Source organism: Prosthecobacter sp. (genome assembly GCF_014879935.1).
In the GTDB taxonomy this organism is placed as follows: Bacteria; Verrucomicrobiota; Verrucomicrobiia; order Verrucomicrobiales; family Verrucomicrobiaceae; genus Prosthecobacter.
The window spans coordinates 1-54,996 of sequence record NZ_JACSRD010000051.1 but is presented as its reverse complement, the minus strand read 5'-3'; the positions used below and the strand labels follow the sequence as shown (position 1 = coordinate 54,996).

Sequence of the window (54,996 nt, the reverse complement as noted above, 5' to 3'; positions counted from 1 at the left end):
CTCCACATCGCCCTCATGGACCGCATGGGCGTGAAAACCCACCACTTCGGCGACGCCGAGAACGCGCTGGCGATTTAGTCGATTCGATTGGCAATCGAATCGGTTTGGCTCTTCGGCTTCGATTGCCAATCGCTACAAATCATGCCACGGAATCGCCGTGATGTTCGCTTCGAGTTGCATCGGCCTGTCGCATCGGCAGACGACATAGCCACGCTTCGCTTTGCCCTTCTGCTCCGCCAAAAAAGTGCGCAGGTGGCGTGCGTCCGAGGCGGTCGGGTTCTCTGTCCATTTCACCTCAATGGGGATGATCTCCCCGGCGTGCTCGACGATGAAATCGACCTCTGCCCCGTCCTTGGTGCGCATGTAAAAGAGGTTTCCTTTGCCGAGGTAACGCAGACGTTTCCACAGCTCGATGCCAACCCACTGCTCGAAGATCGGGCCAGGATTCGACAGGACGGTTTGTGGGCTCGCTGCGAGTCCGGCAGCAGCGTGACGAAGGCCGAGGTCGAAGAGGTAAAACCTCGGCGTGGAGAGCAGTTGCTTCCTCGGGCTGCGGGTCCAGGCCGGAAGGGTGAAGCCGATGAACATGTCCTCCAGGAGCTGGTAATGCGCTTTCACTGTGGGCTGGGACAGCGCGGCCTCATTCGAGATGGCGGCGTAGTTCACGATCTGCCCGGACTCCGCTGCTGCGAGCTGGAGAAAGCGCTGAAACTTGCCCCAATCCCGCACCAGCCCCTCACGGCGGATTTCCTCCTCCAGATGCAGCACTGTATAGCCCTCCAGCATGTCGTTTCGATCCTCTTCATCCGCTGTGACGATGCCTGGCAGATCACCGTAGGCCAGCCGTGGGATGAGATCGGCTTCGGGAAACAGATTTTTGCTGGGCGGATCGAAGTTTAAAGGGAACACACTCTGTGCTGACGTTTTGAGTTTCTTCGGCACCGGACGCTCCGCCATCATCAGAGGAAAGAGATGATGCACAAAGCTGCGTCCCGGCAGCAGATTTGCCCCCGCCTGCCGCAGCTTCCGCGCCGAGCTGCCGCAGAGGATGAAGCGCCATGGCTTTTTGTCCCCATCGTAGAGGTGCTGCACCGCATCGAAGAGTGCCGGCACTGCCTGCACCTCATCCACAAAGACGGTGTGCGGCTCTTTTCGCGCTGGCATCGCCTGGCAGATGCGGATGAGCCGCTCCGGCTCACGGAGGAAGCGGCTGCGCTCACCCGGATCAGCCAAATCAAAGACATGCGCGTCCGGCGGCAGCAGGGAGCGGATCAGCGTGGACTTCCCGCATTGCCGCGCCCCGAAGACGATGTGAACAAAGGGGCGAGCCAGCTTTTCAGCGAGTGTGGAGGCATGCCAGCGGTCAAACATGCCGCTAAACTAAGGCGCGAAATCTAAAAGTCACTTTAGATTTCGCGTCTATTTCTAAGGTCGTGTTTAGATTTATCGCCCCGATTCATCTGGGAAAATCAGGAGCAAGTGCCGAGATGAGTTGTCGCAAGTTCTCCCGTGCCCTCTCTTCAAACCGCTGCCTCGCCCATTCGGTGAGGTAAATCTGCTCACGCCGCAGAAACCCGGTCAAAACCTCCGCCCGCTTCTCGCGATACACCTCTTCTGGCACCCATCTGTATTCCTCGCGAATCTGCCGCTCATACTCCAGCACCCGCGAGGCCGACTGCGCGAAGATGGCGAGGTCAATGTCGATGATCCACACATCATCCGGCCCTTCGCCGGGCTCGTGTGACTTTGTGAGCATGATCAGCCGCGCCACCTCGTGTGCCGTTTCGGTACCTCCAAGTGCTTCGAGAGCCATCGCCGCGCTCAAAGCCTCATTTTCGCCACTTTTCGGATCATAGACCGCATCATGAAACCACAGCGCCATCTCGATGAGATCAGGTTGCTGCATGAAACCCTTCGCCTCATCCAAAACACCCAAACACTCCTCCAGATGCTGCAACGAATGATAAGCCCGCTGCGGCTCTCCATAGGCATTCACCAGCCTCTCATGCCATCCAGGCTCATCGCCCACGATGCCCGTTCGCTCCGCCAGCGGCAGCCAGTAATCGAGGGAGGTGAAGACGTAGTTAGCCGGATCAGCGATCATGGTTTGCGCGCCGGCACCACGGGTCCGGTGCCTTGCGGCCGGCTGGTGCGCGGTTTTTCGATCTTGATGGCCGGGGCGAGCTTGAAAGCCTCAAACGGCACGAGATTTGCCTGGGGCAGGACTTTGAGGTGGAGGTCTTTGATTTCGACGCGGTTGGGATTGCCGCGGTGGAGCTGAATGGCAAGCAAGCCTTCCAGGGCACGTTTGGTCGCGTCGTGGTCGATGAGCTCGGAGGTGGGCTGGCCGTTGATGAAGTGGTGGAGGCGGTTTCCTTTGGCGATGATGATATACATGTTCCACTGGCTCACATCGACCTTCACCGGCTCGTGCTCACTGAGCTGCCAGAGAGCACCGTCAGGATCGAGCATCACGTTTTTGCCGTTCAGGCCGAAGATGCCGCGGCCGCGCTCCTCGTAGGTCATGCCGGTGTGCTCGATGGCGGGATGGATGTCGCACTGGTAGCCGGTGATGACCCACGGGGCCACGTCCTTCAGCTCGCGGCTGCGATACTGGATGCCGCTGTTGTTGTCGCCGATGACGCGGACGGTGGCGCGCAATTCGAAATCCTTCACCGTGCCGCCGCGCCAGATGAGGAAGCTGTTGTTCGCCATGGCCTCCGGCGCGGGATTTGTGCCGATGACGATGCCGTTCTCGACTTTCCAGAGCTTGGGATCGCCATCCCAGCCAGTGAGGTCGCGGCCGTTGAAAAGTGAGGTGAATCCTTCTTCAGCGGCGAATGACGAATGCAGAACGACGAAGGACGAAAGGAGGAGGAAAAGCGGGCGCATGGAGTGATGGTCGAGAAGGTCAAGGTTGGGTCAAGAAATGGTCAAGGGGTCAAGATAGGCCGTCTTGACCTTCTTGACGATTGCTTGACCAAGCGAAGCGTTTTGACGGCGTAGCCTCAAGGCGTCGGCACCAGCTTCTCGCCGCTGGCGGGCATCGTTTGGGTCGGTTCGCCGGACAGGAGGCCGTGCTGCACGAGGAAGCGGTCGGCGGCGATGAGAGTCACAGTCTGCCAGGGACCCTTGTTGAAAAAGCTGTGCGACTGGCCGGGGGCGATCTGGAGATCGATGGCCTTGGTGCCGAGCGACTTCCACTTCGCGTGAGCGACGTCCCACCCTTTCTTCCAGCCGTCCATGTCGCCGAAGAAGGCGATCGCGGGCGGCAGATCGGCCTTCAAATGGCGCAGAATGTCGATCTCGGCGTCCTTGTCGTCATCAGGGGCGAAGGCGGGATTGAACCACACGTAAGCGACGACACTCGTGTCGATGTCTTTGGGGTCTGCGGGGTCATTGAGGCCGGGATTCATGGTGGAGAGGGCGCTGATGTGTCCGCCCGCCGAGCCGCCGCCGGTGATGATGCGCTGGGGATCGAGGCCCAGCTCAACGGCATGCTGTTTGAACCAGCGGATGGCGCTTTTGGCATCGGTGACGCACACGCGCTTCCGGCTTTCGCCCGCAGGCAGTTTGGCCGTGTCGGCCTTGCCGAGCATCTGATACTCCGCCGTGGCACACACGAGCCCGCGGCTGGCGAAGTAGGCGCAGGCGATGCGGAACTGGCCGAGCGAACCGCCACCCCAGCCGCCGCCGTGGAAGAGGATCATGCCGGGCACCTTCGACTTCGCGGGGTCGTGATTCGGCGGAAAGTAGATCTCCATCTGGCGCGGCTTCCCGGCGCTCTCTTTGTAGATGTAAACTTTGCCGGGCGGCGCGTCGGCACCCATGGCGGATTTTTTCTTCGCTGGTTTTTCGGCGGCGATGGAGGCGCCACCAAGGGCGACGAGCAGGATGGTGAGGAGCTTCATGGGGGAAGGGACGCTGGCGATTATCTGTTCAAAGCCGACGTGATGGCCTGCGCGACGGTTTCGCCGAGGAAATCGTAGCCCTGCGCGTTGAAGTGGACGTCGTCGGGATTTTGCATCGTCGCCAGATGCGGCGTGATGGCTGTGAAAAGGTCATCGATGGCGATGCCGTGCTTCTTCATCACCTCGGCTGCGGCGGCGTTGCGTTCGGGGATCGGCGCCGCCTTGTATTTGCCGTCCTTGGTGTCGGGGCAGGGAGTGCTGCTGGCCCAGACGAGCTTCGCGCCGGTCTTCTTCATGCGCTCGATGAGCTGTTCGAGACGCTGCTGGTAGTCGGCGACGGGCGTGTTGCGGTCATGGATGCCGAAGTTGAAGTGGATGAGGTCCCACTTCCCGTCGCCGAGCCAGACGTCGATGTTTTTGAGACCGCTGGCCGTGGGGCCGCAGTTCGCAGGGGCACGATGCACGTTCACCTTGTCAGCCAGCGCCCTGCGCACGGCCTGCGTGTAACCGCGTGAGACGGAATCGCCGATCAGCAGCACACGCGGCAGCTTTGGATCATCCTGCACGAAGTCCCAGGCACTGGAGCGGCCGGCGATCTTCTCGCGTTTGTGGATGGGCAGGTAAAAACCGCCAAGCTGGTCCTGCAGCACGCGTTCCCAGGCCTGCTGGTCCGGCGGCAGCTTCGCCACGAAGGCCTGATACTTCTCCTCGACGACCGCATCCGCCTTCGCTTTTTGCGCGGCGGCCTCCGTGGCGTTGGTGGGCTCGCCTTTGGGTGGATGGGTCGAGGTTTGCGCCAACGAGGCGGCCTGAAGGACGAAAAGGGTGGAGGCGAGGACGAGTTTCATGCGAGCCGGGATCAAACGCAGTTTTCACCTGCTTGCGTGCAACTTCTTGAAGCTGTTCTCTGTTTGCTCCCCGCCATGCGTCATCTTGCCTTCGCTCTTCTCATCACCGCCAGTTCGTTGTCCGCGCAGAATGCGCCCTACGATGTGTTTCCTCCGGCCGATGCGCCCTACTACCGGGTGCGCTATGAGGCTCCGATGCCGAAGGCAGCGCCTGGCGAGCTGATTTTCCCGGTGAACTACACGATCTGGATCCCACCTGGAGTGAAATCACTGCGCGGAGTGATCGTGCATCAGCACGGCTGCGGTGAGGGCTCGTGCAAATCCGGTCTCACAGGGGCTTATGACCTGCACTGGCAGGCTTTGGCGAAGAAGCACGACTGTGCGTTGCTGTCGCCATCGTATGAGCAGCCGGAGAAGGCGGACTGCCAGATGTGGTGCGATCCGCGGAATGGATCAGGCGCGGCATTTCAAAAGTGCCTCGCTGATCTCGGCGCGAAGAGCGGCCACCCTGAGCTGTCGAACGTGCCCTGGGCGTTGTGGGGCCACAGCGGCGGCGGACATTGGGCCGGCGGCATGGTTTTGACCCATCCGGAACGCGTGGCCTGCGCCTGGCTGCGCAGCGGCGTGCCGCTTCTGACGCCTGATGAGAAGCGCACGACGATCAAGGCGCACACGGTGCCGGATGCAGCGCTGAAGGTGCCGGTGATGTGCAATCCCGGCACGAAGGAAGGCGTGACGGTCAAGGAAGGCCGCTTTGCCGGCGTGTGGCCATCGAATGAGGCATTCTTCACCGCAGTGCGTGGCAAGGGCGGCTTGATCGGCGTCGCCGTCGATCCACTGACGGCACACGAGTGCGGCAATTCACGCTACATGGCGATTCCGTGGCTCGACGCCTGTCTTGCCGCCCGTCTGCCGCAGAAAAGCGGTGAACCGATGAACGCGATGCCCACAAAGGGTGCGTGGCTTGCGCCCTTGCTCGGCACCGACGCCGTCGCTGCCGCGAACTACGATGGCGATGCCAAAAAGGCTGTCTGGCTGCCCGATGAAGCGACGGCGAAGAAGTGGATGCAGTTCGTCAAAGACACGCACGTTCCAGATACCACGCCGCCGCCTGGGCCGACGAACGTGCGTGTAAACGGCGCCGAACTCACCTGGGACGCGGAAGGGGACCTCGAAAGCGGCCTCGGCCACTTCATCATCGAACGCGATGGGAAGGAAATTGGCACCGTGCCGCAGGACGCGAAGAATCCCTTCGGCCGCCCGATCTTCCAAGGCCAGCAATACAGCGACACACCGTCGAACCCGCTGGTGAAGATGACCTTCATCGACAAAACCGCCGAGGCGGGCAAGAAGCACGCCTATCGTGTGATCGCAGTGAACACGGCAGGGCTGAAGTCGGAGTAGCGACTCACAGCGCCAATCAGCCAGCCCTCACCCCGAAGAATGCCTGCGAGCTACGGCATCAGCGACGGGGAGAGGCATATGAGGGTGCTTTAGCCGTCGATGTTCCAGCCGGGGCGGTATTCCTTCGTCATGAAGGCGTTCGCTTCAGGCGTGTCGGGGCTTTTGCCGGTTTTGCCGTCGTATTGGATCTTTTTGCCGGTGCGATAGGCGACGAGGCCGAGGAGCATCATCTCGATCATGTCGGCGCTGTAGCCGAAGTTGCACGCGGTGGGTTTGGACGGGTCTTTGCAGGCGTCGAACCACTGTTTCTGGAAGTGGCCGAGGTCCGGCAGCAGGTCCTCCTTCTTGCGAGGCTTGTAGTAGCTCATGTCGGCGTCGTTGCCGAAAGGCACGATCATGCGGGAGTCGAAATCGGCGATGAGGAAGCCTTTGGTGCCCTTGAACATGGCTCCGTGACCGATCTTGGTGAGGTCAATCGACGGCTTCGGCGAGCGCGGCATGGCACCGCCTTGATACCAGCTCACGGTGATCGGCCCGCGCCAGTCGTTGGCGGGCAGTTCGAAGTGCGATTCGCACTTCACCGGCGTCACGTCGGAGTTGTAGGCATCGCCCGTGGCTTCTGCGGAGGTGGGCAGGCCCCCATCCACGGCGTTCCAGAGCAGGTCCATGGTGTGGCTGCCCATGTCGCCGATCTGTCCGGCACCGAAGTCCCAGAACATGTTCCAGGAGAGGCAGTTCGCCCCGGCTCCACCGGAGAAGTAGGCGGGATTGTAGGGATGGAAGGGCGAAGGGCCAAGCCACAGGTCGTAGTGGAAGCCTTCCGGCGGCGTTCCTTCCTCCGGGAAGTAGCCGGGCTTCGGGATCTGGCGGTTGCCCCAGGCGTAGGCGGCTTTCAGCTCGCCAATCGCTCCGTCGCGGATGAGTTCGCGCACGCGGTTGAAGTTCGGGTTCGCATGACGTTGCATGCCGACTTGAGTGGCCAGTTTGTCCTTCTTCGTCTGCCACGTGGCGCGCACGGTGCGCGCTTCATTGACTGTGATGGCGAGCGGCTTCTCGCAGTAGCAGTGCAGGTCGCGTTTCAGCGCCCAGTTGGCGATGAAGGCATGCGTGTGGTCCGGTGTGCAGACGACGACGGCGTCGAGGTCCTTGTGGTCCAGGCATTTGCGCCAGTCGATGTAAGTCGTGGCCTTCGGAAAGCGCTCCAGCGCCTTCGGAAAGCGCGCCTCATTGATGTCGCACAGCGCGACGACATTTTCCTCCGCGATGGAGTCGTAGTGCGCGAGTCCGCGACCCCACACGCCGATGAGGGCGACGTTGAGCTTGTTGCTGGGCGCGTTCTGGCCAAAGAGCGGGCGGGTGATCATGCTGCCGGCGATGAGACCGGCGGCACCGACGAAACGACGACGGGAGAGAGGTTGGGGCGAGGTGTTCATGGCGAGGAGCACAGAACGAAGCCAGCGGCCTGAGTCGCGCATCAGGAATCATCTTTGTGAGGGCGGTGCCAGGCCGGAAGCCCTGAAATGAAGGCTTGCCTTGGAGACGGCGATTGTGGTTCCATCCCGACCATGGAAATCACCACTGCCGCCCGCACGCTCCTGGAGCACAAGAACAGGGAATTGTGGTCGATTTCGCCGCACGCGACGGTGTTTGAAGCGATCAAACTGATGGCGGACAAGAGCATCGGCGCCCTCCCCGTCGTGGAGGGCGGACGGCTGGCCGGCATTGTCTCTGAGCGTGATTACATGAAGAAAGTCGCGTTGATGGGCAGGTCGTCGAAGGACACGAAGGTGGGCGAGATCATGACGTGTGAGGTGGTGACGGTGGCCCCTGAGCAAAGCGTGGCCGAATGCATGAACCTCGTCACGCAGTTCCGCGTGCGGCATCTGCCAGTGGTCGAGAACGGGACGCTGATCGACATCATCTCCATCGGCGACCTCGTGCGCTGGATCATCGCGACACAGCGCATGACGATCGAGCAACTGGAGAAATACATCGCCGGTGGTTACCCAGGCTGAGTTCAGGCCTGACGCACCGAGCGATACGCTTCGACAGCGTCTTCATCGACGTGGATGCCCACGGCTCTCTCCGCCCAGTGCGCGTTGCTGCCGCGTTGTTTGACTCCTGAGATCCAAAACTCCTCCTCGGTGGCGTCGTTCTTGAAGTTGCCCCGGACGCCGCCGCCCCGGACCTTGCGAAGCGTCAGACCCCGGTAGTAAACCGAGCATCCTGTCTTCGAAAACGTCACCCAGCCGATTCGAGCCCGATGACCGTCGATCTCGCCGGTCTTGTTCTCGACATACATCAGGCGGGATTTCCCGCCTTGAGTGAGCTGGGTCGCTTTCATCAGATGCAGGCCACCACCTCGGGCTGCAGAGGTCCGTGGTCCTCTGCAGCGGTTCAAGGCCCTTCCCTTTACTTCACCTTCTTCGGCTTCTCAGGCAGGCCTTGACCGGGTTTGAGGTCCAGATTCGCCACCATGTCCTCCTCGGTGACGGTGGAGGCGACGCCGTCGGCGGGAATCTGCGCCTTCGCGGTCCACAAAATCGCATTCAGCACGAGTTTGCGCTGGTCGTTGTTCGCCCAGCCTTTGTGGAAGTGGCCACCGGTGAAGCCAAAGCCACGTCCGCCGTCCGCACGCTCGCAAGCCCAGGCGACATGCTGCTTCTCCTTGTTCTTCACCGACTCGCGCACGGCGGGGTTGCCGCTGTGATGGCCATCCGGACGGCTCATGGTCGAATCCGGAGCCACATCGCTGAGGATCGGCGTCACGCCTTCCATGCCTTTGCGGAAGCGCATGTAGAAGTACCATTCGTCATTCGTGCCAAAGGGCTTCACGCCTTCGCTGATTGGATGGGCCGGCAGTTCTTTGAAATTCGCGTCCCAGTGCGGATTCACGCTCCAATTGATCTCAAAGCAGCCGCCCATCCAGTCGATGAACTCTTTGTTACCCTTCTCGATCGTTGGCTCCACCGCATAATGCAGCGTGAGAAAGCCGCATCCGCGTTTCATCTCCTTGTCGAGCTGCTGAAGGCGGTCTTCCTGCAACGCGGGATGCCCGCCGCCGCCATCGGAATAGATCACCACGGTGTCCGCCTTCGACAGTTCCTCCTGCGACGGCCATTCGCCATTCAGATGGTATTTGATGTCCACCTGGTCAGCCACGCCTTGTTCCAGGCACTTCTTGAGGAGCTGGATGCCCGCATTGTGCTCATGCTGCCCAGGTCCGTGCGAAGGCTTGCCCGCGATCATGACGATGGATTTCTTGTCCGCCGAAAACGCGGAGCTGGCGAAGGAAAGGGAGACAATGAGGGAAAGCAGACGCTTCATGGTGGAAGAGACTGCATCAAACGCCCCCCAGGAGCCACCCATTTCAACAAGCGTCCGGCGACACGGAGGCGCTTCTGGCACGCCTCCCGCTCCCAGTGCCGCTCCGACCGAGCGAATGCCGATCTCCAAAAGCCGACCCCAGACCAATCTTCTCTATGCCTTCGCCTTCGTGGGTGTCGTCATGGCCGTTTTCACCCTGGGCTACCGGGTGGCGGGCTGGTCTTGGGGAGACGCCCTCTACATGGTCGTCATCACGGCGTTCAGCGTCGGTTTTGGAGAGGTGGTGCCCATCACCGAGCCCTGGCTGCGTGTGTGGACGATGGCGCTGATCGTCCTCGGCTGCACGGGCATCATTTTCGTGACCGGCACCCTCGTTCAGTGGCTCACGGAAGCTCAAATCCAACTCGCCTTGGGAGGCAAACGCATGGAACACGAAATCGAGAAGCTCAAAAACCACGCCATCATCTGCGGCTTTGGCCGGATCGGCCGCATGATCGCCAGCCAGCTCCAGGCGGGCGGCATTCCCTTTGTGATCGTCGATCAAGCTCCGGACCGCGTGGCTGAGGTGCGCGAGGCCGGATGGCTCACTCTGCAAGGCGAGACCACGGACGAATCCGTGCTCCGCGCCGCTGGCATCGCCCGCGCCCGTGTGCTGGCCACCGTGCTGCCGAATGACGCGGCAAACGTCTTCATCACCCTGAGCGCGAGAAACATGAATCCCGCCGTTCAAATCATCGCGCGTGGCGAAGTTCCCTCCACGGAGCGCAAGCTGCTCCAGGCGGGTGCCAACCGTGTGGTGCTGCCCGCGCACATCGGCGCGGACCGCATCGCCCATCTCATCCTGCATCCGAACGCGCGCGACATCCTCGGCGGCAAAACGAAATCGAGCGTCGATTTCGAACACCATCTCACCGAGCTTGGCCTCGACATGGAGGAGATCGAGATCGGCCCGGACTCCCCATGGCTGCACAAACGCATCTCCGAGGTGGAAACCGACGCGGCAGGCCGTCTCATGGCCGTGGCGATCATGCGCAAAGAGGGTGGCACCGACTTGAATCCCGGCCCCACGGCCATGCTCATGCCTGGCGACGCGCTGGTGGTGCTGAAGAGGGTGATGAGGAAATGACGAATGAGGCGGCCGCTCGATTCCTCATTCGTCATTTTTCCCCCTCCACATGGCTCGCCTTCTGCACGCATTCCCACATGACCAAGCTCCCCGACCGACAATTCGACGTGGCCATCATCGGCGGAGGTTTTGCCGGGGTGTATTGTGCCAAGGAGCTTCTGAAACGCAGTGTGGGCTCGGGATTGCGCGTGGCCGTCATCGCCAGTGAGAATCACATGGTCTTCCAGCCCATGCTGCCGGAGGTCGTCGGCGGATCACTGGCCGCACAGCATGTGGTGAATCCCATCCGCATCATCTGCCAGGGGGCGGAAGTCTTGAAAGGCGAGGTGACGGCCATCGATCTCGCCACACACGTGCTCACGCTCGATGGCGGCGCCTGCGCACCGCATTTCACCATCGGTTTCAAGCATCTCATGCTCGCTCCAGGTGCGCATGTCGATCTCAGCCGCATTCCCGGCATGTCGGAGCACGCGTTTCTCATGCGCAATGTCGGCGACGCGATGAAACTCCGCGCCGCCATCATCAGCCGCATGGAGGAGGCGAATCTCCTCACGCACTCGCAGCAGCGGAAGGACCTCCTTTCTTTCGTCGTCGTGGGCGGCGGCTTCTCCGGCGTTGAAACCGCCGGTCAGATCCAGGACCTCATCGCCGGCGTGCTGCGCTACTATGAGAACATCCAGTCCGACGAGCCCAGCGTCACGCTCGTGCACAGCGGTGATCGTCTGCTCGGCATGTTGAGCGAAAGTTTGGGCGACTACACGGGCGACTGCCTCGCAAAGATGGGCGTGAAGCTTGTCTTCAAATGCCGCGTGCGTGCCGTGACCGCCCGCACCGTGCAGCTCAGCGATGGTGTTTCGCTCAACTGCAGCCTGGTCGTCTGCACCGTCGGCAACGCGCCGCATCCGCTCATTCAAAAGCTCGGCGCGGCAAACGCTCTGCCACTCGAACGCGGCAAAATCAGCGTCGAGCCAACCGGAGCCGTGAAGGGCGTCGAAAACGTGTGGTCGGCAGGCGATTGCGCCATGTATCCGAAACACAACGGGGGAACCTGTCCCGAGACCGCGCAGTTCGCCATGCGCCAGGGCGTGGTCGTCGGCAAAAACATCGTCGCCGCCATTGAAGGCAAAAAGCTGAAGCCCTTCACCTTCACCGGCCTCGGCGAACTCGCCACCATCGGCCACCGCAAAGCCGTCGCGCAGATCCTGGGCTTGCGTTTCTCCGGCCTCATCGCGTGGTTCATGTGGCGCTCCATCTACCTCATGAAACTCCCGGGCATCGACCGCAAACTGCGCGTCATGGCCGAGTGGACCTTCGAGCTGTTCTTCCCGCGCGACATCAACCTGCTCACGCCGAATTTCTCCTCGCCGCTTGGCGAGATGCACCTCGAGCCCGGCGACTCGCTCTTCCACTCCGGCGAACCCGCGCAATCGCTCTACGCCGTCAAAAAAGGCCGCGTGGACATCACCGACGCGCAGGGACAAATCGTGAAGACCTGCGGCCCTGGCGAGCACTTTGGCGAACGTGCATTGCTCAGCGATGGTGTCTGGCGCTTCGACGCCACCGCAAAGGAAGCCAGCGAACTCGTCGCCATCGATGGCGAGACCTTCAAAACACTCGTGAAGAGCATTGGCAGCCTCGACACCCTTTTCCGTGCCTCCGCGCAGCAGTATCATCTGCCGGAGGAGATCCAGCAGACCGTCGCCGCCATTCCCGAGGCCACACGCAGCGCCACCGCTGCGGACGTTATGACGCGCGACGTCGCCTCCCTCGAATCCAGCGCCACCGTGCAGGACGCCGTCACCGAATTCCAAACGCATCCGCACAGCACCTATCCCATCACCGATGGCGGTCGAGTCGTCGGTCTGCTGCGCCGCAGCATCTGCTACGAGTGGCTGAAGAATCACGGCCTCACCTGCGTGGACAAACTCAGCGCCCTCCCGCTCACGAAGCCCTTCTGCGTCACCTCTGACACACCCGTGCCCACACTCGTGCAAACCCTCATGCGCACCGGCGTCAGCAAAGCCGTCGTCGTCGATGATCAAAACCATCTTCTCGGCATGATCACACTGTTCGATTTGCTCAAAGGCGTGCGGCAGGCGTAGTCCGGTCGTCGCTCGACTCTCCAGAGTCGGGACGAATGTCTCCTGGAGCCGGTGATTCGGCGGCAAAAAGAACTTGGCGGGCCGACGATTCGTCGGCACTCCATAGGCATGCCCGCCCCCATCCGCGCCGTGATCTTCGACTTCGACGGCCTCATCGTTGACACTGAAAGCACCGGTTATCACACCTGGAGGGAAATCTTCGCGGAGCACGGCCACGAACTGCCCGTCGAGCTTTACGCCCAGGTCGTCGGCACCGATTTCAACACCAGCTACGACCCGCGTCGCGACCTCGAAGAGCGCACCGGTCGCGCTTTCGATTGGGAAGCCGTCGAAATCACCCGCAAAACTCGCGAGAGCGAGCTGCGCAAGCATTTGCACCTTCTCCCCGGCGTCGCCGATCTGCTTCAAGAAGCAAATGCCCTCGGCCTGCGCATCGCCATCGCCTCCAGCAGCCCGCGCACGTGGATCGACTCGTGGATGGATCAGCTCGGTCTGCACGATCACTTCCATCACATCTCCACCGTCGATGATACTGGCAAGGTGAAGCCTGATCCGAGCCTGTTCCTTCACGCCGCCGAAAAACTCGGCGTGCAGCCCGAGGAGGCCGTCATCTTCGAAGACTCGCTCAACGGCCTCCGTGCCGCCCTCGCCGCCGGCATCCGCTGCGTTGTCGCGCCGGGACCGATGACACGTCACCTCGACTTTACCGGTGCGTGGAAGCGCGTCGAGTCCCTCGCGCACGTGACCCTCAAGGAACTGATGTCATGAAACCGCTCGCCATGCTTCTGTTTGCCGCCGCAACGCTTCAAGCGGCCGATCCGGCATGGCTCACGACGGGCGAGTTTCATTGGAAGAGCACGCCGCCACTCATCACACCCGCGGAAAATGCCGCCGATCCCGATGTGGCGCTCAAAGACCCCACGATGGTGTTTCACGACGGGAAATGGTACCTCTTCGCCACGCATCGCCGCGCCTCGGGCAAGGTGGACATGCAATACCTGAGCTTCACCGACTGGAAGGACGCCGACAAAGCCACGCGCCACACGCTCGACTTCCACGATCAGTACCACTGCGCCCCGCAGGTCTTTTACTTCACGCCACATCACAAGTGGTATCTCATCTACCAGCTCGCCGATGAAAAGAAGGCGCTCAAATTCGGCCCCTACTTCTCCACCACCACCGACATCGCCGATCCGAAGTCGTGGACGAAGCCGCAGCCCATGATCGAAACGCTGCCCGAAGGCGGCACGAAGACCAAATGGATCGACTTCTGGGTCATCTGTGATGCCACCAAGGCCCACCTCCTCTACACCAGCGACGACGGCCATTTCTGGCGACGCGAAACCGCGAAGCAAAACTTCCCGCTCGGCTGGTCCAAGCCCGAACTGCTGCTCAAAGACACCAAGGAGGCGCTCTTCGAAGCCTCCTGCACCTACAAGCTCAAAGGCCGCGACCAATACCTCACCCTCATCGAGGCGCTCGGGAAAGGTCATCGCTACTACAAAGCCTGGCTCGCCGACAAGATCGAAGGCCCGTGGAAACCGCTCGCCACCACGCGCGAAAAACCCTTCGCAGCCACCGAACAGATCACCCCACTCGCCGATTGGACCGCCAGCATCAGCCACGGCGAGTTGATCCGCAGTTCCAACGACGAAACCCTCGAAGTCGATCCTGTAGCTCTTCGGTTTGTCTTCCAAGGCGTTGATGAGCAAGGCTACAAAGCGCCGAAGTACGGGAGCATCCCGTGGAAGATCGGCCTTCTCCACCTGGAGCCTCCTTTTTTCAGCGTGGAGGAACACCTCAAGCGAGCCATTCCAAGAGTTTCCCTGAAGAATGCCACTCTTGATGAGGCAATCGATGCTGCCCGTGTGTGGGAAGGCGACCCGCCGGCAGATTACGGAGACTTCTTCTCTCATTACTTCTATGCCTACAGCCCCGTCAACGTGGTGGTCTTCCCTGACAACAACAAAGACCAACCTTCGATCTCCATGGACTTGCAAGACGTGACTGTGGGAAGCGCGCTTCACCAAATCGCGGCCATGGCTGGCAAGAAACTCACTGTTCATCCGTCTGCCGTGATCTTCAGTCCTCCAAAAGCAAAAGTGCCAACTTGGAAACCCATTCCTGGATTGAATGCTGACCAAATCATCTTTCCCGTGGTCCAATTTCAAGAAGCCACTCTGGAGGAGGCCGTGGAGTTTTTTCGTGTGAAGTCCAGATTGCTCGATCCAAAAGAAACAGGGGTTGAAATCCGCATAAAGTCAGGTGTTTCCAACAAACCGATGATCACTCTGGATCTCCGACACATGCCATTGCCAGAAGCACTGACCTACTCTGCCTGGCTGGCCGGATACAAGGTGGAGGTTGTTGGCCAGGACTTTTTGCTAACACCGCTCAAGGACAACTGATCACGAACCATTCACTATGACACCACTCCCGCTCGCCGACTGGACCACCAGCATCAGCCACGGCGAACTCATCCGCTCCACCAACGACGAAACCCTCGAAATCGGCCCTGCCGACCTGCGTTTCGTCTTCCAAGGCGTGGATGAGCAAGGCTACAAAGCGCCAAAGTATGGCAGCATCCCGTGGAAGATCAGCCTCCTCACGCAGTAAAATGAATTGCTGTTGTTGGCGGCGATCCTTTAGCCTCGTTACTTTCCCAAAGACCATGCACCTCATCTTCAAAGCCACGCTCATCGCACTTCTGCTTCATGGCTCTGCCCTCGCTCAGTCGGGCGAAGTGACCATGGAGGAAAAAGTTCAGAACATCCTCTTTCCGGTCGTGCAGTTCAAAGACGCCACCCTGGAACAGGCGCTCGAATACATCCGGGTGAAAAGCCGTGACCTGGACACGATCAGCCAGCCACCAGTTCCGAAGGGCGTCTCCATTGTTCTTCGAGGTGGTGGATCGACCGACATGATCAGCCTGGATCTAAGGAACGCACCGCTGATCGAGGTCGTGCGTTATTGTGCCGAGCGTGCCGGGCTGCAATACCGAGTGGAAAAACATGCGGTCGTCCTGGCCGCCAGCTTTGAGGAGAAGCCCGCGCCTCCCGCTGCCACCCCCCCGCCGGTTCTTGGGAACGCGGACCAGATCATCTTTCCAGTCGTCCAGTTCCGTGAGGCAAGCATCGCCGCCGCGGTTGAATACTTCCGCGTCAAATCGCGTGACCTGGATCCCGAGAAGAAAGGCGTGAACATTGTTGTGAACCCGGGTGGCACGGATGCCAAAGTGGCCATCGACCTGCGGAACATCCCGCTGCCTTATGCGCTGGCTTACGTCGCCGAACTCGGCGGTTACCAACTCTCTGAGGACGGCCAGTCTTATCTGCTCACTCCTGTAGAGTCCAAGTGACTTGCCCATGACACCACTCCCGCTCGCCGATCGCTACGCACGCTTTCGCGATGCGGTGTTTTCCGGCATCGAGGAGTCGCAGTTGCCCGGCTTTGAAGGGCCGATGCCGGAGCTGGATCTGCAGAGCCTGTGGTTCGCGGGGGCGTTTGGCAGTGAATTCGCCAGCAACGATGGCCGGCAGGTCACGATCACCGACTTCGGCGTGTGGAACTCGGGTGCAGGCCCGGATTTCACGAACTGCGCCATCCGCATGGGCGATGAAACCGTGCAGGGCGACATCGAACTCGATCCTGACGCCCGCGACTGGGAACGACACAACCACAGCATGAACGCCGACTACGATCGCGTGGTGCTGCATCTGTTTTTCAGCTCGCCGGCGGAGCGTTTCTTCACACGCACGAGCCAGAATCGCGAAGTCGTGCAGGTAAAGCTCGAAGCATCGATGCTCGCGCCAGATGCGAAGCCGAATCGCGGTCTCGCCGCCGCACGCATTGGCCGCTGCGCCACGCCATTGCGCGAAATGGAGCCCGCTCGCGTGCAGTCCATGCTGGAATCCGCCGCGCAATACCGGCTCGAGTTGAAATCGAAGCGCCTGCACCGCTGTGTGGCCGCACAGGGGCGTGAAGAGGCTATTTATCAGGCGCTGGCACGAACCTTGGGTTATCGCAACAACCAGCAGCCCTTCACGCTGCTCAGCCAGCGGCTGCCGCTGAAGAAGTTGCTGAAACTGGATGCCGCAAAGCGCGAGTCGTTGCTTTTCGGCGTGTCCGGCTTTCTCGAAACCATCCGCGCGGAGGACACGGAGCCGGAGACACGGGCTTACCTGCGTCAACTGTGGAGCGAATGGTGGAAACAGCGTCATGCCTGCCTGCGCTGGCTGGATGAACGCCAACTCCCACGTTGGAAACTGGCCGCCACACGCCCGGGCAATCATCCGCAGCGTCGTCTCGGCGCCCTGGCGGCGATGTTGAGTGCGTGGCCGCAGATCATCGCCCCGCTGGCCGACGCCACGCGCTGGAGCCAGGCCGCATGGCGCGAATCGCTGCTGGCGCTCGCCCATGAGTTCTGGACCACGCATTACACGCTGATGGCGAATCCTGCGTCGAAAGCACTCGCGCTCATCGGTGAAACGCGCGTGCAGGAGATGCTGGCGAACGTCGCCTACCCGTTGCTGGTGCCAGAGCGCACGCGTTTGTGGGCCGAATATCTCGAACTCCCCGCGTTGCTCGACAATCAGAAGCTCCGCCGCGCCGTGCTGCGTCTCTTCGGCGATGACGAACGCGGCAAGGCATTCACCACCAGGCTGCATCACCAGCAGGGCCTGCTGCAGATTTACGAGGACTTCTGTCTCGAAGACGACTCCGCCTGCGCCAACTGCCCGTTCCCGGAAAGGCTGAAGGAGTGGGGATGAGTTGGTCGTTCTCGCAGCCACCATGCGCTCCCTCCCTTTCCTCGTCCTGCTTCCATCCTTCGCTCTGGCCGCTGACCTGCCCGATGTGGCGGAGGTGACCGCAGCGATGAAAAAAGCGGTCACGTATGCCCACACGCACCTCGCCCGTGAGGGCGGCTATGCTTCGTCCTACGACAAGGAGGGCAAGATCGGCGAGGTCGAGCATGGCAAGTCGCCCACGATCATCTCCATCCAGCCGCCGGGCACCACGACGATGGGGCAGGCCATTTTGCGGGCGTATCAGGCCACCGGAGATGAAGTTTTGCTCAAAGTGGCTCGTGATGCTGCCGGGGCGCTGATCAAGAGCCAGCTCGCCTCCGGCGGCTGGGACAGTGACTTCGACTTTGATCCCGAAAAGATGAAGCGATACCACCTGCGCAGCCAGTTTGACGCGGGGGACAAGGAAACCGGGAAACGCCGCAATCATTCGACCTTGGACGACAACAAGACCCAGTCGGCGATGCACTTCCTGCTGGAAATCTCCCACGTGCCGGCCTTCAAGGACGATGCGCCGCTGCAAAACGCGAAGAAGGTCGCGTTTGACGCGCTGCTCGCCGCACAACGTTCCGCCGGCGGGTGGCCACAGCAGTTCAACGGACCGGCTGATCCCTCGGCGCCGGTGTTGAAGGCCAGTTATCCCGAAACCTGGAGCCGCACTTTTCCGAAGCTCAATTACGTCGGCTACCAGACGCTGAACGACGGCAATCTCAGCGAGATCGCGAAGGTGCTCTTCCGCGCTTACGAGCTGGAGAAAGACGAGCGCTACCTCGCGTCGCTAAAGAAGCTGGGCGACTTTTTCATTCTGGCCCAGATGCCGGAGCCGCAGCCCACCTGGGCCATGCAATACGATGACAGCATGCACCCCGCCTGGGCCCGCAAGTTCGAGCCACCCTCAGTGACGGCTTACGAGAGCCTGGAGGCCATGGAGACGCTGCATCAGCTTTGGGTTCTGACCGGCGAGGACAAGTACCTCGCGCCCATCCAGCCGGCGCTGGCGTGGTTCGAGCGCTCCAAACTGCCGGACGGCAGCTACGCCCGCTTTTATGAGCTGAAGACGAACAAGCCGCTCTTTTTCGTGAAAGACACTTACGAGCTGACTTACGACGATAGCAACCTGCCCACGCACTATTCCTTCAAGGACGACCGCCAGGACGACATCGACCAGTTCAAAAAGAAGCTCTCGCAAGATCGCGAGGAACTGCTGCGCAAACTCGGCGGCCCGCAGACGCCGAAGGAATGGATGAGCCGCGCCAAAGGGGCCGCCGACAAGGCCCGCCGGGCCGTCGAATCCCTCGACAGCGAAGGCCGCTGGCTCAAAAACGATGAGATCGACGGTGCTGAGTTCACCAAGAACCTGAACGCCATGGCCACCTACGTCGAGGCGCGGAAGAAGAGCGGGCAGTAAGGCCCACGGGTCCAGAAGCGGTTTCGAAGCATCCATGGCGACTACGCTTGACCGCATGCAGTGACCACCGCAGCATGCGCGGCCCATGAATCCGCCGACCACCATCGCCTGCCTCGGGCCTGAGGGGAGTTTTTCGCATCTGATCACGCAGATGCGCTTTCCCGGCGTGGCGGTGAGCCTGCGGGACAATGTGGGCGATGTGTTTGACTTCCTCGCGTCGAATCCGGCTGCGCAGGGCATCGTGCCGATCGAGAATTCGTCGGGCGGCTTCATCATCGACACCGTGGACCGTCTCGTGGATGCACGGTGCGCGATCCACATCGTCGAAGAATTGACGTTGGATGTGAAACTGGCGCTGCTGGGCCAGGAAGGGGAGAAGATCGTCTCCATCCACTCGCACGCGATGCCGTTCTACCACGGTGATGAATGGCTGAAGGTGCATTATCCGGACGTGAAGCGCGTGGTGGAGCCAAGCACGGCCAAAGCGGCGGAAAAGGCCGCGATCACGCCCGGTGCGGCCGCCATCGGCCCCCGGCAGAACGCGGAGCGGCATGGCTTGCAGATTCTGCATTTCCCCATCGCAGGCGAGGTGCCGAACATCACGCAGTTTTATCTCATCGGGCATGTGGCGAACACGCCCTCGCTCGAACACAACCGCACGGCGCTGATTGTCGAGCTGCCAGACCGTCCGGGCAGCCTGTGCCGCTTCCTGACGCCGTTGAGCGAGAACGAGATCAACCTGAAGCGTCTCGAGTCACGCCCGATCCGTGGCCAGCCGAACAAGTATCGCTTCTACATCGAGATTGAAGGCTCCGAGGCTGATCCACGCGTGCAGAAGGCGCTCGAGCAGACGAAAGCCGATGGCGCGACGATCCGCAGCGTGGGGTCGTATTCGGCGGAGCGGAGATTTGAGTCGTGAAGTGATTGAACGCGAATAGCCACGAATGATCCGCGAATGAACTCGAATAGCCGTCCTGCCATTTGCGTTCTCTGGAATTCGCGTGAATTCGCGGCCATTCCGAAACATTCGCGTTAAAACCAATGCTATCCATGAAACCCCTCATCCTCACCTGCCTGCTGGCCTTGTCGGTCAGCCTCAATGCCGTCGAAACCATCTCCAAACGAGCGAGCGAGATCGATCCGCGTGCCAAGGAGCATCCTGAGATCGACTTCGTGTTTACGGACAAGAAGGGCAAGCCGCAAGACATGCAGAACGCGAGCGTGGACCTGAGCGTGAAGCCGCAGGGGAAGCTGGTGATCTGGTTGATGGGGCACAACGGGGCGTTGTTCGAGCGGCTGAACAGCTACGGGCTGCACGCGATCCAGGTGCATTACGCGAACAAGTGGTTCGGCATCATTCCACCGGCACGACGCGATGATGGCAAGACTTTGGGCGACATCCGTCTCGAAGCGGCGACGGGCGAGGATCACAGCGACCTCGTGAGCATTCCGCAGCCGGACGGGATGATGGAGCGCGCGTTTCAGTTCGTGAAGTGGCTGTCCAAGGAGCACCCGAAGGGAAAATGGAAGCAGTTCCTGAGCAAGGACGGCAAGGGCCTGGACTGGGACAAGGTGATCGTGTCCGGCTCGTCCCATGGGGCGACGACCTCGGCGCGGTTTGCGAAGCATCAGAAGGTGGACCGGGTGGTGTGCTTCTGCGGGCCGCGGGATCAGCTCGAAAGCTGGCAGTCGCTGCCCTCGGCGACCCCGGGGAACCGCATTTTCGGCTTCAGCCATGTGCTCGACAGCGGCTGGACGGGCGACCACTACTGCCGCTCGTGGGAGATGATGGGTCTGAACGAGTTCGGACCGATCGTGAACGTGGACAAGGTCGAGTCGCCGTTCCAAAACACGCGCCGCCTCATCACGGACGCGGATGTGAAGGGTGATGACAAGCGTGCGCACGGTGCGGTGACACCTGGGTCTTCCGTGAAGGACAAGGATGGCAAATTCATCCACGAGGCGGTGTGGAAGTACCTTTTCAATCATCCCGTGGACCAAACCGGCACGCCGACGCCGCCCGACGCGGATTGTGAGAAGGATTTAAAGAAGTGAACCCGTTGTCCCCGCCCTGCCAGTCAACCCCAACCCTTGATCCTCCATGTCTCTCTCGATCCGTTCCCTCTCCATCGCCGCAGTGCTCAGCCTCGGCGCTGTTTTGAATGCCGCTGACAGTCCCTTCATCGGCCGTTGGGCGCTGACGATCCCGGGCGGGCGTGCCGGCTGGCTGGGCGTGGAGGAGAAGGATGGCAATCTGAGCTCCAGCGTCCTCTGGGGCGGCGGCAGCGTGGTGCCGACGACGAGCACGAAGGTGGACGGCGACTCCTTGATCGTGATCCGCGAGCAGAAGAACAAGGAAGGCAAGGTCACGACCGAAACGATCACCGCCAAGGCCGAAGGCGATGTCCTGAAGCTGACGACCTCGAAGAAGAACCCGGCAGGCAAGGAGATCGGCAAGCTGGAGGAGTTCACCGGGATGCGCATTCCGGCGGTTCCAGCCGCACCGGACCTCTCGAAGGTGAAGTTCGGCGATCCGATCCAGCTTTTGAACGGCAAGAACCTCGTCGGCTGGCGTTTGATCGACGAGAAGGCCGACAACGGCTGGAGCGTGGTCGATGGCGTGCTGCAAAACCGCGTGGTGAAGACAAAGGACAAGCATTTCGGCAATCTGCGCACCGACGCGGAGTTTGAGGACTTCAATCTGAAGACCGAGGTCCGCACCCAGGAAGGCAGCAACAGCGGCATCTACCTGCGCGGCATTTATGAGGTGCAGGTCATGGAGAGCTTTGGCAAGCCGCTGGACTCCCACCACATGGGCGCGCTCTACAGCCGCATCACGCCGAGCGTGAACGCCGAGAAGCCGATCGGCGAGTGGCAGACGCTCGACATCACGCTGGTGGACCGCCACCTGACCGTGGTCCTCAATGGCAAGACGATCATCGACAACCAGCCCGTGCTCGGCTGCACCGGCGGTGCGATGACGAGTGACGAGTTCAAGCCCGGCCCGATCTTCCTCCAGGGCGACCACACCAACGTGGACTACCGCAACATGGTGCTGCGCCCGGTGGTGAAGTGAGGCACGGGAGCTGAACGAGCTTGATCTTCATGAAAGCGGGGCCGGCGACGGTTCCGCTTTTTCGTTTTAGCCACCGAGCCGTTCCAGGGCGACTTTGATGGCCTTCTGGCGGTTATCGACGCCGAGCTTCTTGAAGATGTGTTCCGTGTGGCGGTTCACCGTGTGCAGGGTGACACCCAGGATCAGGGCGATCTCCGCGTTCTTTTTTCCTTCGCAGATCCAGACCATGACCTCCGCCTCACGCTCGGTGAGTCCGAGTGTTTGGAGACGTTCGGCGGATACTTTGAGGCTGTCCTCCCGCACCAGCAGGAAGTAGTGGTCCCCTTTGCACCGGGCGAAAGAGAGAACCACACGGCTGTCGCCCTGATGGAGTTCGAGTGGTGTCGCGCCCATGCCGTCATCCGCCACCACGCGCTCCAGCCAATGCCGAACCGCCAGCGGCAGCAAGTAATGCTCACCACCTGGCATGCGTTCCAGCGACCGGCCAAAAAACCAGTGCGCAGCCCGTTCGCCCTCCAGCACCTCCCCTTTGGCCGAGGCGACAATGAGTTCGCACAAGACAGCGGGTGGAACAAACTCATCAGCCGGAGCTGCCGGGGCCATTTGGGTCGTTTTGCCGATGATCGAACTGTGCTGTGGCGGCCCCTGCGTGGAGTTGCAGAAGAGCAGGCGGTGGTTGGCGATGCGGATTTCGTCTCCATCGCGCAGTTTCCGGGCGTTGGTCAGGCGAATACCGTTCACCAGAACGCCATTGCGACTGCCGAGGTCATTGACCCACCAGTCATCATTCAAATTCAGCAGCAAGGCATGGCGTCGGGACACCTGTACATTGTTGATCTGCAGGTTGTTGTCCGTCCTGCGTCCGATCACGCAGGGACCATCGAGCAGCAGCATGCCGCTACCCCATTTCAAGCAGGCCTGGCTCTTTTCAGCCGTGGTGGACGCCAACATGGGCCGATCTAGCGCGAGTTTCTGCCCTCCGCAACTCACCTTCCGTGCCGCCGGCCATTGGCAGTTCTGCCAATAGCGGGTTTTTCGGCCCTGAGCCAGACGTGGTGCCCTTTCACCCCGTCGTGTCATGAAATCCGAGCTTTTGGACCCCATCCAGGCCTTCCCTACCCGGGATCGCATGACTGCCTGCGCCACCTCCACCACGGCTGCGTGCAAGCCGGGTGTCATGGGCCCCCAGCGCCCTTTTTGCATGCTTTGCATTCACTGCCCGAAGTGCGCGGACAATCCCCATCAAGTGACCTGTCCGTTATGTGCCGCCTGCCGCGCGTGTGACATGCACAATCGGGCCAGATGACGCCATGAGGGATTCCCTGTCTTCCACGCCCAGGGAGCGCTGATTTTGGGGTGCGAACTGCGATGCGGTGCTGGTACGGCCCCGGTCAGTCCGTTTTAGTCTGCAACCACCCCTTCGTCATGAACACGATCCCTGACTCCTCACGTCAGGCGGCCTCGTTTCGACAGACCGCCACTTCCCAGAACGCCCCGGCGCATTTGGTGAACCGCAATCTCCACCGTGTCTGGCAGCTGCGCCGGATGCGGGCCACGCTTCTCAGTCCATATCGCAAAGCCATTCGGCCCCTGCTGGTCTGGCTGCGCCAGGACCACGTCTTCGTCGCGGGCGGCTACCACGGCGCGCCTCCGGTCGGGGTGAAGCTCGGCCAGTTCGGCTGGGAAACGCTGGCGCTCACCGTCCTGCTGGCGCCGGTCGCGTTCATCCTGCTGCTGCCGTTGCTCATTCTCATCTTCCCAGTGGTGGTGATCATTGGCCTGGCCTGCATCATCGTCGCGTCCATGGAGACCGACGATGAGGAGGCGGAGCACCATTCGCTGGCCTGGCATGCGATGAACTGACAGCGCAAACCGTGCCCTCAAGCCACGCGCTGCTTTTTCATCACCCGATACACCAGCCACGCGGCGATGTTGATCACCGCCATGGCCGCGAGCAACTGCGCAAAGGTGGACGCCAGGCTGCCCTTGCCCAAACCGCTGCCCACGAGACTGAAGGCCACGTTCAGCGGCAGATAGCCCAGCGCCGTGCCCAGCAGGAAACGTGAATGCCGCACCGGCGTCATGCCGAGCAACACGTTCAGCACGAGGCCTGGCACCATGAGCTGACGCACCCAGAACACCCGCATGATCGAGGGCTTTTTGAGCAGCTTCTTCAGCCAAGGCCACCTCTCCGCGCGTGACTCCGCCGCTCGGCGAAATCCATGACGCGACAAAACGAACGCGCCATACGAGCCGCACGTCGATCCGATCAGCGATAGCATCAAGCCTTCGCCAAAACCGAAGATCAGCCCTGCTGCGGCGCACATGGGCAGTCGCGGCACGCCCAGCATCACCACGATGGCACAGGCCACGACGAAGATGCCATGCGCCATCCAGCCAAACTCGCGCACAAGACCCTTCCACGTCTGCACATTCGTGATCCAGGCCTTCAGCGGCGTGAAATGCGCCAGCGCCATGAACGCGGCCACCATCAGCACCGCCAGCAGCACCTGCCGCGTCTCCTTGTTCAGGGCACGCGACGTCTCCTGCTCCACTTCCGTGGCAATCGCGACATCGAGCTCTTCCGGCTCCTGCGTGGGATCGTCAGCCATCGGCGGTTATTGCAGCTTCCACAGCTTCGCATCGCTGCGCACATAGATCGCGCCGTCCGAGATCGCCGGCGTGGTCAAAACGGTCTCCTTCAAGTCGATCTCCTGCACCACTTTGCCTTCTGGAGCCTCAGGATCGATCGATTGGAAACTGCCGCGCTCACTCACGATGTAGATGCGCTTGCCCGCCGCGACCGGCGAACCGCTGAACGGCCCCTTCAAGCGCAGCTTCCACGCTTCATCGCCATTCTTTGCGCTTGCCTTGATCAGCACGCCCGCGCCATTCACCACGTAAAGGTGATCACCCAGCACCAGCGGGCTCGCCGTGCCGGGATTCAGCTTCTCATTGCGCCAGAGCTGCGTCACCGAGCCCTTCTCTGGAGACAGCGCCGTGATGCCCTTCGACACCGCGTAGAGCAGATCACCATGCACCACGCTCGATGGGATCGTGCTGGCACCGTCTTCGTAATTCCACACCGTTTTGCCGGTCGCAGGATCGACGCCGAGGATGCCCTTGCTCGATTGCAAGGCGGCCACGCCCTTCCAAAGCGTCGCGCTCGTCCAGTTCGCTGCCTTCGGGCGCTCCAGCTTCCATTTGTTGCGTCCTGTGGCCACATCGAGGCCGGCAGCGAAGGATTCACTGTCATTCTCGCTCTGCACCACCAGCGTGCCGTCGATCACCACTGGCGACTGCGACATGCCGAGGCTGTTGCTCGCGTTCGGATAGTCAAACGTCAGTCCCCGCAGCCACAGCAGGTTGCCGTCGAGATCGAACGCGAACAGGTCATTCGATGAAAACAACGCGAACACCCGGTCACCATCGCTGCACGGCGTGTTCGCGGCCACGCAGGTCTTGTTGTGTGACATCGTGCGGCCCGTCGCGCGCATCGCACGCTCCCAGCGCTTCGATCCATCCTTCGCGTTGAAGCAAAACACATGCAGCGTCTCCTGGCCGGGGCCGCTGGAGCAGGTCACAAAGACCTTGTCGCCCACCACGATCGGCGCTGACAGCCCGCGACCCGGCAGATCCGCCGTCCACGCGATTTTCAGCTCCTCCGCAGGCGCTTTGGCGTCTGTGGACACCGCCGTGGCGTTCGGTCCGCGAAATTGCAGCCAGTCAGCCTTCGCCAAACCCGCCGTCAGGCACATCAAAATGCAAATCGAGATCGTTTTCATGGTCATCATTCGGTTAAATCATTACTTCGCGGCCACAATCGCCGTTCCTGTCGCATCGCACACGCGGAGCTGGAATTCCCACTCCACGGTCCATTGTTCCGTCTGCTCATTCTGGCAGCACTTCACGAGGATCGTGTTCTTTCCCTTCTTGAGCTGACAGGGCAGCTTGTACTGATCGAGTTTCGCGCCGCGGTGATACTCGTCGCGGGCAAACAGTAGCTCGCCATTCAGCCACACCTTCCAGCCATTCTTGCAGCCGATGCGGATCTCCGCCGCGCGATCCTCGGTGCTGAGAAAATCCGTCGCCGCATAGCCCACCACGCTCTTCTCCATGCCGAAGGGCTTGTTGAAGTCGATCTTGCCGTACTCGTCCTTGCTGGTGAAATCGACCCACTTTGCGTCCTTGCCCTTGCCTTCGTAGCTCGCATCGAACTTCAGCCCATTCTCCGGCGGATACACCGTGTCGAAGCCACTGCGGTCCGCGTTGCTGAAGGGCGCGATCATCTTCCAGCTCATCAGGAAGCCGAAATGGGACGGCAAATCCACCGTCTGGCCCAGATCACGCAGTTTCTTGGCCAGCGTCTTGATCTGATCCTCATCACGCGCCCCGCCGAGCCCCTTCTGATAAGCCACGATCGCCGCCTCCTTGTCCTTTTTCTCCATCGCCGCATCACCCGCCTCGATCAGCTTCGCCACCGGATGCCGCCGCAGATCGCTGCTCACGTCATTCAGCAGCGTGGGCGTCAAATCCTCCGCCAGCTTCGCGTCCGCACGATGGATCAGGTCAAACGCCACCACACGCGCGCCCGGGCTGTTCGCCGTGTCCTTCAAAAACGCCACCAGCGAGTCCACCGGCATCTTCTTGGCCTTCAGCGCGTCATCGGCGATCACGCCCACCGCCGCACGCAGCCAGTTTTCCGCCAGCGGATTGGCGCCATTCATGCCCTTGAGCACTTCCGGCAGCGATTGGGCATCCGCCTTCACGATTTGCTGCCACGCCTTGCCTGCGGCCTCATTTCCATCGCCTTCCTTCTTCACGGCTCGCAGAGCCTCGATCGGTTTCGACAAATCCTCCGCCGCGAACAGCGGCAGACCGGCGACGGCAAACAGTAGGGCGGGAGTCAGTTTCATGGAAGAGCGGCGGATGCTTTCACAAAGAACGCCACCCGCCAAGCGGCAGTTTCGACATCCGGCCGAATCACTGGGTCATCGGTGACTTCAACGCGAGGCTGTCACCGCCGACGCTTCACTCTGAAATACCCCAGCACACTGGCCGGATGGCGAACGCAAATCTGAATATGTGTGCGCTCCAGAAACCCCGCCGTCTCATACAGCGGCGTCCCTTCCGGAAACGCCGCCCGCACGGTGTCGAAGTCTGGCAGGCCGGTCTCCATGCGATGCCGGTGCAAAAACTGCACCACCGCGCAATCCAAATGCCGCAAGGCAAGCTCTCCGGCGACCAGCCGGTTTTGCGGCATCACGGTCCCGGCCTCCGCGTAGATGGACTTCAGCCGTTCATGCGCCTCACGAACCACGCGAATAGACTCCGCCTGCATCAGGTCCAGACAATTTCCCATCTGAATCACCGCGCCGATGACAAACGGCTCCGCAACCCTGGCGCGGCTTCTCCGGCCATGTTTCCAGACCGTACGTGCCCAGTTCAAAGCACGTTCAGGGTCGTTTTCCCAGAAATAGATGCCGTCGCCCAGCCAGTCGTAGTCATTCGTGCTGATGTGCAGCTCGGTATCACCAGCCAGCACTCGCTCCCCCGTCTCCCGGTCGCAGCCATGATAGCCGATGTGGATGGAGCTGTGGGTCATTGCCGCATTCCTCAGTCGTTCCGGTAACGCTTCGTCGGCTTGCCGCTTTTGGTCACCAGTCCCGCGCGTACGAGAAACGCCAGCGCACTCTCCTTGGATTTGATGATCTCCTTGTGGTGCTTGCGCAGGATCGCGAGTTCCTTGTCGGTCTCCTCCTTGCTGCGTGGATAAGTCGTTGTCATGGCATGACGTTAACCACCCGGACTGCTTTTCCAAGCCTGAATTGGGGCGCCCAGATTCTCGAAGGATCATCACCGCCCCGGTCGTTCCCGTGCGATCATGCGCCTCCTCGTCGCCCTCCTTTCGTCATTCCTCATTCTGGTTTCGTCATTGCCCGCGGCGCAGCCGAACATCATCCTCTTTCTCGCCGACGACCTCGGCTACGGCGACCTCGGCTGCTTCGGCCACCCCATCATTAAATCGCCCAATCTCGACGCTTTCGCGAAACAAGGCGTGCGCCTCACGCAGTGCTACAGCGGCAGCGCCGTGTGCAGTCCCTCGCGCTCCGCCCTGCTCACCGGCCGCACACCGCATCGCAATGGTGTTTACACCTGGATCGCCGAAGGCGCGGAGGTGCATCTGCGCACCAGCGAGATCACATTGCCCTCTTTGTTGAAGAAAGCTGGCTACAGCACCTGCCACAGCGGCAAATGGCATCTCAACGGCCTCTTCAACAACCCCGCGCAGCCCCAGCCCGGCGACCACGGCTACGACTGGTGGATGGCCACGCAAAACAACGCCGGCCCCTCGCATGAGAACCCCAACAACTTCGTCCGCAATGGCCAGCCCGTCGGCCAGATGCAGGGCTACTCGGCGCCGCTCGTCGTCACCGAGGCCATCACCTGGCTCAAAGAAAAGCGCGACGCGTCGAAACCCTTCTTCCTCGCCGTCTGGACCCACGAACCGCATTACCCCATCAAATCCGATCCGAAGTTCAAAGCGCTCTACCCCGACCTCACCGACGACGTGCAGCGCGAGCATCACGCCAACGTCACCCAGATGGATCACGCCTTCGGCATGCTCATGAAGGAGCTCGACGAGCAAAAGCTGACCGACAACACTTTCGTCTTCTTCACCTCCGACAACGGCCCCGAAGGTGACGGCATCAAATCACCCGGTCGCGGCAGCAGCGGCGGCCTGCGTGGTCGCAAGCGCGATCTGCACGAAGGCGGCATCCGCGTCCCCGGCCTCGCCCGCTGGCCCGGAAGGATCAAACCGGCCAGCACCAGCGATGTCCCCGTCATCGGCAGCGACCTTTTGCCGACCGTGCTCGGCATCACCGGGGTCGCACTGCCCAAGGACCGTGTCCTCGACGGCGTGGACATGCTTCCCGCCCTCACCGGCACCGCCACGAAGCTCGAACGGCCCCAACCGCTCTTCTGGCGTCTCCACATGGCCCCGAACGCCAAGATCGCCATGCGCGTCGATGACTGGAAAATCCTCGCCAACGCCGAACTCACCGAGTTCGAACTCTACAACCAACTCTACAACCTCAAGGATGATCCCCAAGAGACCACCGACCTCAAAGACAAGGAATCCCAACGCTTCCACGAGCTGAAAGGCCGGCTGCTTGAAACCAATGCCAAGGTCGAGGCCGACGGCCCCGACTGGTGGAAGCGCCTCAGCCCCAACGGCGGCAAGCCGAAAGGACCGGAAGAAGCCAAGAAGAGGAAAAAGAAGAATGAGGTGAAGTAGCCAACGAACTCATGCGCAGGCCGTTTCTCATTCTTCTCTCATGCGTGGCCTGCGCCGTGTCCGCAGCGGAGCCGCCTGGCATTGAAACCGCCGTGCAGCGCGGCCTCGCCCGCATCACCACCGCAGCCAGTGACTGGCCGAAGCACAAAACCTGCTTCTCCTGCCATCACCAGACGCTTCCCATGCTCAGCATGACCGAGGCCAGTGCCAAACCCGACGCCGTCTGGCTCCAAACGCAGTCTGGCATCACCCACGCTTATTTTGAGGAGCGCATCGACGACATGCTCGCGGGCGATCACGTCCCAGGCGGCGCCACCACGACGGGTTACGGCTTCTGGGCACTGCAAATGGCCCGTGCGCCCGCCGATGCCACCACCACCGCGATGGTGGCCTACACGCTGAAAGTGCAGGGCAAAGCCCGCCTCAAAGGCGGCGACTCCGCTGGTCTCACACGTCTCGAAAACGGCCGCTGGACCACCTCCTGCCGCCGCCCGCCCATGCAGGGCAGCGATGTCGCCGACACCGTCCTCTCGCTGCGCGGCATGCAGCACTACGCCACGCCGGAGCAGCAGTCCGCGCTCGAAAAATCAAAGGCCGCCGCCTTGAAATGGCTCGCTCAAGCGCGACTCGAAAGCCAGGAGGACCGCGTCTGGCGCTTGTGGGGCCTGCACCACCTCGGCGGTGATGAATCCACAAAAAACACCGTCCGCGAAGCCATCCTCAAAGCGCAGCACGCCGACGGCTCATGGCCGCAGGCCGCCGATCTGCCCGGCGATGCCTTCTCCACCGGCCAGACACTTTTCATGCTGCTCAAAACTGGCCTCGCTCCCGAGCACGCCGCCATTTCACGCGCTCGCGACTGGCTGCTGCGCACGCAGCATGCCGACGGCTCCTGGCTCGTCGACTCCCGCGTGAAAAACAAAGTGCAGCCCTACTTTGAAAACGGCGATCCGCACGGCGAGCACCAGTTCCTCTCCACCGCCGCCACCGCCTGGGCCGTCGCCGGTCTCGCGCAGTTTGTCCAACCCAAGTAGTCCAAGTTGGCCTGCCGTCAGCACTGCAGGAAGTATTTTTCCTCGGCGGTGACACCATCGCCATCCTTCTTGAGCTGGAGCAAGGCCGCGCCCGTGCCGTAGCCGGACGAGGTGAACACGTAGTCGTCCCACACCAGCGGCGTCGGAATGTTCGCCGTTCCATTCGCCACCGCGTTGTAGGTCCACAGCGTTTTGCCATCGCTGGCACGCACGCTGACCAGTCCGCGGCCCACGAGCGTGAGGTACTGCTTCACACCGCCGCCGTTCGAGATCACCACGCCGGTGTAGCCAGCACCGTCCTTGCCACGCGTGCCCACATCCGCCGGGAGCGACGACTTCCACTTCACCTCGCCCGTCTTCTTGTCCATCGCGGCCACGATGCTCTCATTGCCGCCCGGAACGCCGATGACGAGATCACCATCGACGAGCGGAGACTCGCTGAAACCCCAGCCGCTCATGATCTGGCCGCCGAGATCGGCCGTGTAGCTCTTCCGCCAGATGAGTTCGCCGCTTTTCGCATCGCAGCAGGCCAGGATGCCGTCCTTGCTCACCGCGTAAACGCGTTCGCCGTCAAAAGTCGGCGCACCATTCGGCTGGTCACGCTTGTCGCACATCACCGTGGTCCACACTTCCTGCTGCGTCTTCAAATCGAACGCCGTGATCGACACGCCCTCCTTGCGGTTGCCGACGACAAACACGTGGCCGTTGCCCACGGTCACCGAGCCCATGCCGCCGCCTGCGCCCTTGATTTCCCACAGCAGCTTCGGGCCGTCCGCAGGCCACGATTTCATCAGGCCGGTCTCCGTTGAGAGGCCATCGCGGTTCGGTCCGCGAAACTGGTGCCAGCCGCCGACGGCCGCGAGGGTTTGAGCCGTGGCTGAAAAATCCGCTGCCACCAGTGAGGCGATGAGTAAGAGGCGTGTGTTCATGCGCAGGCGCAAACGCTGCTCCAGCCGTCCTTTTTCCGGCTGCGGCAAATTTGCCTGCAAACTCGACAGCGCGCAGATCAGGGCCACTATGCGCGCCCAAATTCCCGCATGCTCTCCGTCAACAACGTCAGTAAAACCTACGCCGGCCGCACTCTCTTCAGCCAGGTGTCGTTCCACATCAATCGTGGCGAGAAGATCGGCCTGATCGGTCCGAATGGAGCGGGCAAATCGACGCTTTTCTCACTGCTGCTGCGGGATGCGGAGCCGGATGACGGCAAGGTGGTCATGGAACGCGGCATCACCTTTGGCTTTCTGCCACAGGAGAGCGCTCCCATCGATGATGTCACGGTTTTGGAACTGGCGACCGGCCACGTGGACGAGCACAACCGCTGGGAGGTCGAGCCGAAGGCGAAACGCATCCTCAGCGGCCTCGCGTTTCGTGAATCCGACTTCGAGCGCAATGCCCGCACGCTCAGCGGTGGCTGGGTCATGCGTGCGCATCTGGCCCGCCTGCTCGTACAGGAGCCCGATTTGCTGCTCCTCGACGAGCCGACGAACCATCTCGACCTGGAATCGCTGATCTGGTTCCAAAGCTACCTCCAGGGCTACCCCGGGGCGATCCTGATGATCTCCCATGACCGCGAGTTTTTGAACGCGCTCTGCGACAGCATCCTCGAAGTCGCCCACAGCAAGATCACGCGCTACACCGGCAACTACGACGACTACCTGCGCGAAAAAGCCGCGCGGATGGAGCAGATGCAGGGCGCGTATGACAACCAGCAGCGCGAACTGGCCAAAATGCAGGCCTGGGTGGATAAATTCAAAGCGAAGGCCAACTTCGCCTCCCGTGCGCAGGACAAGGCGAAGATGATCGACCGCATCGAGAAGATCGAAGCGCCCGTGGCCGATGCGAAGACGGTCAAATTCCGCTTCCCGCAGCCGCCGCGCAGCGGTCAGCGTGTGATCCGCATGACGGGCGTGGACTTCGCCTATGGCCAGACGCCCGTTTACAACGGCCTCGACCTCGAAATGGAGCGCGGACAACGCACCGTGCTCGTCGGCCCGAACGGCGCGGGCAAATCCACGCTGCTGAAGCTTCTCGCGGGCGCTTTGAACCCGCAGGCCGGCAATCGCGAACTCGGTCACAACGTGAAGCTCGGCTATTTCGCCCAATACCGCGGCGATGTGCTCAACATGCGACACACCGTGCTGCAATCCGCCATGGATCTGCCCAGCCGTCCCGGTGAAAACCTCTGCCGCACCCTGCTCGGCTCCTTCTTGTTTCATGGCGACGATGTCTTCAAGCCCGTCGGCGTGCTCAGCGGTGGTGAAAAGAGCCGCCTCGTGCTCGTGCGACTGCTGCTCGATCCGCCGAACTTCCTCCTCATGGACGAGCCGACGACGCATCTCGACATGGGCAGCATCGACGCCCTTATCAACGCGCTCGAGCAATACGAAGGCACGCTCGTCTTCATCAGTCACGACGTTCACTTCATCCGCCAGATGGCGAAGCAGGTCCTGCACGTGAGCGCCGGCGTGATCACGCCCTACGCCGGCGATTACCAATACTACCTCGACAAAACCAAGGCCGGCAGCGCCCGCGAAGCCCTCACCGCCACGCTGCACAACGCCCAGCCGACAGCCTACACCGCCCCCGCCGTCCGCGAGCCGCCGAAGTCGAAGGAGCAAAAGCGTCTCGAAGCCGAAGCCCGCAACGCCCGCAGCAAGGCCAAAAAAGACGCCGAGCAACGCGTCACCAAAATCGAAGCCGACCTCGCCACGCTCGACAAACGCAAGCACGAGATCGTCGAGCTTCTCCAAGACGAAGCGACCTACGCCGACGCTGTGAAATTCCGCGACCTCAGCGCCGAACTCGAAGCCGTGGAGCCCAAAATCGCGAAGCTGACCACGGAATGGGAGAAGGCGGCGGAAGAGGTGGAGAAACTGGCAGTGGGTTGACGGAAGCCCGATTCAGCCGCCAAAACACGTCCGCTACCTGGCTGACAGCGTGTGAAACACGATCTGCGAGGGATTGCCGACGGGCGTGTAGTGGCCGGTGAAGGTGAGTTTGCCGGTGCTTTTGTCCGCCTGGAAGGTGGCGATGTGGTCGGCGCGCTGGTTGCAGCAGTGAAGGAACTGGCCGGAGGGATCGAAGGTGAAGCTGCGCGGGTAATCGCCACGCGTCCACTCCTCGGTGACGTAGGTGAGCGTGCCGTCCGCGCCGATGGCGAAGATGCCGATGCTGTCGTGCAGGCGGTTGCCGGCATAGACGAAGCGGCCGTCGGCGGAGACGAGGATCTCCGAGCAGAAATTGCTGCCGGCATAGCCAGGCGGCAGGCTGGAGATCGTCTGTCGCGCGGTGAGGCGGCCGTTTTGCGGATCAAAGTCGAAGAGCACGATGGTGGAGCCTTCTTCCTGGATGCTGTAGAGCCAGCGGCCATCGGGATGAAAGGCGAAGTGGCGCGGGCCATCGCCCGGCGGGAGGGAAATGGAGGGGGATTCGGCTGGTGTGAGCTTGCCTGTCTCCCCGTCAAACTTCCACACAAGGATCTGGTCGAGGCCGAGATCGACATGCAGCACCCATTTGCCGGAAGGATCGGCCTCGATCATGTGCGCGTGCGTCTGATCGTGGCCGCTGATGGCAAAGCTGCCCGGCGCGGCATTGGTGGCCTTTGTGGGGCCCACGGTGCCGCTGTCTTTTTTCACATCGGTGGCTTCGCCGAGGCTGCCATCGGGCTGGAGGGGCAAAACGGCCACGGAACCGCCGAAGTAGTTCGCCACGAGCACGAATCTGCCGTTCGGATGCACGGTGAGATGCGCCGGACCTTTGCCGCCGGAACGCACGCTGTTGAGGAGCTTCAGTTCGCCGGTGGCGGGGTCGATTTTAAAGGCGCTGACACTGCCGGACTCGTCATCGCCGAGGCGCTCGGTCTCATTCCCGGAATAGAGATGTGTCTTCGCGGGATTCAGCGCGAGGCAGCTCGGGCTGGTGCCCATTTCGACGACGCTGAGCGGCGAGAGCCTGCCGGTGGCGCGATCCATTTCGAAAAGGTGGATGCCGCGGCCATTTCCAGGCGGCAGATCGACCTGGGTGGGCCGCATGTTCTTCAAAGGCGAGGTGTAGGTGCCGACATAGGCGACGAGTTTGCCCGAAGCATCAGCGGCCTGGGATGAAAGTGCGGGCGCGAGCAACGCAGCGGCGGCGGATTGCAGGAAGAAACGGCGGGAGGGCAGGGAGTCAGACATGCGTGGTGACAAACGGCTTTCGAGACGGGGCTCATGCAGCGCTTCCGCTTCAAAGCGGACGCGACAGGGGCTCTTGACGCCCATGAGATCATGCGGGCATGAAACTCTTGCTGGAACCTTCCGTGGCGAAGTGGGTGATCATCGCCGTGCTCGCCGCGCTCTCGGTGTGGACCATGATCCTGTGCAGCAAGCCGCTGCGCGATGCGGGACTGAAATCCATCATCGCCTTTGAAACAGTGATGGATCCCGGCGAGGCGAAGGCGCTTTGGCAGACGGTGCTAAGCGCTTCGGATGGATCCAACCAACTGGTAATGTGTCATAGCTGAGGTTGGCTTAGTGACGTTTGACAAGGGGATCTATCATGGTTCCCATATTGTGATACAAACCCAGGGGCAAGTTGAAGCACTTCCGCTCTACTTCCACCACCGCTTCTCATCGAAAGCCGGATTCGGCGTCGGCAGCTTTGCACCGGTGCGTTTGAGCCAAGCGTTGAGGGCGTTGGTGAGGTGGGTGGTCTTCTTCGGGCGCTCAGCGGCGACGTTGCGCGTTTCGTAGGGGTCTTCGCGGAGGTTGAAGACCTCGGTGCGCGGGCCGACGACGAGTTTGCCGTAGGGTTTGTCGTCGGGCGTGAAGCCGGTGGTGTCGAGGTAGTCGCCGAACCAGTGAATGAGCTTCCAATCGCCCTCGCGGATGACGGCGCAGGGCGTGCGGCCGTAGTTCGTGGTGTAGGTGGGCATGCGCCAGAACAAGGCAGAGCGCTGGAGCGTGCCTGTTTGCGTGAGCAGCGGCAGGAGGCTCTCGCCGTCCAAAGTAGTCATCTCGCTCCGTCGAGATGAACGGGGCGTGTTGCTGGCAGGAGGAATGTCCGATGAATCGGTAGCGTTGTTGGCGGGCGGAGTCTTCGGCTCCTCTCGCGGAGCGAGAGGGCTGCGTTGCGAAGCAGCCACACTCACAAACGTCGGATAAAAATCCACCGTGTGCACTGGCACATCACACTCGCTGCCAGGCTTCACGTTGTCAGGCCAGCGCACGATCAGCGGCACGCGGATGCCGCCTTCGTAGGGCGATCCTTTGCCTTCGCGGAGCGGCGCATTGTTCGTCACGCGGGAGAGGCCGCCGTTGTCGCTGGTGAAGATGACGAGCGTGTTCTCCGCGAGGCAGAGCGCGTCGAGTTTCGCGAGCAAGCGGCCCACTTCGTTGTCGAGATGCTCCAGCATGGCGAGGTAGTTGGCGATGGGGCGCTCGGTGGACTTGCCTTCATCGTCCGCCGACCGCTTAAAGCCGCGTGCGACATGTTTCGCGATCAAAGCCTCTGGCGCTTCCAGCTTCGTGTGCGGGCTGAAATGCGATACAAACGCAAACCACGGCCTGCTGCGGTTCGCTTCGATGAACCCGATGATGTCATCCGTGATGGCGGTGACCGTTTTGTCCTCGTGATGCTCGTTCCCATTCGCCGGACCGGCAAAATCGAAGCCGTAGGAGTCAAAGTAGCCCTCACGCTTCCGCAGGGCGGCCACCGCGTAGTTGTTCGCGATGTGCCACTTGCCGCTGATGCCCGTCGTGTAGCCCGCCTTTCGCAACGTGGTCGCCAAGGTGGCCGTCTCCGGCCCCAACGCATCCTTCGCCTCCGCCGACCGCATCGGCGCAAACGACGGCTCCTTCTCGTTCAACACCTTGAACACACCCGTGCGAGCCCCGTATTGCCCCGAAAGAAACGCCGCCCGCGTCGGCGAGCACTGGGCATCCGCATACGCCTGCGTGAAGCGCATCCCCTGCGCCGCGAGCCGATCCAAGTTCGGCGTTTGCAGGTCCTTGTTGCCATAGCAGCTCAGCGCATTCCATCCCATGTCATCCGCGAGGATGTGCAGGATGTTGGGACGCGGCTCCGCCGCGAATGACGAATGCAGAATGGCGAATGACGAAAAGAGCAGCAGCAGGTGTTTCATGGCTCGAAGGTGTTTGCAGACTCGTGCAGCTCTTTGGGCAGTTCGCCGCTCGGGTCGTCGGCGGTGAAATCGAAGGCGGTGGTCGTTTTCGTGCCGATGAAGGCATTTTGCTCCACGCGGATGTTTTTCGGCAGCAGCGGGAACTCCTTTCTCAAGTAAGCGCCCGCCGCGATGCGCGAGTCGCAGTGCTCGAAGCGGTTTTGCGTGATGAGGATGTTCTTCGGTCGGCCGTAGCCGGCGACATCGCCGTTGTCGCCGTAGTTTTCGGCGCTGCCAGCGGCCATGGCGATGGTCCAGAAGTAGTAGTTTCCCTGTTTCACCAAACGACGGAACGTGTTGCCGATCAGCACATGATCAGAACCTTCGAGCGTGATTCCGCCGACGTTTTCCTGCCCCTGACCATCGAAGACATTGCCCTGCACGAGCACGCGATTCGCCGAACGCAGCGAGAGCACGCCCTGGCAGCCAAGGAACTGATTTTCACGCACCACGACGTCGGAGGCCTTCAGCGACACGATCTCGTTTTCGCCATCGCAGTTCTCGAAAACGTTTCCTGCGATCAAAGTGCCCGATGCGGCGGCCTTTTCGCCGCTCCAGCCGATTTGCAGGATCTCGTAGCCGTTTTGATCGTCGATCTTCGGCCGGTCGATGAAGCGGTTGTTGAGCACGTGGAGTTGTTGCAAGCCGTCTTTCGGCAATTCCGCCGCGCCGATCATCTGACCGATGTGTTTAAAGCCGCGGAAGATTGAGTTCGACACCGTGTTGCCACGACCGCGCATGCTCATGAGCCACAGATGCAGCTTCGCCCAGTTCGCTGGATTCGTGGAGCCGCAGCTCTCAAAGCGCAGTCGATTGAAGATGCAGTGATTCGCCGGTTTCGCCTCGCCATTGCCCACGCGGAAGAGCACCTCGTTGTTTCTCGACACCGTCACGCCCACGAAGGCCAGATCATGCACGATCAGATGCTCGCCATGAAACGTCACCGCCGATTCGCCGGTGAAACTCACGCTCCCCGGCTTCTCCGGCCGGATAACAATCGGTGCCTCCATCGTGCCGCGACCTTCAAACGTGAACCGAGCATCTTTCCACGCTGTTCCCGCCAGCACGAGCTGATCGCCCGGCTTGAGCTTGCCGGACAACGCCCGCACCTCGACCGCCGCACGAACCACATGCACATCACCGCCGCCAAACTCAGCCGATTCGATCTTCGCGATTCGCGGATCAATCGGGCGCTGAAGATCGAGCCGCAGTGTCTTCGGCAGCTCGGCCGCCATCACGCATGCGCTCCACAAGCAAAGACAAAGCACGGCTCTCATGGCTTCGCGGCGGCTGTGAGTTTCGCTTTGTTCTTCTCCCACGCGGCATTCGGCAGCGCTTCCCACACGCGGAGTTTGCGAAAGCTCGCATCCGTGCCCGCGCCGAGCATGAGGCTGTGCTTCGCGGCACCGATGAGCGAATTGCTCAATGTGATGCTTTGCCCATCCAGCGTGCCGACGACTTCATCGCCTCGGATTTCGAGCACGACCGTGTGCCACTCGTTGAGCTTGATGGGCTTCAAGAGCTTCACCGTGCTGCCTTTTTCGCGCTGTTTGGTGGCCGGATTGATCTTGTCCGCGTCATACGGCGTCAAAAACAGCCCACCTTGGCCGAGGCTGAGCGAGATGACGTAGTCCTTCGCGTCCGTGGCCTTCACGAACAGCGAGCGATACTTCCGACCCTCGTCCGGCACGTCGTTCAGCCGCACCTCGCACTGGATAATCGCGTCTTGAAACGTCATCCCTAACGAAGCCGTGGCCGGATGATTCGCTCCCGGCGTCTCGATGCCGCGGAACTCGCCATTCGCGATCTCCCAACGCCCGCCTTTGCCGCCCGTGGCCGAACTGTTGTAGCGCCAGCCGCTGAACCCGCTCGCGAAGCCCACCGGCTTGCCCGTGAACGGAGCTGGCGCGGCAGCGAAATCTTCGCAGGCGAGCCGTTTGCCGCGTGTGGTCATCAGCGTGGCGGGATCCTCGGCCTTGGCGACAAGGCAGAGCGTGTTGAGGAAGAGCAGGGCGAGTTTCATGACTATTTCTTCTTCGCTTTGGCTGGAGCAGGAGCCTTCGGGTAGCGCACGACCTTGATGTCGTTCTTTTGTGGCGCACCGGGCGTGCTGCGGCCGGCGCGGATGAGTTTTTCGAAGGCGGCCTGCATGGTTTTGACGCGGTCGAGATGCAGCGGGGCGACGTTCATGGACTCGGCGAGGTCTTCGTCGAGGTTGTAGAGTTCCGGCTCGGCATGGGCGATGTATTTCCATGGACCATCGCGGAAGCTGGGCGTGCCGCCGCAGGCGGTGTTGACGGCGTTCGTGCGGATGGGGCGGTCTTCGCCTTTGAGCAGCGGCATCAGGCTGAAGCTGTCTTCGCCGGCGGTGTCAGGGAGCTGTGCGCCGAGGATTTCGGCCAGAGTGGCGATGGTGTCGGCTTGCAGCACGAGTTGCTTGCACACGCTGCCTGCTTTGACGACTCCGGGCCATTTCACGACGAAGGGCACTCGGTGGCCGCCTTCATAAACGGACGCTTTGTAGTCGCGCAGCGGCCCGCTGGGATAGTGGCCTTGCTTTTCCATGTCCTTCACGCCGATGTAGGACGCGCAGCCGTTGTCGCTGGTGAAAAGCACGAAGGTGTTCTCCTCGACGCCACCGGCTTTCAGCGCGTCGAGCACACGACCGAGCACCACATCGGTTTCCATCACCAGATCGGCGTAATCACTATTCAGTCCGCTTTTGCCCTTCCACTCGGCATTCACGGCCAGCGGCGTGTGCGGCGAGGTGAGCGGCAGATAGAGCAAAAAGGGCTTCTTGGCCGCTGACTGCGTCTGGATGAAGTTCTCCGCGCGAGTCGCCAAGGCGGGCAAAATGCCCTCAAGCTGCCAATTCGGCAGCGCGGGGCCTTGCAGGCTTGCCTGATTCTTCACGAGCTTCGACGTGGGCAGCAACTCGCTCGGGATGCCGACGGTGCGATCGCCGTCGATGAAGCAATACGGCGGCCAGTTCGGCACGTCGGTGCCGAAATACTCGTCAAAGCCGCGTTCCGTCGGCCCGCCGGGGATGCGTTGCGAAAAAACCGCCTTCCACGTCTCGCGATGTGCATCGGTGATCGTCGTCGAGACCTGTCCACCACCGCCTGCTTTGCCACCGAAGCCGCCAAAGTGCGCTTTCTGCGCCGGCGTGATCGGCCAGTCGCTTCCGAGATGCCATTTGCCGATGCAGGCCGTCGCGTAGCCCTGTTCTTTCGCGAGTGAGGCAATGGTGACGCGATCTTTCGCGATCAAAGGCTTGCCCCATGAGCCAACGATGCCCGATTGCAGTGTTGTGCGCCAATGGTAGCGCCCGGTGAGCAGCGTGTAGCGTGAGGGCGAGCAGCAGCCCGAACTCGAATGCCCGTCCGTGAAGCGCATGCCCTCCGCCGCGAGCCGGTTCATGTTCGGCGTCGGGATCTTGCCGCGCTCCGGGTTGTTCGCCTGCATGTCGCCATAACCGAGGTCATCGGCGAGTATAATGACGAAGTTCGGCTTTCCGTCCTTTGCTGAAGCGTCGGAGGACAGGGCCGCGGAGAGCGAGTTCGAGAGGAGAATGAAGAGCAGCAGGTGTTTCATGGTCGATGGATGAACGAACGTCGGCGGCTGCTACTGGCAGCAGCAATGACATTCGTCCCCTTGCCGGAAATCGCCACCTCACGCGGCGCGCACGATTGGTTTCATGTCATTGGACCGCATTCGTCGATGGCAAAGCTGCTGGATTTAACGGCTGTCAGGCGGCTTGCCGTCGCCGCCAAAGATGCCTTCAAGTCGCATCCCTGAAGGCAGCAGGTTGCCTTGCGGTGGATTGGCAGGAGGAAAGATCGGCTGGACTCGGTCCTGCTGCAGGGGGCGAACCTTGTCATCCCACTCCGGTTGGAGGTTGGAGCGGCGGTGCTGCTGCGGACAATGCCGCACGATGTTGATGAGCAGGATGCCGAGGATGATGTAGAGCCAGCGGTTGCCGCCGGACGTCTGGTAGCCAGCGCGAGTGGTGAACTTCGGGCGCTCCCACGGCCAGACGCGTGCGCCGGTGTGCTGTTGCATGTCGTTGAAGGCGTCGTCGAATTCAGACCGGGCTTGATTGGACAATGCACGGCCGGTGATGATCGGCTTTGCCTCAGCGAGGAAGTTTTTGAACACTCCGGCACCGATGTGAGCTGGCTGGGTGTGCACCTGCGCGATCCCGCGGGCGATCAGGTAGCGGAGCCGTGCCTCGGGCGCGTCGAACTCCGGTGGGGGCTCGCTTTCCAGCAGTTCCTGGGCAGCAGCGTAATCGCGTTTGACCACAGCGAGGCCATACGCGGCAGTGCTGACATGTTGAGGCCAGGTGTCGTCCCGCAATCCCCTGGCGAGGACATGCTGGCTGACCTCGGCGGCGAGATCGTTGGCTTGAAGCATGCGCTGGCTGTGAGAAAGGTTCCAGAGCGCCCACGCCGGGGCGTCTTCACGGCGGTAGTCCGGCATGAGCCAGTCCGCGCAGGAGCGCCAAGCACCAGCGCAGGCGAGCGCGTAACCCACCTTGCCCCAGATCTCCGCATCCGCACGCAGGGCCGGCCCGCAGCGTGCGGCAAAGGCTTCCACGTGAGGCACGGCAGCGCCTGCCTGGCCGATGCTGTCGAGGTAGTGAGCGATGGCGAAATTCAATCGTTCGCCGAGCCGTTCGCTCCAGGTGGCGAGGCGCTGCCAGCACTGCCAGCGTTGCTGGCTGACCTCTGTTTCCACCCAGAGGATGGCAAAGGAGGGACCGATGGTGTCGGCCGTCACGGCGGCGGCCAGGGCGTCGTTGAGGAGGGTGCCAGCCTTGCGCTGGTTGGACTGGAAGTAGTCCAGGATCGTTTTGAGCAAGGGACCCAGCATGTCCGGCTGGGTGGCCAGCCAGTCGAGCTCCGTGCGTGCCTTGTCCTGCTCCCCGCTGTGAACGGCGGCGAGCATGAGATACACGCGCTTGATCAGACCGCAGGTGCCGGTGCTGGTCAGTCCTGCCGCAGCCTGGCGAAGAAGGTCGATCTCCCGCTTCTGCCAATGCAGATCGAGGAGCAATTGCGCAGCGAGCGGGCTGCCGGGGTCGGCCTGCAAGGCCTGCCGCAAAAGCGTGATCGCACGATCACGCTGCCCGGCGCGCAGAGCTGCCTCCGCCGCTGCGCAATAGGGCCCGGGCTGCCGCGGCGCGAGGCGGATCATTTCTTCCGCGGCGCGACGCCATTCTGAGAGGTCGGAGCGCTGTTCGGCCCACGTGGCATACATGTCCCATCCCCATTGGTAGTCACGGTGCCGCTCCAGCACGACGCGCATGCGGCGCATGGCACCCGCCACGTCTCCACGCACCGCCTGCAGCCATGCGTGCCGGCCTTGCAGAGGAAAAGGCATTTCCTCGCTGCGCCAGGGAGTCGATTCGAGAACGCGTTCCGCATCATCCATGCGGCCCATTCTTGCCAGTGTCTCCATGCGGAAGTCATAGGCGTCCACGAGCCGTGGATTGAGCTGGAGCGCACGTTCATTGGCCGCCAGCAGCTCGGTGATGCGGGAATACGGCAGCAGACGAGCGAGCGTGTCCCAGGAGCGGGCCTCGTCCGGGCGGTCACACGTGAGCTTTTCCGCGATCGCGATGAGGCGCGGCAGACGTTGCATGACCGGCGCCCACGAATGCAGGCAGCTCCAGGCCCACGCCGCGCCGGGATCCTCCTGAACGGCATTTTCCGCGATGTCCCAGGCTTCTTCACGGCGTTGGAGCCGGAAGAGCAGCTCGGAGAGCTGCTGGCGTGTGGCAGAATCCTGCGGCAGGCGCGCACAGGCGGCCCGCAGAGTCTCGAGCGCCTCCTCGTGGCGCTGGGCTTCATCCAGGTATCGGGCCAGAAGACACCAGCCGGTGGACCAGTCCGGGCTGAGCGTCACCATGTGGCGCGCGCATTGGAGCGCGGCCTCGGGTTTGCCCGCACGATTCCAGACCTCGGCCATGTCATGCCACGCGCCGGGCAGGAGGACGAATTTCTCTGTCGTCTGCTGAGCCACGCGCAGGGCCTCGTCCGTCATTCCACAATCGCAAAGCTGCTCGATCAGGACGCTCCAGGTTTCCCACAGGTCCGGACGCGCGGCGTGGATGACGCGGAGCTCGCCGAGCAGCTCCTCCTGCCTGAGCACACCGAAAGCATGGGTGCGATAGGCGTGCAGCGTGGCACCCGTGAGCACCTGGCGCACCATCTCCTCATGGACAAGGCGAAGCTCGCGTCGTTTGGCGTCCGTGCCGGGCTGCAGCAGGAGAAGACCGGCGATGCAGCCTGGCTGGTTCACATCCAGATGGATCGCAGCGTGGTAACTCTCCTGCGCGTCCGCATTGCGGCCGAGCTCGGCGAGCACGCTCGCAACCACTGCATGGCTGATGGCATGATCGCGGGCGATCTCGACGGCTTTTTGCGCGTGTTCGAGCGCCTCCGCGCCACGGCCGAGGTCGTTCAACAAAAGCGCCAGCTCCCGCTGTCCCCAGGCATCGTCAGGATGACGGGCGGTGATTTCGCGAAGGCGTTCGACGGCCTGCTGCGGCGCGGTTTCCCGCAGCCACTGGGCGTGAAGCTTCGCGATTCCGTGGTGATGGGGAAAGCGTGCGGCCATGCCTGCCACGTGCTGCAATGCCGCCTGGGCACCCTCAGCGGCGGCCAGATCACGCGCATAGGCACCGTGGGCATCCAGCGCGAGGGGCTCCTTGTCCAGAATCTCGCGGCAGACCGCCATCTCGGCCGCGTGACCGGTGAAACGGCCCTTCAACGCCGCCTTCGCACGAAGCCACTGGCCGGGGGCGGAGTGACCGCAGGCACGTTCGAGGAGTTTTTCAGCCTCGGCGGCATTTCCGAGCCGCATTTCGAAATGGAGCAACTGCAGCAGGAGGTCGCCCGCGGCAGGATGCTGCTCCAACGCGGCCCGCAGGACATCGTGGGCCTCCGGCAGGTTCATGGAATCGAGCGCAAAGGCCAGTGTCATGGCCGGTGCCGGCGTTCGGGCTCCATAATCGCGCACACGCCTGCGCAGCCACTCCAGCGCCTCGTCGGTGCGGCCCTGGCTGCGCATGAGGGCGAACCAGGATTCCGCGTTCGCCTCCACCTTGTCCGTCATCGTCACGGCAAAGCGGCAGGGGACCAGCCAGTCGTCCGCCGACGCGTTTTCCACGCGGCGGAGCACCGCGCCGAGAGCCGAGAGCAGCCCGGTGTCCGTGGGATGGCGGCGGTGGGCACGGCGGACGAGCGAACGCGCCTCCGGCCAGTCCCGTGCGTCATCCAGCAGCTCCGTGGCCAGGTGCATGTAGAAGGCGGGAGGGCAGATCTTCTGCGTCACGACACCACGCAGCAGGCGCAGGCGTTCAGCACGGGTCCCGAGGGTGCGCAGCGCGTTGTAGTGCCAGTGGAGAAGCCTCGGATCGTCGGGATACACCTCCAGGAGGCGTTCGATCGCATGGAGTCGCGCGACTTCGTTGCCATCAAAGCTGGCCATGGTGACGTGTGCCAGCAGTGTGAGGCGGTGTTGCGGCGCGAGACGTTCCAAATCTTCCAGCGCGGCCTGTGCCTCATCCCGCTGATAAACGGAGAGTGCCTTGTTCAGGCGGTGGTAGTGCTCATAGGGCTCTGCGTCGGGCAAGGTGAAGGAGACCAGCCTGTCTTCCTGCTCCGCCGGCACCAGCACGAGGCCGCGCGGACCGTTGAGGCGGTAGTTTTGCAGGAACTCGTCGGTGTTCACCTCCCGGTAATGCGGTTCACCCGGATCCTGGATGAAAAGACTCTCACGCAGCAGGTCATAGCCCACCACGGCCTGCGAATGTCCGCTGCCGACCTCCACGGTGTGCAGGACAAAGGGAATGCCGGCGTCGATGAGCTGCTGCGCGGCCTCCAGCGTCACGGTGAACTCGCGGGAGGTGAAGCCATTCTCCCGCGCCCAGGTGCGCTCACTGTGGTCGTAAGTGCCGTCGTAGCAGATGGCGTCGGTGATCTGCTCCATGGAGATCGGTTTGCGCCAGTAGGCGGCGATGGCGGCGAGGGTGGCGGGCGCGCAGGTGTTGTGCTTTTGCAGCACAAACTCGGTGGGAAGACGTTTTCGCGTGTTCTGGACGCCAGGCGCACGCAGCCTGCTGGCAAAGGCGGCGTAGTGGGTGCCGGGCAGTTTTTCCGCCTCGGCCGCCGCCTGCGGATAGTCTCCGCGCAGCGTGAGCAGGTCCACACGACGAGCGGTGACCCACTGGCGCTCCGCCTTGCCCGCGATCACTGCCAGCTCGTCATAGCGATCAGCCAACGCCTCCATTCCCGCGTGGTCATCGACCTCCCGTTTCAAGGTCATGAGCTGCATGACGATGACGGCGCTCTGCATGTGGCCGAGCGCTTCCGTCAGGAAGGCGATGGCCTCGTCCACGCGGCCGAGAAGATGCAGCATGCGTGCGCGGAACTGCACTGCGGGCCGGTACCAGGCCTTCCACTGCAACGATTGTTCGAGCACTTCCAGGGCTTCCTGCCTCCGCTCGGCGGAGAGCAACAACGTCGCATGCTCCACCGCCAGCCACGGCGATTGTGGATTCAGCGCCAATGCCTCCTCCAGCAGCGGAAACGCCGTGCCGAAGTCACGATAGTGGCCTGCGATGACCGCCCGCATGCTTTTGAGGTAGGACAACTCGTGCGGCCGCTCCTTGGCAAGCAACTCGGACGCCAGACAGTGCCGCCAACTGCGCAGCAAACCCTGGCCCTGAAGATAATATCCAAAGTGCACTGCTGTGGTGACATTCAGCGGATCCTCGCGACGTGCACGGCAGATCAGCAACTGTCCGAGGCGGGAGGCACCGAGGTTGTTGGAGAGACGAAAGGCAAATGTCTGCGCGTCAGAGCCACGCCAAAGCTGCAGAGGGCCGGCCGTGCGCACGTGACGCCAGGCATCGACATAGCGTCCTTCATCATACAGCCGCGTGCTTTCCTCAATGAGCGCCGCGTCCACGTTTGCTCGTGTTGTGCCAGTTTCCCTGAGCGGCAATTTCGGGATCAAATCGTCATCAGCCATGGATGCGCGCCGTCATAGCGGAGTGGGGCGAGATTTGGCAAGCGGTGATCATCCTCGATGTGGAATTGGTTGCCGGGGCAGGAGTCACGCGTCACCTCATTCCCGGGCGACCAGCCTATGTTACAACCTTTGGAATTGACCTAAGGGCGCTGGATTCGGTAACATCGTAGTTAATTCATTTTCAATCCAGTGTGGCGGCAACAACCCGCCATCCGGGACACGATTGAATCCAACCACTCTTAGTTATGTCCGCCCGTCGTTTCCGCATGCTGGCCTTGTTGCCGTTGTGCCTATGGTCCGTATCTGCCATCGCGTCCGTCACTGATCAGATCAAATGGCCGCCTGGCCAGGTGCCTGTAGACCAGACCAACGGATCAGACAGGCTGGATGACATCTGGCAGGGGCTGTTTAACGCATGGGCGCTCGACCCGGACGGGGACGACGACAAGGACGGCTGCAAAAACATCGTTGAGTCGATCGCGGGCACGGATCCGTTCAAGGCCAACGATTGCTTCAAAATCGGCGACATGACAATCGCGGGGGCTGCCGTCGTTTTCACAGCGAAGGTGGAAGCCGGCAAGCAATACCGGGTGCTCAGCTCGGACGGTCCTGCGGGTCCTGTTTGGGTGGCAGAAACGCTGCAAACTCCGGTCTCGGATGTTCAGGTATATGTCCCTGCTGCGGATCAGGCGGAGGTTTTCATATCGATCCAGAAGCCGGGTGACGCTAAGAAGTTCTACAAGCTGGAAACCTCGGATGTGGACAGCAACGGGGACGGCGTGTCTGACTGGGTGGCGCGGAAGCTGGGGCTGAATCCCACCTCCACCGACAGCAATGGCGATGGCGTGAGCGACGTGGATGAGATCACGCAGGAGCTGAAGACCCAGGACGTCGTGACCGTGGGTGCCGACAACGCCTTTGCATCGGAAGACGGTGGCACACCAGGAATGCTGCGCCTGCGCCGCAATCGAAGCCTGCTGGGGGCGACGATCACCTACTCGTTAGGCGGTTCCGCCAATCCTGGGGTCGATTTTGCGAGTCTGACTGGCAGTGTTCACTTTGCCCCGGGATCGAAGGAGGCGTTCATCACCATCACTCCCCAGCTGGACAGCAATCTGGAAGGCGGCGAACTCGTGACGGTGACCCTGACCGGCGGCATGACCGATTCGTCCATCCCGGTGCAGATTGGCGGGGCAGCCCAGGCGAGTGTGGTCATCAACAACACCGCGGCGCCTTCAGGAACTGGTTTGCTGGCACGGTACTATGACAACGCCAGCAGCACCTACATGCACGGGGTGAATTTTGGCGAGATCAGCACCTATGCTTACACGCGTTCTGGGACGTCGCCGAATTACACCGGCACGGTGGTGATCCCCTGGAACAAGACACCCGCCGTGAAGGTGGGGGATGTGGTGCGGGCGACCTTCACGGGAGGGAATCTGAACACCACGGCTTTCAACAACCTGGATTACGTGGTCTCGGCCGTCAATTCAGGCACTTTCACGTTGAGCCTGGCCGGGGCCGGTCTGCCGGGGAGCAGCAGCAGCAGTTGCAATTTCAGCATGCAATCCTTTCCGCATCCGGCGCTGATCACGCGGGTCGATCCGGACGTGAACTTCGAATGGATGGGTGGCACGCCGAACGGGGTGGGGACAGTGGCCGCCGCTGGAACCACGGCGACGAATGTGCCCGACAACTACTCCGACACGTTCGAGATGTACCTGCATCCGGCCGCGGCGGGCAGCTATCGCTTCCAGCTCGATGCGGATGACAAGGCCCGCGTGCTGCTGGATCAAAACGGCGACGGCATTTTTCAGGATCCGGCGGAGCAGATCGTCGAGCACGGCTGGGACACGGCCGCCACCGGCAGCCCTGGCGATGGCGTGGCGGATGACGAAGTGATCGGCACCTTCAAGATCAGTGCCGGCATTCCGCTGGTGGTGCCCGGGAGTGCCGCGCAGCGTTACCGCATGCGGGTCGAGCACGTGGAATCGACAGGCGAGGCCCGCTGCCGCCTGCAATGGAGCCGCGATGGAGGCACGTTTGCGAACATCCCGCAAGGGGAGCAGTACTCCCACACCGACGCGGCGACCTACACCTTCACCCGGACGAACGCCACCACCGGAACAGCCACGATCACGCTGAACGGGCATGGCCTGAGCAATGGTGCGCAGGCGACGGTGGCGTTCTCGGCCGGGAACCTGTTCACGCCGAACCTCTCGGACCTGGCCGGCTACAGTGGCGCCTACACGGTCTCCGGCGTGACCGCGACCACCTTCACCATTCCGATCACCGGCACGAATCTTCCGTCGAGCGTCACCACGGGCACCAGTTGCTTCCTCGAAGGCCGTGCGACGAGCACTTCGACCGGTGTTTACAACAAGACCTTCTCCAACACGACTTTCTCGAACACGCCTGTGCGCATCGGCGTGGACGCGGCGGTGACCGCCAGCAACAACGGCCTGTGGGGCACCGGCACGCCTGATTCCACCCTGATCAATCCCGACACCTTCACCGTGCGGTGGACCGGGCAGGTGCAGCCGCAGTTTACGGAGGACTACACCTTTGTCGTGCAGGCGGATGACGGCTGCACCCTGTGGGTCAACGGCCAGCTTCAGGAGTTGAAGATGTTTCCGTCTGCCAACTCCGGTGGCAGCACTTACATTTATGACAGCGCCACGGGAAACACGATCGTGAACCACGCCAACGCGATTTTGAAGCTGGGCAGTGTGGCGGTGGGGGAGACGGTGCGGCTTGATCCATCCAGCGGAAGCCTTACCAACGCCAACGGCAGCACCTACACCTATGACACCGCCACCGGGCTGCTGGTCGTGAACTATTCCAACCTCACCAACATCGCCGCAGGCAGTTTCGCCGTCGGGGAGACGGTGGAGATCGATCCGACGACGGGAAACGTGAACCAGGGCCAGATCCCGTATGAGATCATCGCGGCCACCGCGACCACCTTCACCGTGAACATCGGCGCGGGCCTGTTCCCATCGGGTTCCGGCAACATCAACGTGAGCGACATCAGCAACCGCCCGGTGACGGCGGTGTATGTGGCTGGCACGGGCACCTACAGCTACACATCGACGAATGGAAACGCGGTGATCGATTACTCCGCACTGGGACTCCCGGCGAACGCCTTTCAGATCGGGCAGAATGTGCTGGTGGATCCGACCAGTGGGAACTTGAGCGGGCAGGTTTACACCTCCAAAGCAATCACCGCTGTCACCGCGACGACGTTCACCGTCAGTTACGGCACTGGATTCACGACGGGCACGGGTTCCATCGCGATGATCGGCATCGATGTGCCGATCGGCTCCGGTGCGGGGCAGGTGCCTGCTTCGTTGACGGGGGCCTTCGTGGTCAATCACCCTGCGGGCCGCTATGCGAACAACAGCCTGGGCAGCATCAACTTCGATTTCGTCAGCAAGCCGCTCAAAGACTGGTCCTCCAACGGCAATGAACGCTACGTGCGGCTGCCGATGATCGGCGGCACCAAGTATGACATCCGGCTCGACTTCTGGGAGAACGGCGGTTTCTCCCGCTGCAAGCTGTCGTGGTTCAGCCCCAGCCAGCCAAAGCAGATCATCCCCACGGAGCGCCTCTATCCGTCTGAAGCCCCGCTCTCTCCAGCCGCCCATGTGAGCGCCACCGATGTGGCCGCGCTGGTCGGCGGACAGGTGATCATTCCGGTGGCTGTGAGCAACGGAGCCGCCGTGAACCTGAGCGGCGTTCCGCCCTGGCTGACCTACAGCGGCGGTGTTCTGAGCGGCACACCGCCGGCGAATGCCGCGGGCGACTACCAGATTCTCATCACCATCACCGATGCGAACGGCACCAGCAATTCGCTGATCAATCTGCACGTTGAGGACGCCGGCGGCACCGTGGTGCGTGAGCAGTGGGACGGCGTGACGGGCACGACCGTGGCCGCCATTCCCACCAGCAGCGTGCCCAGCAGCACCAGCCAGCTCACCTCACTCCAGGCACCGACGGACGCGGGCGACAATTACGGGGCGCGCATCCGCGGCTACATCACCGCTCCGGTCACGGGGAACTACTACTTCTGGATCGCCGCCAGCAACAGCGCCGAGCTGTGGATCTCGAACGACGACGACTCGATCAATGCCTTCAAACGCGCCTCCGTGGCGACCGGCAGCACCACGCCGCAGACCTGGAATGCCGAGCCCGGCCAGAAATCGCCCTGGCTGGCACTGGAGCAGGGGAAACGCTACTACTTCGAGATCCTGCACAAGGCGGGAGCCGGTGCGGGCGACAATCTGGCCGTCGGCTGGTCGAAACCGGGTGAAAATGAGGCTGCACCGGCCGAAATCGTGCCTGGCTACGTGCTTTCCGCGTATGAGCCGCCGGCTCCGGGATCGTCCTCAGGCACACTGTATGTCGCCACCATGCTGGCCCAGGGCGGGGCGGAAACGAACGGCGTCGGCACAGCCACCCTGCGGCTGAGCGAGGACGAAACCGTGGCCTACGTGACTTTCAACCACAGCGGACTCACCGGACCGCTGACGGACTGGCACGTGCACGCCGATCCCTACCTCACGCACCCCTCGGACATCATCTACGATGGCACGGAACCGCTGCCAGGGGATGGACCGCAGCCAGATGGCAGCCACAAATGGAACATCCAGGCCGCCGGCACCCTCTCCGCCGCCGATATCCGCGAGCTGATCAAACAGGGCAAGGCCTACATCAATCTGCACACGGCCTTGTATCCGAATGGCGAGATCCGCGGCAATTACACGCTGTCGAACGGCTCCCGCACCTTCACGCCGCCGCCGCCCCCGCCCTCGTGGACGGATGATCACACCGATGCCGCCGCCGCCGCCCGCTTCCTCACGCAGGCCACCTTCGGGCCGAACCTCAGCGACATCCAGGCCCTGCAGGGAATGGCCAGTTACGAGGCCTGGATCGATGATCAGTTCACCAAAGCGGCCACGCCGCACCTGCCGGAGGTCATTCGCACGGAGCAGGCCAGCGCCCAGGGCGGCGCGTATGAGGAGACCCTCACCTTCAACTCCTGGTGGCGGAACTCCATCACCGGTAATGACCAGTTGCGCCAGCGCATCGCCTTCGCGTTGAGCGAAATCCACGTCGTCTCCGCCCAGGGGCCGCTGGATAACAACGCGCTCTCGCTTTCCTACTTCTACGACGTGCTGCTGCAGAATGCCTTCGGCAACTTCCGGGACATCCTCGAAGGCACCACGCTGACCCCGACGATGGGCCGCTATCTGGACATGCTGCGCAACGACAAGCCGGACCAGACCGTGGGTCGCATCCCGAATGAAAACTACGCGCGCGAGATCAAGCAGCTCTTCTCGATCGGCCTCTACCGCATGTGGCCGGACGGCACCCTCATGCTCAGCGCGAAGGAATCCCCGATCGACACCTACACCCAGCGCGAGATCATCGGCTTCGCCCACGTCTTCACGGGCTGGGACTACGGCTACGACGGCGCCTTCCGCACAGCATTGAATGCGCCGACAAACTGGACCCGCCAGATGCGCGAGGTGCCCGCCCGCCACTTCACCGGGCCGAAACGGCTGCTCAACAACGAGGTCCTGCCCGGCTTGCGCACGCTGGCCGGCCAGCCGCTCGATCCGTATGCCACCCACATCTCCGCCCAGCAGGAAGATCCGGCTTACAAGGCGCTCCCGGCCGCTGAGCTCGACGTGTCCCACGACCAGCTCTTCAATCATCCGAACGTCGGCCCCTTCATCTGCCGTCAGTTGATCCAGCGCCTCGTCACCAGCCATCCATCGCGCGATTACCTCTACCGCGTGGTGCAGAAGTTCAACGACAACGGCTCCGGCGTCCGTGGCGACATGAAGGCGGTCATCAAGGCCATCTTGCTCGATTACGAGGCCCGCAGCCCGGACATGATCGACAAGCCCGCCTTCGGCAAGCAGCGCGAGCCTGTGATGCGTGTGGCCGCCGCCGCCCGTGCCTTCCGCAAGAACGGCTGGACTGGCACCTACACCCAAAGCAGCACCAACAGCGATCCGCGGTTGATCACCATCACCACTTCCACCCCGCATGGCTTCTCCGGCACCAGCAATCAGTTCCTGGACTTCACCACCGGCACTCCGGCACCGTGGATTGGCACTTACTCCGTGGCGAGGACCGGCACCAACACGCTGACCACCACCGCGAACGGCTGGGCCACGGGCACCTACAGCATTCCAGCCAATTCCACCACCTGCACCGTCACCATGAGCAACCACTGGCTGCAAAACGGCCACAAAGTCTTCGTGGAGTTCCGCGACGGTGCCGCGAACAACGATGTGGCGGTGGACAGCCTCGTTTACACGCTCACCTCCGCCAGTGCGGAAACGGGAACGAATGGCACCTTCACCTTCACGGTGGCGAACACCTCCGCCAGCGCCCGCACGGGCAACTGCATCATTCCGCGCTTCACGCCCGGGAGCTTCACCACAGCCGCTTCCGGTCTCGCTGCGCCGAACGACCGCCGCGTGACCATGGACACGAACTTCAACCACGAGCTCAATCCTGGCGACCAGGTGCAGCTCAACTTCACCTCCGGCAGCAATCCGCAGCCTGTGGACATGGTCGTCACCGTCGAAAGCGTGGTGGATCTGAATACCTGGACCTTCCTGGCACCCGCTTCGGGCACCAATCTCGGCACCAATCAGGGGAACAACAGCGTTTATCAGTTCCCGCTCAAATCGCTGCCGCTCACCCGCAGCGGGAATGTCGGCTCACGCCCGAGCACCTTTGCGATGAACAACACGACGCTGGATCTGGAGCAGTCGCCGCTGAACTCGCCCACGGTGTTCAACTTCTACCTGCCGGAATACAAATACCCCGGCGCTCTGGCCTCCCAGGGCATCACCACCCCGGAATTCCAGGAGACGGCGGAGACCACCGTCATCCGCCAGGCGAATTATCTCTACAACGGCATCTTCGCCAGCGGGCTGGACACCATGAGCAGCTTCAACAACGGCGGCAACGCGCTGGTGATGAACTTCGAATTCTGGATGACCGGCAACGCCGCCAACAACGCCCTCGGCAATCCCGCCAGCACCAGCGTGCCGTGGACGCACAACCAGAACCTCGACGCGCTCATCGACCAGATGGACACGCTGCTCATGTCCGGCCAGTTGTCCGACCAGGCGAAGCTCGTCATCAAGAACTTCATCGCCACGCCGATCTCGTCCATTTCCGTGGCCAGCCCCTGCACGGTGACCACCACCATTCCGCACAACTTGAACACGGGTGACACCGTCTGCATCAGCAGTGTGACGAACGGCACTTTTTCCTCAACATTGAACAACACCACCACGATACGCGGCGTCACAGTGCTCAGTCCCACCACCTTCCGGCTGGACGGGGGAGGACTCACAACGAACGCGAATCCGGTGAACTGCACCGCCGCACCGAACGCCTCCGGTCTGACCAATGCGCATGTGTCCGTGGTCACTTACAATCAGGGCACCACGACGCCCACGAACACGAACCGCAGGGACCGCATCCGCAGCCTCCTGCACCTGATCCTCACCAGTCCCGACTTCACCATCCAGCGCTGAACCACCATGAGCACCACCCAAGCGCCCCAAATCATCAACACCCGCCGCCGCTTCCTGCGGAACACCGCCTACGCCGGCCTCGGCGCCACCGCCATCGGCGGCACCTTGCGTGACCTGCGGCTGGTCAGCTCCGCCATGGCCTCCCAGACCTTCACGGACTACCGGGCGCTGGTCTGCCTCTTCATGGCCGGCGGCAATGACGCCAACAACTGGATCGTCCCCTCCGACAACACCGCCTACAACGAGTACACCGCCATCCGTGGCAATCTGGCCCTGCCCTCCACCTCCCTCCTGCCTCTGCGCACCGGTCCAAACGGCGGCGATCCCGCCTTCCAGGATGCCGACGGCCACACCTACGGCTTCCATCCCTCCTGCGTCGAAATGCAGACGCTCTTTGGCGAAGGCAAGCTCGCTCCCGTGTTCAACGTCGGCACGCTCGTGCGTCCGACCACCCGCGCCCAATACCTGGCCAACCCCACCTTCTATCGCCCGCCGCAGATCTTCTCCCACAGCGACCAGGTCACGCAGTGGATGACCTCCATCCCCGACCAGCCGCCGCTCACCGGCTGGGGCGGCCGCATCGCCGACATCCTCAATGCCAATGCCAATCCCACCGGCAAAATCTCCATGTCCGTGTCGCTCAATGGCAACAACACCTTCGAGATCGGCAATCTCATCGCCCAGTATCACGTCTCCACCGCCGGGGCCGTGGTCCTCAGCGGCGGCACCCTCATGAGCGGTACCGGCACCCGGGTGAAGGCCATGCGCGATCTCATGGCCACCAGTTCCGTCAATCTTCAGCGGGGAGCGTATCGGGACGTGCTCAGCAACGCCATCGTCACCGGCGATCTGCTCAACAGCAGCATCGCCGCCACCAACGAGGCCGCCCAGGGCGGCACCTGGGTCTGGAACACCCCGTTCCCCACCTCCAGCCTGGGCAACCAGTTGAAAATGATCGCCCGCATCATCCAGGCACGTGGTCCCACGGCCTTTGACATGAAGCGGCAGATCTTCTTCTGCTCCACCGGCGGTTTCGACACGCACACCGCCCAGGTCACCCTCACACCCAATCTCAACACCACCACCGGCACCCACGCCAATCTGCTCAACGACATCAGCGAGTGCATGTTCGCCTTCCAGCGGGCCATGGAGCAGCTCGGCGTCGCCAACAGCGTCACCACCTTTACCGCCAGCGACTTCAGCCGCACCTTCCCCACCAACAGCCAGGGCAGTGACCACGGCTGGGGCTCCCACCACTTCGTCATGGGCGGTGCCGTCAAAGGCGGCCAGACCTACGGTCACCTGCCCGCCCTCGCCATCAACGGCCCGGACGACACCGGCACCGGCCGCTGGATCCCCACCCTGGCCGTGGACCAGCATTCCGCCACGCTGGCGAAGTGGTTCGGCGTCTCCGGCAGCGACATGGCCGCCATCTTCCCGAACTTGTCGCGTTTTTCCTCCTCCGACCTCGGCTTCATGCTCTAGAGGTGCCTTCCATCAGTCATGTCAGGCCGCATCCTGTCATCGGGGCATTCTGGCCCCGTCCGGAAGGGGCCAGGAATGGCCCCAATACCCACTAGCTGGCACGCACCACCACGCCGTGTTTGAAATCCTCCCTCTCACTTTCCCTGTGCCGCAGAGCGGCAACGGTCTCGTTGCCCGGCCTTTCAAGGCCGGGAGGCCTTGCACGAGTCATGCCGCCAGCCGCAGCCCGCGTCGCAGCGCGACGCTCGAACCCGTGCTTGGGTCAGCCGTGGGTCCGTGTGTCGCTCTGCGACACACCTTTGCTGGCAAAGTCCTGCGCTCTCCCATCTTCCCGGCCTTGAAAGGCCGGGCCACGCCACGGTCGTCGCGCTGCGACTTTCCTGCACGTTTTCAAACACGA

Annotated in this window: 42 protein-coding genes; 21 read left to right on the top strand and 21 right to left on the bottom strand. The window is 62.1% G+C overall.

The features are described from left to right. Nucleotides 1–132: 132 nt before the first annotated feature. From IAE77_RS01355 to IAE77_RS01335, 5 genes are all read right to left on the bottom strand, one after another. Nucleotides 133–1,371: an ATP-binding protein gene (locus tag IAE77_RS01355; RefSeq protein ID WP_294220708.1), complete on the bottom strand. Its 1,239-nt coding sequence runs from the start codon at nucleotides 1,369–1,371 to the stop codon at nucleotides 133–135. An 85-nt stretch (nucleotides 1,372–1,456) separates the two neighbouring features. Then, on the bottom strand, nucleotides 1,457–2,104 hold the full coding sequence (locus tag IAE77_RS01350; RefSeq protein ID WP_294220705.1) for a hypothetical protein: 648 nt from the start codon (nucleotides 2,102–2,104) through the stop codon (nucleotides 1,457–1,459). Further along, complete coding sequence (locus tag IAE77_RS01345; RefSeq protein ID WP_294220702.1) at nucleotides 2,101–2,892, bottom strand: DUF1080 domain-containing protein; 792 nt, start codon at nucleotides 2,890–2,892, stop codon at nucleotides 2,101–2,103. The genes IAE77_RS01350 and IAE77_RS01345 overlap by 4 nt, the downstream gene beginning before the upstream one ends. A gap of 116 nt (nucleotides 2,893–3,008) precedes the next feature. Further along, nucleotides 3,009–3,911, bottom strand: coding sequence for an alpha/beta hydrolase fold domain-containing protein (locus tag IAE77_RS01340; protein ID WP_294220699.1), 903 nt, complete (start codon nucleotides 3,909–3,911; stop codon nucleotides 3,009–3,011). A 20-nt stretch (nucleotides 3,912–3,931) separates the two neighbouring features. Continuing rightward, nucleotides 3,932–4,759 carry an SGNH/GDSL hydrolase family protein gene (locus IAE77_RS01335; RefSeq protein WP_294220696.1) on the bottom strand — a complete coding sequence of 276 codons (828 nt, stop codon included), beginning with the start codon at nucleotides 4,757–4,759 and terminating at the stop codon, nucleotides 3,932–3,934. Between the two features lie 75 nt (nucleotides 4,760–4,834). Here IAE77_RS01335 and IAE77_RS01330 point away from each other — a divergent pair, with 75 nt between their 5' ends. Then, complete coding sequence (locus tag IAE77_RS01330; RefSeq protein ID WP_294220693.1) at nucleotides 4,835–6,163, top strand: hypothetical protein; 1,329 nt, start codon at nucleotides 4,835–4,837, stop codon at nucleotides 6,161–6,163. An 89-nt stretch (nucleotides 6,164–6,252) separates the two neighbouring features. On the opposite strand, the gene IAE77_RS01325 is transcribed toward IAE77_RS01330, so the two are convergent. After that, a complete protein-coding gene (locus IAE77_RS01325; protein ID WP_294220690.1) occupies nucleotides 6,253–7,596 on the bottom strand; it encodes a Gfo/Idh/MocA family oxidoreductase in 1,344 nt (447 codons plus the stop codon). 132 nt (nucleotides 7,597–7,728) lie between these two features. On the opposite strand from IAE77_RS01325, the gene IAE77_RS01320 reads away from it, so the two are divergent. Further along, the gene (locus tag IAE77_RS01320) at nucleotides 7,729–8,178 is read left to right on the top strand and encodes a CBS domain-containing protein (protein WP_294220688.1); all 450 of its coding nucleotides are present in this window, start codon (nucleotides 7,729–7,731) and stop codon (nucleotides 8,176–8,178) included. A 2-nt stretch (nucleotides 8,179–8,180) separates the two neighbouring features. Here IAE77_RS01320 and IAE77_RS01315 read toward each other — a convergent pair whose 3' ends face one another. Both IAE77_RS01315 and IAE77_RS01310 read right to left on the bottom strand, forming a co-directional pair. Continuing rightward, a complete protein-coding gene (locus IAE77_RS01315) occupies nucleotides 8,181–8,507 on the bottom strand; it encodes a hypothetical protein (protein ID WP_294220684.1) in 327 nt (108 codons plus the stop codon). 68 nt (nucleotides 8,508–8,575) lie between these two features. Further along, on the bottom strand, nucleotides 8,576–9,490 hold the full coding sequence (locus tag IAE77_RS01310; protein WP_294220681.1) for a ThuA domain-containing protein: 915 nt from the start codon (nucleotides 9,488–9,490) through the stop codon (nucleotides 8,576–8,578). Nucleotides 9,491–9,605: 115 nt separating this feature from the next. Here IAE77_RS01310 and IAE77_RS01305 point away from each other — a divergent pair, with 115 nt between their 5' ends. From IAE77_RS01305 to IAE77_RS01255, 11 genes are all read left to right on the top strand, one after another. Continuing rightward, entirely contained in the window at nucleotides 9,606–10,616 is a 1,011-nt protein-coding gene (locus tag IAE77_RS01305; RefSeq protein WP_294220679.1) for a potassium channel protein, read from the top strand. Nucleotides 10,617–10,693: 77 nt separating this feature from the next. After that, complete coding sequence (locus IAE77_RS01300) at nucleotides 10,694–12,718, top strand: FAD-dependent oxidoreductase (RefSeq protein ID WP_294220676.1); 2,025 nt, start codon at nucleotides 10,694–10,696, stop codon at nucleotides 12,716–12,718. A 108-nt stretch (nucleotides 12,719–12,826) separates the two neighbouring features. Then, nucleotides 12,827–13,486: an HAD family hydrolase gene (locus tag IAE77_RS01295; RefSeq protein WP_294220674.1), complete on the top strand. Its 660-nt coding sequence runs from the start codon at nucleotides 12,827–12,829 to the stop codon at nucleotides 13,484–13,486. Continuing rightward, nucleotides 13,483–15,126: a non-reducing end alpha-L-arabinofuranosidase family hydrolase gene (locus tag IAE77_RS01290; RefSeq protein WP_294220672.1), complete on the top strand. Its 1,644-nt coding sequence runs from the start codon at nucleotides 13,483–13,485 to the stop codon at nucleotides 15,124–15,126. The genes IAE77_RS01295 and IAE77_RS01290 overlap by 4 nt, the downstream gene beginning before the upstream one ends. Before the next feature lie 16 nt (nucleotides 15,127–15,142). Beyond that, on the top strand, nucleotides 15,143–15,334 hold the full coding sequence (locus tag IAE77_RS01285) for a hypothetical protein (RefSeq protein ID WP_294220669.1): 192 nt from the start codon (nucleotides 15,143–15,145) through the stop codon (nucleotides 15,332–15,334). A 55-nt stretch (nucleotides 15,335–15,389) separates the two neighbouring features. Next, on the top strand, nucleotides 15,390–16,076 hold the full coding sequence (locus tag IAE77_RS01280; protein WP_294220666.1) for a hypothetical protein: 687 nt from the start codon (nucleotides 15,390–15,392) through the stop codon (nucleotides 16,074–16,076). 7 nt (nucleotides 16,077–16,083) lie between these two features. Then, entirely contained in the window at nucleotides 16,084–17,487 is a 1,404-nt protein-coding gene (locus IAE77_RS01275; RefSeq protein ID WP_294220663.1) for a DUF2851 family protein, read from the top strand. A gap of 22 nt (nucleotides 17,488–17,509) precedes the next feature. Next, nucleotides 17,510–18,931, top strand: coding sequence for a pectate lyase (locus IAE77_RS01270; RefSeq protein WP_294220659.1), 1,422 nt, complete (start codon nucleotides 17,510–17,512; stop codon nucleotides 18,929–18,931). 85 nt (nucleotides 18,932–19,016) lie between these two features. After that, the gene (locus tag IAE77_RS01265; RefSeq protein ID WP_294220656.1) at nucleotides 19,017–19,850 is read left to right on the top strand and encodes a prephenate dehydratase domain-containing protein; all 834 of its coding nucleotides are present in this window, start codon (nucleotides 19,017–19,019) and stop codon (nucleotides 19,848–19,850) included. A 122-nt stretch (nucleotides 19,851–19,972) separates the two neighbouring features. Beyond that, a complete protein-coding gene (locus IAE77_RS01260; RefSeq protein WP_345780946.1) occupies nucleotides 19,973–20,986 on the top strand; it encodes a hypothetical protein in 1,014 nt (337 codons plus the stop codon). A gap of 46 nt (nucleotides 20,987–21,032) precedes the next feature. Continuing rightward, complete coding sequence (locus tag IAE77_RS01255) at nucleotides 21,033–22,007, top strand: DUF1080 domain-containing protein (RefSeq protein ID WP_294220652.1); 975 nt, start codon at nucleotides 21,033–21,035, stop codon at nucleotides 22,005–22,007. Between the two features lie 66 nt (nucleotides 22,008–22,073). Here IAE77_RS01255 and IAE77_RS01250 read toward each other — a convergent pair whose 3' ends face one another. Beyond that, entirely contained in the window at nucleotides 22,074–22,958 is an 885-nt protein-coding gene (locus IAE77_RS01250; RefSeq protein WP_294220649.1) for an FHA domain-containing protein, read from the bottom strand. A 474-nt stretch (nucleotides 22,959–23,432) separates the two neighbouring features. On the opposite strand from IAE77_RS01250, the gene IAE77_RS01245 reads away from it, so the two are divergent. Then, nucleotides 23,433–23,870 carry a hypothetical protein gene (locus IAE77_RS01245; protein WP_294220646.1) on the top strand — a complete coding sequence of 146 codons (438 nt, stop codon included), beginning with the start codon at nucleotides 23,433–23,435 and terminating at the stop codon, nucleotides 23,868–23,870. A 17-nt stretch (nucleotides 23,871–23,887) separates the two neighbouring features. Here the strand turns inward: IAE77_RS01245 and IAE77_RS01240 are convergent, their stop codons facing one another. The 5 genes from IAE77_RS01240 to IAE77_RS01220 form a co-directional block, all read right to left on the bottom strand. Beyond that, the gene (locus IAE77_RS01240) at nucleotides 23,888–24,619 is read right to left on the bottom strand and encodes a VTT domain-containing protein (protein WP_294220643.1); all 732 of its coding nucleotides are present in this window, start codon (nucleotides 24,617–24,619) and stop codon (nucleotides 23,888–23,890) included. 6 nt (nucleotides 24,620–24,625) lie between these two features. Continuing rightward, nucleotides 24,626–25,792, bottom strand: a complete 1,167-nt coding sequence (locus tag IAE77_RS01235; protein WP_294220640.1) for a PQQ-binding-like beta-propeller repeat protein — start codon at nucleotides 25,790–25,792, stop codon at nucleotides 24,626–24,628. A gap of 21 nt (nucleotides 25,793–25,813) precedes the next feature. Continuing rightward, the gene (locus IAE77_RS01230; protein ID WP_294220638.1) at nucleotides 25,814–26,923 is read right to left on the bottom strand and encodes a hypothetical protein; all 1,110 of its coding nucleotides are present in this window, start codon (nucleotides 26,921–26,923) and stop codon (nucleotides 25,814–25,816) included. A gap of 101 nt (nucleotides 26,924–27,024) precedes the next feature. Continuing rightward, nucleotides 27,025–27,612 (bottom strand): hypothetical protein, encoded by a 588-nt coding sequence (locus IAE77_RS01225; protein WP_294220636.1) that lies wholly within the window; start codon nucleotides 27,610–27,612, stop codon nucleotides 27,025–27,027. A gap of 11 nt (nucleotides 27,613–27,623) precedes the next feature. After that, nucleotides 27,624–27,794, bottom strand: coding sequence for a hypothetical protein (locus IAE77_RS01220; protein ID WP_294220634.1), 171 nt, complete (start codon nucleotides 27,792–27,794; stop codon nucleotides 27,624–27,626). Nucleotides 27,795–27,891: 97 nt separating this feature from the next. Between IAE77_RS01220 and IAE77_RS01215 the strand changes: the two genes are divergently transcribed. Further along, complete coding sequence (locus IAE77_RS01215) at nucleotides 27,892–29,307, top strand: sulfatase-like hydrolase/transferase (RefSeq protein WP_294220631.1); 1,416 nt, start codon at nucleotides 27,892–27,894, stop codon at nucleotides 29,305–29,307. Nucleotides 29,308–29,318: 11 nt separating this feature from the next. Beyond that, on the top strand, nucleotides 29,319–30,341 hold the full coding sequence (locus tag IAE77_RS01210) for a prenyltransferase/squalene oxidase repeat-containing protein (protein ID WP_294220629.1): 1,023 nt from the start codon (nucleotides 29,319–29,321) through the stop codon (nucleotides 30,339–30,341). A 17-nt stretch (nucleotides 30,342–30,358) separates the two neighbouring features. On the opposite strand, the gene IAE77_RS01205 is transcribed toward IAE77_RS01210, so the two are convergent. Continuing rightward, complete coding sequence (locus IAE77_RS01205) at nucleotides 30,359–31,270, bottom strand: PQQ-binding-like beta-propeller repeat protein (protein WP_294220626.1); 912 nt, start codon at nucleotides 31,268–31,270, stop codon at nucleotides 30,359–30,361. Between the two features lie 108 nt (nucleotides 31,271–31,378). Here IAE77_RS01205 and IAE77_RS01200 point away from each other — a divergent pair, with 108 nt between their 5' ends. After that, a complete protein-coding gene (locus IAE77_RS01200) occupies nucleotides 31,379–33,229 on the top strand; it encodes an ABC-F family ATP-binding cassette domain-containing protein (protein WP_294220623.1) in 1,851 nt (616 codons plus the stop codon). 33 nt (nucleotides 33,230–33,262) lie between these two features. On the opposite strand, the gene IAE77_RS01195 is transcribed toward IAE77_RS01200, so the two are convergent. Further along, nucleotides 33,263–34,516 (bottom strand): lactonase family protein, encoded by a 1,254-nt coding sequence (locus IAE77_RS01195; protein WP_294220620.1) that lies wholly within the window; start codon nucleotides 34,514–34,516, stop codon nucleotides 33,263–33,265. A gap of 98 nt (nucleotides 34,517–34,614) precedes the next feature. On the opposite strand from IAE77_RS01195, the gene IAE77_RS01190 reads away from it, so the two are divergent. Next, entirely contained in the window at nucleotides 34,615–34,842 is a 228-nt protein-coding gene (locus IAE77_RS01190; protein WP_294220617.1) for a hypothetical protein, read from the top strand. An 87-nt stretch (nucleotides 34,843–34,929) separates the two neighbouring features. Here the strand turns inward: IAE77_RS01190 and IAE77_RS01185 are convergent, their stop codons facing one another. The 5 genes from IAE77_RS01185 to IAE77_RS01165 all read right to left on the bottom strand — a co-directional run bounded on the left by IAE77_RS01185 (nucleotide 34,930) and on the right by IAE77_RS01165 (nucleotide 45,543). Further along, nucleotides 34,930–36,462: a sulfatase gene (locus IAE77_RS01185; protein WP_294220614.1), complete on the bottom strand. Its 1,533-nt coding sequence runs from the start codon at nucleotides 36,460–36,462 to the stop codon at nucleotides 34,930–34,932. Further along, nucleotides 36,459–37,778, bottom strand: a complete 1,320-nt coding sequence (locus IAE77_RS01180; protein WP_294220612.1) for a polysaccharide lyase 6 family protein — start codon at nucleotides 37,776–37,778, stop codon at nucleotides 36,459–36,461. Before IAE77_RS01180 ends, IAE77_RS01185 begins: the two co-directional genes overlap by 4 nt. Beyond that, the gene (locus tag IAE77_RS01175) at nucleotides 37,775–38,524 is read right to left on the bottom strand and encodes a hypothetical protein (RefSeq protein WP_294220610.1); all 750 of its coding nucleotides are present in this window, start codon (nucleotides 38,522–38,524) and stop codon (nucleotides 37,775–37,777) included. Before IAE77_RS01175 ends, IAE77_RS01180 begins: the two co-directional genes overlap by 4 nt. 2 nt (nucleotides 38,525–38,526) lie before the next feature. Next, nucleotides 38,527–40,095, bottom strand: coding sequence for an arylsulfatase (locus tag IAE77_RS01170; protein ID WP_294220606.1), 1,569 nt, complete (start codon nucleotides 40,093–40,095; stop codon nucleotides 38,527–38,529). Between the two features lie 144 nt (nucleotides 40,096–40,239). Beyond that, entirely contained in the window at nucleotides 40,240–45,543 is a 5,304-nt protein-coding gene (locus IAE77_RS01165) for a C39 family peptidase (protein ID WP_294220604.1), read from the bottom strand. Nucleotides 45,544–45,788: 245 nt separating this feature from the next. Between IAE77_RS01165 and IAE77_RS01160 the strand changes: the two genes are divergently transcribed. The 3 genes from IAE77_RS01160 to IAE77_RS01150 form a co-directional block, all read left to right on the top strand. After that, nucleotides 45,789–53,111 carry a DUF1800 family protein gene (locus IAE77_RS01160; RefSeq protein WP_294220600.1) on the top strand — a complete coding sequence of 2,441 codons (7,323 nt, stop codon included), beginning with the start codon at nucleotides 45,789–45,791 and terminating at the stop codon, nucleotides 53,109–53,111. A gap of 6 nt (nucleotides 53,112–53,117) precedes the next feature. Further along, a complete protein-coding gene (locus tag IAE77_RS01155; RefSeq protein ID WP_294220597.1) occupies nucleotides 53,118–54,596 on the top strand; it encodes a DUF1501 domain-containing protein in 1,479 nt (492 codons plus the stop codon). 115 nt (nucleotides 54,597–54,711) lie between these two features. Next, nucleotides 54,712–54,996, top strand: a 285-nt coding sequence (locus IAE77_RS01150) for a hypothetical protein (RefSeq protein ID WP_294220594.1), incomplete at its 3' end; no start/stop codon positions are given.

What these genes read in the sequence shown, in the direction of transcription:
- IAE77_RS01355 (WP_294220708.1), bottom strand. Translation starts at nt 1,371, where the DNA reads ATGTTTGACCGCTGGCATGCCTCCACACTCGCTGAAAAGCTGGCTCGC.
- IAE77_RS01350 (WP_294220705.1), bottom strand. Translation starts at nt 2,104, where the DNA reads ATGATCGCTGATCCGGCTAACTACGTCTTCACCTCCCTCGATTACTGG.
- IAE77_RS01345 (WP_294220702.1), bottom strand. Translation starts at nt 2,892, where the DNA reads ATGCGCCCGCTTTTCCTCCTCCTTTCGTCCTTCGTCGTTCTGCATTCG.
- IAE77_RS01340 (WP_294220699.1), bottom strand. Translation starts at nt 3,911, where the DNA reads ATGAAGCTCCTCACCATCCTGCTCGTCGCCCTTGGTGGCGCCTCCATC.
- IAE77_RS01335 (WP_294220696.1), bottom strand. Translation starts at nt 4,759, where the DNA reads ATGAAACTCGTCCTCGCCTCCACCCTTTTCGTCCTTCAGGCCGCCTCG.
- IAE77_RS01330 (WP_294220693.1), top strand. Translation starts at nt 4,835, where the DNA reads ATGCGTCATCTTGCCTTCGCTCTTCTCATCACCGCCAGTTCGTTGTCC.
- IAE77_RS01325 (WP_294220690.1), bottom strand. Translation starts at nt 7,596, where the DNA reads ATGAACACCTCGCCCCAACCTCTCTCCCGTCGTCGTTTCGTCGGTGCC.
- IAE77_RS01320 (WP_294220688.1), top strand. Translation starts at nt 7,729, where the DNA reads ATGGAAATCACCACTGCCGCCCGCACGCTCCTGGAGCACAAGAACAGG.
- IAE77_RS01315 (WP_294220684.1), bottom strand. Translation starts at nt 8,507, where the DNA reads ATGAAAGCGACCCAGCTCACTCAAGGCGGGAAATCCCGCCTGATGTAT.
- IAE77_RS01310 (WP_294220681.1), bottom strand. Translation starts at nt 9,490, where the DNA reads ATGAAGCGTCTGCTTTCCCTCATTGTCTCCCTTTCCTTCGCCAGCTCC.
- IAE77_RS01305 (WP_294220679.1), top strand. Translation starts at nt 9,606, where the DNA reads ATGCCGATCTCCAAAAGCCGACCCCAGACCAATCTTCTCTATGCCTTC.
- IAE77_RS01300 (WP_294220676.1), top strand. Translation starts at nt 10,694, where the DNA reads ATGACCAAGCTCCCCGACCGACAATTCGACGTGGCCATCATCGGCGGA.
- IAE77_RS01295 (WP_294220674.1), top strand. Translation starts at nt 12,827, where the DNA reads ATGCCCGCCCCCATCCGCGCCGTGATCTTCGACTTCGACGGCCTCATC.
- IAE77_RS01290 (WP_294220672.1), top strand. Translation starts at nt 13,483, where the DNA reads ATGAAACCGCTCGCCATGCTTCTGTTTGCCGCCGCAACGCTTCAAGCG.
- IAE77_RS01285 (WP_294220669.1), top strand. Translation starts at nt 15,143, where the DNA reads ATGACACCACTCCCGCTCGCCGACTGGACCACCAGCATCAGCCACGGC.
- IAE77_RS01280 (WP_294220666.1), top strand. Translation starts at nt 15,390, where the DNA reads ATGCACCTCATCTTCAAAGCCACGCTCATCGCACTTCTGCTTCATGGC.
- IAE77_RS01275 (WP_294220663.1), top strand. Translation starts at nt 16,084, where the DNA reads ATGACACCACTCCCGCTCGCCGATCGCTACGCACGCTTTCGCGATGCG.
- IAE77_RS01270 (WP_294220659.1), top strand. Translation starts at nt 17,510, where the DNA reads ATGCGCTCCCTCCCTTTCCTCGTCCTGCTTCCATCCTTCGCTCTGGCC.
- IAE77_RS01265 (WP_294220656.1), top strand. Translation starts at nt 19,017, where the DNA reads ATGAATCCGCCGACCACCATCGCCTGCCTCGGGCCTGAGGGGAGTTTT.
- IAE77_RS01260 (WP_345780946.1), top strand. Translation starts at nt 19,973, where the DNA reads ATGCTATCCATGAAACCCCTCATCCTCACCTGCCTGCTGGCCTTGTCG.
- IAE77_RS01255 (WP_294220652.1), top strand. Translation starts at nt 21,033, where the DNA reads ATGTCTCTCTCGATCCGTTCCCTCTCCATCGCCGCAGTGCTCAGCCTC.
- IAE77_RS01250 (WP_294220649.1), bottom strand. Translation starts at nt 22,958, where the DNA reads ATGTTGGCGTCCACCACGGCTGAAAAGAGCCAGGCCTGCTTGAAATGG.
- IAE77_RS01245 (WP_294220646.1), top strand. Translation starts at nt 23,433, where the DNA reads ATGAACACGATCCCTGACTCCTCACGTCAGGCGGCCTCGTTTCGACAG.
- IAE77_RS01240 (WP_294220643.1), bottom strand. Translation starts at nt 24,619, where the DNA reads ATGGCTGACGATCCCACGCAGGAGCCGGAAGAGCTCGATGTCGCGATT.
- IAE77_RS01235 (WP_294220640.1), bottom strand. Translation starts at nt 25,792, where the DNA reads ATGAAAACGATCTCGATTTGCATTTTGATGTGCCTGACGGCGGGTTTG.
- IAE77_RS01230 (WP_294220638.1), bottom strand. Translation starts at nt 26,923, where the DNA reads ATGAAACTGACTCCCGCCCTACTGTTTGCCGTCGCCGGTCTGCCGCTG.
- IAE77_RS01225 (WP_294220636.1), bottom strand. Translation starts at nt 27,612, where the DNA reads ATGACCCACAGCTCCATCCACATCGGCTATCATGGCTGCGACCGGGAG.
- IAE77_RS01220 (WP_294220634.1), bottom strand. Translation starts at nt 27,794, where the DNA reads ATGACAACGACTTATCCACGCAGCAAGGAGGAGACCGACAAGGAACTC.
- IAE77_RS01215 (WP_294220631.1), top strand. Translation starts at nt 27,892, where the DNA reads ATGCGCCTCCTCGTCGCCCTCCTTTCGTCATTCCTCATTCTGGTTTCG.
- IAE77_RS01210 (WP_294220629.1), top strand. Translation starts at nt 29,319, where the DNA reads ATGCGCAGGCCGTTTCTCATTCTTCTCTCATGCGTGGCCTGCGCCGTG.
- IAE77_RS01205 (WP_294220626.1), bottom strand. Translation starts at nt 31,270, where the DNA reads ATGAACACACGCCTCTTACTCATCGCCTCACTGGTGGCAGCGGATTTT.
- IAE77_RS01200 (WP_294220623.1), top strand. Translation starts at nt 31,379, where the DNA reads ATGCTCTCCGTCAACAACGTCAGTAAAACCTACGCCGGCCGCACTCTC.
- IAE77_RS01195 (WP_294220620.1), bottom strand. Translation starts at nt 34,516, where the DNA reads ATGTCTGACTCCCTGCCCTCCCGCCGTTTCTTCCTGCAATCCGCCGCC.
- IAE77_RS01190 (WP_294220617.1), top strand. Translation starts at nt 34,615, where the DNA reads ATGAAACTCTTGCTGGAACCTTCCGTGGCGAAGTGGGTGATCATCGCC.
- IAE77_RS01185 (WP_294220614.1), bottom strand. Translation starts at nt 36,462, where the DNA reads ATGAAACACCTGCTGCTGCTCTTTTCGTCATTCGCCATTCTGCATTCG.
- IAE77_RS01180 (WP_294220612.1), bottom strand. Translation starts at nt 37,778, where the DNA reads ATGAGAGCCGTGCTTTGTCTTTGCTTGTGGAGCGCATGCGTGATGGCG.
- IAE77_RS01175 (WP_294220610.1), bottom strand. Translation starts at nt 38,524, where the DNA reads ATGAAACTCGCCCTGCTCTTCCTCAACACGCTCTGCCTTGTCGCCAAG.
- IAE77_RS01170 (WP_294220606.1), bottom strand. Translation starts at nt 40,095, where the DNA reads ATGAAACACCTGCTGCTCTTCATTCTCCTCTCGAACTCGCTCTCCGCG.
- IAE77_RS01165 (WP_294220604.1), bottom strand. Translation starts at nt 45,543, where the DNA reads ATGGCTGATGACGATTTGATCCCGAAATTGCCGCTCAGGGAAACTGGC.
- IAE77_RS01160 (WP_294220600.1), top strand. Translation starts at nt 45,789, where the DNA reads ATGTCCGCCCGTCGTTTCCGCATGCTGGCCTTGTTGCCGTTGTGCCTA.
- IAE77_RS01155 (WP_294220597.1), top strand. Translation starts at nt 53,118, where the DNA reads ATGAGCACCACCCAAGCGCCCCAAATCATCAACACCCGCCGCCGCTTC.